The sequence below is a fragment of the Spirosoma flavus genome (assembly GCF_054778555.1).
Map to the genome: position 1 here is coordinate 115,344 of NZ_BAAGZL010000002.1, position 57,671 is coordinate 173,014.

The window sequence follows — 57,671 nt, forward strand, 5'->3', positions numbered from 1 at the left end:
TTCCCTGAGGATCTTTTGCAGGGCGAAGGAACCGATATTAACGGAGGTGTTTGGCGATATCACCCGACAAAAGATCGGTTCGAAGTGGTGGCGCATGGCTTCAGCAATCCGTGGGGAATTGACTATGATTCGAAAGGGCAGATTTTTATCACAGCCTGCGTAATTCCGCACCTCTGGCACATCATTCCGGGCGGGATTTACCACCGGCAGGGCGGGCAGCATTTCAATCCATACGTCTACAACGACATCAAAACCATCGCCGACCATAGTCATCGTTCGGCACATGGCGGAGCCCGGATTTACCAGTCGGACGCGTTCCCGAAAGAGCAAAAAGGCCGCATTTTTATGGCCAATATTCACGAACACGGCATTTTGACCGACGTACTTGAACCAAAAGGATCAGGTTTTGTCGGCCACCATAGCGAAGATTTTTTAATGGCAAATAACGCTCAATGGGTCGGTTTTAGCCTCGAAATCGGTCCCGACGGTGGACTTTATGCCCTCGACTGGCACGACGCCGATATCTGCGGCTCCGACGTACTCAATCAGGAAACAGGTCGGATTTTTCGCGTCATGCCTGCCAACTCACAAGCGCAGAATTTTCCTGATCGCTACGTTGATCTGAGTAAACTAACCGACGAACAACTGGCATCTCTACAAACAAGCCCGAGCGACTGGCACGCACGCCGGGCCAGAGTCATTCTTCAGGGTCGGGCGGCCACTGGAAAATTGAACGTAGCAGCCATTTCCAATCTACGTTCGCTTTTTGACGTAGCGCCTAATTCCGACCATCGGCTACGGGCTATGTGGGCGTTGCACATCACCGGAAACCTGCCGACGGAACAATTGAAATCGGCTCTATCGGATAAAGACGCCTACGTTCGGGCATGGGCAATTCAGTTGTTATGCGAAGACAAAATTCCTTCGCAGGATGTTCTGAATCAATTCAATACGTTAGCTCGACAGGATAAATCGCCGGTGGTACGCTTGTATCTGGCTTCGGCCATGCAGCGACTAGGCAATGATACGCGCTGGACATTGGCCGAAGGGCTACTTGCTCGTGCCGAAGATGCTGCCGACCATAATTTGCCCAAGCTAATCTGGTTTGGTATGGAGCCGCTGGTGAAAGAGAACACCGCACGCGCACTCAATTTGGCGACACAGAGTCAGATTCCGATGGTGACTCAGTTCATTGCCCGGCGGGTGGTCGATGCGCAGGCTGTCGACGTACTCGTATCAGCGATTGGTAAAATGCCTAAAAATCGTTTGAATCTGTTGGAGGGAATGCGTGATGCTTTGGAAGGGAGATACGACGTAGCAACCCCGACTAACTGGAAAACAGTCTATGCCAAACTAAAAGCGGACAACGTAACGGCTAAACTGGCTACCGAAATAAGCGGGCAGTTCGGCGGAACAGAAATGGCGACAAAATCTCTGGCGCTGCTGAAAGACGCAAAAACTCCCATTGAAAGCCGACGGAAAGCGTTGCAGTCGCTGGCGGTACAGCAGCGTCCGGAATTACTAAAAGAATTGCCTGAGTTGCTCAATAACAACGATTTACGGCTCGACGCCATTCGGGCCATTGCCAGCTACGACCATGAACCATTCGGTAAATTATTACTCGACCGCTACGTTGGTTTCACTACGTCCGAGAAACGGGAAGCAATTCAAACGCTGGCTTCCCGTCCAAAATACGGCTGGTTGCTGACGCAGGCCATCGCCAAAAATACCATTCCAAAACGAGACGTACCGACCTTCGTAGCTCGGCAATTGCGTCGGGTGGTGGGCAGTGGTTTCGTCGAAGTCTGGGGACCCATCGACCACGTAGCATTGGATGAAAAAGCTTACGCCCGTTACCGAAACTTGCTGACAGATGAGGCTGTTGCCAGCGCCAACGTAGCTAAGGGGCGTCAGTTGTTTCAGAATACCTGTGGCCCCTGCCACAAAATGTACGGCGAAGGCGGTATCATCGGTCCTGAGCTAACGGGATCTAACCGGGCCAATCTGGACTATTTGTTGGGTAACATTCTAGACCCCAGCGCCGAGATTCAGGACGATTACAAAATGGTAGTGGTAACAACCCGCGATGGCCGAACCTATATTGGTAACGTAGCAAAGGAAAACGAGCGCCAGCTAACGCTACGTATCGTTGGGCAGGACGCGGTTACCATCAACAAGGCAGATATTCAATCGCGCGAGGTAAACCCCGCATCCATGATGCCAACTGGTTTACTCGACCCGCTTTCAGAAACCGAAGTCAAAGATTTGGTAGCCTTTCTACGTACTAAAACGCAGGTGAAAACAAAGTGATGTATGAAATATGATGTAGGGGGTATGTGAACTGCTTTAGTTTCATATATCCCCTACATCATATTTCATACATCACTTTGCTCCCAGCCAATTATCTCGGAATTTTTTTATATCGGAACTAGGGCTGTCGTTCATTTGAACGGAAATCGCTGGGTTTTCGGCTAACGTAACGGACGCGGTTTTCGCTTCGCCCCGGTGCAAATACGTCACCTGAATCACGTCGCCGGGTTTATGCTGATTCAAATTATTTAGCACATCCGCAGATTTCGCAATAGCCTGACCGTCAATAGCCGTCACTACGTCGTCAATGTCAAGACCAGCTTTGTAAATAGGCGTGTCACGAACGGTGCTGGCGCTGATAACGGGTCCTTTTTCAGATTCGGTATACCGAAGGTTTCCAAACCACGCTTTGCCTTCCTGCGCTTTTTTGATCGTTAACCCCGCCTTCGCCAGCAACGTAGCGTAGTTGATGGATTCGTGGCCGTAGATGTATTTGCTGAAAAACGAACGGGCAAAATCAGGCGTCGTGATCTGGGCCAATACCGTTTGCAATCCATCTACGGTATAAGGCTGTTCCGTCTTACCAAACTGTTTCCAGACCGCCTGCATGTACGTATCGAGCGAGATATTGCGCTGACGCAGTTCCAGATCAAGAGCCAGGGCCACGGCTGCACCGTAGAAGTAATACGACGTAAACATGTTGGCGTAATTCGTCCGGTCGATGGAAACACCAGCATCCACAAAAACAGCGTGGCAACTCGCATCGATGGGCGAGAAATACGTACCGCCGGGTGTTTGCTGCTTGCTGGTGATGATTCCCGTGAGCGTGTACATATACTCGTTTACAGGGGTAAATCCAGCCCGAACCAGCAGCAGTTCGCCATAATATTGCGTAAACCCTTCGGCAAACCAGAGCTCGTAACTCATGTTACTTTTCTCGAAGTTAAAAGGCTCCAGCGTTTTAGGACGAATACGCTCTACGTTCCAGCAGTGGAAAAACTCGTGCGCAAACACGCCCAGTACGTGTTCTGGCCCTTTAAAGTCAATTGGCACGGCAATCATGGTTGAGTTGCGGTGTTCCATACCGTCGCCCCGAACGTAGGAGTTCAGGTTGGCCAGAAACGTATACGTACCGAAATCGTAGCTCGGAAATTCGCCATAAACGGCTTTGGCCTGATCGACAATTCGGGCGATCTTTTTCGCAAAACCGTCGGCGGTAGAATCGGCTACATTCGCTTCCAGCGCCAGCCGGAACGTAACGGGTTTACCGTCTGTGTTGTTACGTTGCCACTCCTTTACATTCAGTTTCCCAATCTTGGTCGGCGAATCCATGAAGTATTGAAGATTAGGGGCGGTAAACGTAAAGCGATCTTCCGTCGGAACGAGTTGGGTGGCTACTACGCCCATATTCTCACCTGGCAGGTTGAATTTGACCTCGATTGGCCGCTGATCAAATCCTTTAACCCACATGAACGTAGCAGGCATGTTGAGGTGAATGCTCTGCGGATCGATGCCCATGTACGTACCATCCGGGTAATTTCCGAACAGCGTATAAGTCAGTTTTATGGTTCCTCTATGCGAGGTTACGCGATACACATCACCGTCTATGCGGTTCACAGCTAGCGGTTTATTCTGTTCATCGGTGGCCGTTACGTTGTAAACGTTCTTGCCAAACTCATGCGTAGCGTAGCGCCCTGGCGACGAACGACTCATTCGAAAAATGGCGGCCATATTTGGCAACTGCGTAACCGTCAGGCTAATCTGCGCTTCGTGGTGAATCGCGTTTGGAAAGGAGACATCGTACCGAATAGTCTGAGCCTCAGTTGTTCTAAAGAGGATTAGAGAAAGGAAAATACAAAGTAAACCGGCGGTTTTCATGCTGAGAAAGGTTCATTAAAGGGCAAAAATAATTCACGCAGATACGTTCTGCGAACTAGATACGTATCTGCGTGAAAATAAATGCGTATTGGCTTACCGGGCGGCCTGTGCAGGAGCCGCTTTACGGGGCAGTTTCTGGTCGCGCATGGCCGCGTTGAATACGAAGCCGGCCACAACGGTAGCCGCCTGTTTCAGATCGTCGGGTTGCAGGTGGTCGTAGGTATCCATGTTGGTGTGGTGCGTCCGGGTGCTGTATTCAATCGGGTCCTGAATGAACTGGAAACCGGGCAGTCCTACTCGATCGAATGAAAGGTGGTCGGTACCGCCCGTGTTACGTGGTGTAACGGTCGTCGCACCCAGATCATTGAATGGTTTTAGCCATTGCGAGAAAATGGGACCAACAGCCTGATTACCTTGTAAGTAAACACCCCGGATTTTTCCCGTTCCGTTGTCGACATTGAAGTAAGCGGCAATATTTTCGCCTTCCTTCGTCAGTTTATTCGACGCGTCGGCAAGGTGGTTGTTTACATAATTTTTTGACCCGTGTAAACCCTGCTCTTCGCCACTCCACAATGCAATTCGTATGGTACGTCGCGGACTGACACCAATGGTTTTTAGAATCCGAACGGCTTCCATCATCACTGCACTACCAGCGGCATTATCGGTGGCACCTGTTGCCGCATGCCATGAGTCGAAGTGGGCACCCAGCATCACAACTTCATCTTTGAGCTTTGGGTCAGTACCCGGAATTTCGGCCAGTACATTATAGCCTTTGGTATCGTCGGTAAAAAACTTCGTTTTCACATCGACATCCAGTTTCACCGGTACGCCCGCCTTCATCAGCCGACAGAGGGTCAGGTAGTCTTCAACCGCAATGTTCACATCGGCTAGGTCATCGGGCGTAGCGCCCAGGGCAGCATTGGCATAATCGCCACTCACGAACAACGTACCGTCGATACTGTTTTGCGTAGTGCTCAGCATACCGATAGCGCCTTCCTGCTTGGCTAACTTTCTCATTTTCTGATTGAAAGCATTCTGCGTACGCATAGCCCGTATCCGGCTGCGGAACGTAGTGTCATTATCTGCACGCTGACTGGGCGGTGCTTCGTTAGCCATTTTCTGCAATTCTTCGTCCGTATATCGAGCAGCATCGGCTTTAAACGATGGTGGAATTTTGTACGATTGTTCAATCAGAATGACCTTATTTTTTAGCTTACTCCGATAGCTTTCCAGTGAAGTTGTATCTGTGGAGCTGATATAAAGCACCTCGGCCGACTGCAACTTGTTCGTGCTGCCACTCCATGCGCGGGGCACGGCAATAATGGATTTGTAATAGGGCGCTGTCATGGAAAGGTAACAGCGTTCAACCGCCCATCCTTTGCCCCATTCGCCCCAGGATTCAAGACGGGCATTTTGAAGGCCCCAGCCAGTGAGTTTTTCTTTCGCCCAGTTGGCGGCTTTCATAAAACCGGGTCCCTGCAAACGCGGGCCGTTTACATCGGTCAGGTAGAAAGCCGTTTCCATGACCTTCGAACGTTGCAGACCTTCATCCCGAATTTTCTGGATAGTCGCCATATCCAGTTTTTCATCCTGGCCGCTCGCGAGCAGCGCACTGCCCATGAACAGATAAGTTAAGAATAGTTTGTTGCGCATGTAATTGGGTTGATTGAGGAAGAATTCGAAGATAGCCAATGGATGCGCTGTAACTAACGTAGTATGGACATCTTTCGATTAAAATTCAATTAAGTGTTTATTGAGTGCAAAAGGTAGTTGTTTGTAAAACTCAAAACCAATAAAGCGCACTACGTATGCCCGAAAGCGGCTAACTTTGGGATTTAGGTGAGTAAGATAGTCTTCGATGGAACGTAGCACTTTATCAAATAAGGAAATTTCTGGGGAAATTTCCGACCGTATGGACACAAACGAAAATCCCTGGCAGACGCTGAATTCGTCGGTCAAATACGAAAATCCCTGGCTATCCATTCGCCACGAGGACGTAGTAACTCCCGCCGGAACTCCCGGTATTTATGGTGTTGTCAGCTTTAAAAACAAAGCTATTGGCGTCATTCCGCTTGATGATGAGGGTAATACGTACCTCGTTGGACAATACCGTTACCCACTAAACGAATATTCGTGGGAAATTCCGGAAGGTGGCTCACCGCTCGGCACCGACCCGCTCGAATCGGCCAAACGTGAACTGAAGGAAGAAACGGGTCTGGAAGCCCGCACCTGGACGAAAATAGCCCGTATCCATACGTCTAATTCCGCTACCGACGAAGAAGGATTTCTATACATCGCCGAAGGACTGGAACAGGGTGAACACGCTCCCGAAGAAACTGAAGATTTACGCGTCTGGAAGCTTCCTTTATCTGAAGCTGTGGCGATGGTAATGAACAGTCAAATTACTGATTCTCTTAGCGTAAGTGGTTTATTGAAAGTGGCCCGGCTACGAGGCATCTAACAGTTACAGCATTAAATAGTTGTAAAGTTGTATAGTTATAAAATTATATAGTTGTACTGCTGTAAAATGTTAGTTTACTCCATCTATTTGAGCGAAACTCTGCAACTATATAACCTTACATATATATAACCATACAACCGTAAAACTTAATAACTTACCTATTGTGATTTTACCTATTCTCTTTGGTTTTTTACTCGGAGTTGGACTTTGCCTGACATTTGGAACGGTGTTCTTTGCGCTGATTCAGAATAGTGTCGATAACGGATTTCGGTCAGGTTTTAAGATGGTTTTGGGCGTAATTGCTGGTGATATTATTTTCGTTATTGCCGCCCTGATTGGCACATCATTTATTCCTAAGGTTCAGGGTTTTGAAAATATTATGGCTATTGTCGGAGTCATTTTTTTAGTGGCCTTGGGCATCGTGAATATCACAAAAGGAACGCCCCGACTCGCCTACCCTAAAACCAAATTTGGCAATTTCGTTTACTATTTTACAACAGGTTTTTTCCTGAATGCTCTCAATCCAGTCAATTTTGTAGCCTGGGTGGCTATTGTAGCTTATATCCGTTCGCATCTACATTATTCTGACAATCAGCAATATGCCTTTATGATAATGGCTTTAGTAGGCATCTTCGTCACGGAAAATGCCCTTGCCTATTACGCAAACCGGCTCAAACGGTTATTCACACCACGCGTCGTCAAAATTTTCAACCGGACCACGGGCGTCGTTTTCCTCATCGGAGCCGCCAACATTGCCTATAATAGATTGCTGGAACCCCTTTCAAAAGCGATGAATTGGTGATCTAAAGAGCGAAAGAATGAAAGAGTGAATGAGCGAATGAGCGAAAGTCATCCGGATAGTATCCTGCCGAATGACTTTCACTATTTCACTCTTTCACTCTTCAAAAAATCCTCCCACTGCTGAATCAGTCCCTTCTTCAGTACTCTCGGAAATTTGTGCTGACCGCCCATTTTGCCACGTGATTCCATCCAGTCGTAGAAGGTTCTGGCGGGAAGAACGGTCACCGTGACGTCTTTCAGGGCGTGTTTACGTTCAACAGCGTAATCGTCGTTCAGCTCCTTAAGTTTGGCGTCGATGCGATTGCGCAAGTCATCTGCATCTACTTTATCGTCCGTGCCGATGTACCAATTGTGGGCAAACAACGTATCATGAGCAACACCCGCCACTGTAAATTCACGTATCGAAATATCCAGCTCTTCGCTAACCAATTCGATAGCCTTATTCATGTTATCGACGGAAAGGTGCTCGCCACAAAGACTTAGAAAGTGTTTGGTACGTCCGGTAATGACGATTTCAGCCCGTTTTTTATTCACGAATCGAATCGTATCACCAATCAGATAACGCCAGGCGCCTGAGCAGGTCGACAGCAGGAGAGCATATTCCTTTCCTTCTTCAACCTTATCAATCATCAGTGTTTCAGGGTTTTCCGTTATTTCGCCATCGGGAGAGAAGTTGCGTTCGTTGAACGGAATAAATTCAAAAAATAGCCCGTTGTTGAGCACCAGCTGCATGCCTTCAGCGTTTGGGTGCGTCTGATAAGCAATAAATCCTTCAGAAGCCAGATACGTTTCGATATACGTAATAGGGTGGGCGAGGAGCTTCTCAAAACCCGCGCGATACGGCTCGAATGATACGCCCCCGTGGCAAAAAACCATCAGATTCGGCCAGATGTCATGGATAGTTTTAACATTGTAACGGGCAATAATTTTCTCCATCAGCAACTGAATCCAGGCCGGCACACCAACTACGTACCCGATGTCCCATCCAGCAGCCTGCTCTGTTATTTCATCCAGTTTTAAAGCCCAGTCGCGTTCCTGCGCAATCTCTCGGCCGGGTTTGTAAAATCGCTGGAACCAGAACGGAATCTGGCTGGCTGTAATACCACTCAAGTCGCCTTCAAAATGGCCTTCGCGGGCATTAAGGGCCGTGCTGCCGCCGAGCATCAAATACCCTTTTTCGTACAACGTAGCAGGCAGGTTCTGGTATTTGCCCAGCGTTAAAATCTGCCGAATACTGCTACGTTGAATGGCTTTCGACATGGCCTTCGTTACGGGAATGTACTTCGTTGAAGCTTCGGAGGTTCCCGAACTCAGGGCGAAATATTTCACTCGGCCGGGCCATGCTACGTTACGTTCCCCATCCAGTGTTCGTTTCCACCAGTTGTCGAACATCTTGTTGTAATCGTGAATGGGTACGCTGGTCCTGAACTTTTCATAATATTCTGAATCGGTACCAAACTCAACGGAACGTAGTAACTCATCGAAATGATACGTTATGCCGAATTCCGTAAACTGCGCTTTCTGAATCAGTTTACGAAATGATTTCCGTTGTTGACGAACGGGATTAGCTTTCCGCAAGCGAACGGCGTTCGTCAGCCGAATCCCGTTTTTGAGCAAATTGCCTAAGAGAGCCATAGTTTGAGTGATGATATAGGATGTATGAAGTATGGTGTATGATATATAAAATGGACTTCATATATCCTATATCATACACCATACTTCATACCTTTTTTACAGTTTCCAGTTTTTCAATTCGTCCATCATGCTGTAAGCGGTCAGGTCGTATTGACAGGGCACAACAGACGTATAGTTGTTGGCCAGGGCATATTCGTCGGTGTCTTCGGCGTGCGTATCGAAATTGACGAAATCGCCGGCCAGCCAGAAATAACGGCGGCCATGTGGATCGCGTCGCTCATCGAACACTTCCTGCCATTTGGCATTAGCCTGCCGACAGATGCGAATCCCTTGCAACGGTTCTGCACTACGAGCCGGAAAATTTACGTTCAGCGCCGTGCCGCGTTTCATGCCCTGCTCTAATACATTACGGGCAATGGACAGAATATGTTCGTGTGTATGCGAAAAATCGGGTTGCCGGGTGAAATCGTTCAGCGAAAAACCAATGGCCGGAATGCCTTCGATAGCGGCCTCAATGGCCGCCGACATCGTGCCTGAATAAAGAATGCTGATCGACGAATTGCTGCCATGGTTGATACCGCTCACCACCAAATCCGGAGCGCGATCTTTAAGCACGTGATGCTTGGCTAACTTCACACAGTCGGCGGGGGTGCCGGAGCATTCGTAGGCAGGAATATCGCCGTAAATATCAGAGGGATAAAGTCTTATAGGGTTGGCAATTGTAATAGCGTGTCCCATACCCGATTGAGGGCTGTTTGGGGCAACTACCACAACCGTACCCAGTTGTTGCATCAAGCCTACCAGCGTTCGAATGCCGTGGGCGGTGATACCATCATCGTTTGTAACTAAAATCAGGGGCTTCTGGTCAGACATAAAAAATCAGTCAACAGTCGTCAGTTGCTAGTCAATAGGCGTCTGACCTTCATTTGCTATTGACTGACGACTATTGACTAGCGATTTTTATTTGCAATACTACGCAATTCGTGGGAAGGCGTAGATGAAATTTATGTTGAGGAAATTCGTCCGGGGCGATGTTTTTTCTTAAACTGGAGCGGGTTTTCGCCCGTTACGCGCCGGAAAATTTTGTTGAAATAAGACAGACTCTCGAACCCACTGGCAAAGCAGGCTTCGGTAACGTTGCTATCGAGTAAAAGCAACTGCTGGGCCTGATGAATGCGGTATTGATTCAGGAACTGCGTGAATGTCAGGTGCGTCATCCGTTTAAAATAATGACAGAAAGCGGCTTTTGTCAGACTGGCTATATCCGCAGCTTCTGTAATATCAAATTGCCTTCCGTAGTTTTCTTCGATAAACTGATAGACGCGTCGAAGCCGTTGCTGTTCTTTTAGTTTGTATGAACCACTAACGGGCTGGCCGTGTAGTTGTGTTCGTTCGGTGCTTAAGGCTAATTGCTGGAAAATAGTCAGCAGTGTCATCAGGCGCTCAAATGGAGGCAACGTAGGAAGTACTTCCAATTGTTCGCCCACACGCCGTTTGGTATCACCGTGAAATGATACGCCCGTTCGAGCCTGCTCAAAAAGATTAGCTATCGCTGCAAATTCCGGAGCTTTCCAGAACTGGTCGCCCAGAAACGATTCTTTAAGCTGCACAACCACTTTTCGGTGGTCAGTACGAACGCCATAATCGAAGTTCAGATGCGGGATATTGGGTCCAATGAAGACTAGATCGCTTCCCTCATACCGCGAAATATGATCGCCGACGTGCCGGGTTCCGTTGGCACCAGTAATGTAAACGATCTCATATTCTGGGTGATAATGCCACAGAAAGACATCGCTGAGTTTGGGCGTTTCCAGAATGTGAAACGAACTGTTGACATCAGGGATAATTTCTTCAAAAGCAATACGCATAATTCTTGTGCGGGTGAGGCTTAAGCTCTACCAAGATCTACAAAATTTGCTCGTTTTTTCGATCAATGCCTTTCGATACGTATCAAAATAGCAATATAGTGCAAAAAATGATACGTATTGAAGTGGAATTATGGGGTTGCATTCGGCTAATTTTGTTTCAAGAAAAAAACAAAAAAATCCTAAACGTATGGATACGATGCAACCCACCATGGCGCCGACCATGATACCTGATAACGCTCACAAAGAAATTCCCGGAAATCCGTCAACGGCTACCAGCAGCAAAATCGGTCTGAACGACCGCTCCAACGGAAAGCCGTTACGAGTGCTATCTGAAGAAGATTGGCAATTCTGGAAGCATAACGGGTATATCGTTATTAAGCAGGCCGTTCCCAAAGAGCAGGCTAAGCGACTGGCTGATTTTCTGTGGGAGTTTGAAGAAAAGGATTCCAACGATCCTGCCACCTGGTATGCGCCACCGCGAGCTGAAATCCAGATGAAAGAGTTGACTAACAGCGGTATGGTTGAACTTTACAATCACCAGTTTGAGTGGGATAACCGGCAGTACCCACGCGTGTACGATGCGTTTGTTGACATCTGGGGAACCGAAGAACTATGGGTAACCATCGATCGGGCAAACCTGAACTTTCCGGTACGTCCTGATCACGAATTCAAAGGATTTATTCACTGGGATTATGACCCGGAAACGCGCCCGCAAAATGTACAAGGTGTATTAGCGCTGGCTGACCAGACCGACGAAAACATGGGTGGTTTCCAGTGTATTCCTGAACTATACCGCACCTATGATACGTGGAAACTCACCCAACCCGCCGATCGCAATCGGTTCAAGCCTGACACGACTGGTTTTGAGTTCGATAAAGTGAAAATGGAAGCAGGTGACCTGTTGATTTTCAACAGCACCCAGCCGCATGGTATCCGTCCAAACTTGTCGAAAGACAAGGTACGTATTGCCCAATACATTTCGATGATGCCCGCGCAGGAAGAAAATGAAACGTTACGTCAGTGGCGCGTTACGTCCTGGCGCGACCGGCAGGCTCCCGAAGGCTACGCTTTCCCCGGCGACCCACGCAACTGGGAAAAAGAGCGTTACCAAACCGCTGAACTTTCGCCACTAGGTCGCAAACTGCTGGGCTTGGATAGTTGGGAGGAATAAAGAGCGAAAGAGTGAATGAGCGAGCTTGCCGGATGGTATTCGCTTATTCACTCTTTATTCTTCGTGCATCGGTTTATCTTTGACGTTGTTTGCAACAGATTCGGTAACCCAATATGCTTTCTTCACGGCATCAGATTTTTCTGGAAGTAGCTCGTCTACTAAGTTTTACAAAAGCCAGTCAGACGTTATTCCTGAGCCAATCGGCTATTAGCAAACACATTAAATCACTGGAGTATTTTTACAAGACTGGTCTATTTGAGCGGCATGGTACAACCATTAGTTTAACTCCGGCCGGATTAGCGTTGTATAATAAGTTGCTGGATGCTAGTCAGTTGCAGGAGGATCTTCATCAGGAACTTCAACAACTTAACGAAAATTTTCTGCCACCTACCAAACTTGCGGTCGGTTCCAGCACCACCATTAGTTTATACGTATTACCGCCAGTACTTTCCGCTTATCTGCAACGGTTCAGTCATATTCAGGTCAACGTACTGAATCGCAATTCCAACAATATTCAAAACGCCTTACTGGAACACCATATCGACGTTGGCATTGTGGAAGTAATGAACCAGGTTAATACGCTGACGTATACGCCATTTATGACAGACGACGTATTGGCCGTTTGTTCGGCCCAAAGCCCGTTACGTGGCAAGACGCTGACATTAGCGGATTTGCCGACTATACCCTTAGCACTGCGGGAGAATGGTTCTGGAACGCTGGCCGTGGTAGAAGATGCCCTAGAACGAAAGGGCGTCAACTTGTCTTCGTTACGTGTTTTAATACGGTTAGGTGGAACGGAAGCACTGAAGAATTTTGTGCTGGCCGATACGTGCATGGCTTTTCTGCCTAAGCGGGCCATTCTAAGAGAACTGGCTGCTGGTGAGATGGTTGAAGTGCCCATTCAGAATCTGACGCTTCAGCGAACGTTTTATTTCATCCAGCGAAAAGGTACGGAGAACAACCGATTGGTGAGTACGTTTATTCAATTTACGCTACGTCATTATTCCAAAAGGGAATAATTCATCTCAAAACAGTATTTGCTTCATGTGTTGTTAACCGGGATTTTTCGGGAAAAATACAACCATGGATGACACGATCACTTCATCACTCTTAGGAAACTTGCACTGTTCGCGGTGCGGGACCATTCACGACCCTTGCGGGAGACAGACTTTGTCGGTATGCTGTCAGATGCCCTTACTTTGTCAATACGTTCTTGATGCAGGTAACGTGTTTCTGTCTGATTTACAGGCTCGTCCTAAAACGCTTTGGCGTTATGCGGAATTGTTGCCCGTTATCCGACCTCAAAATCAGGTGAGTTTAGGAGAAGGTTACACGCCCATCCTTACGCTCAATCGACTGGCCAGTCGATATAATCTCAGTCACGTTAGCCTTAAAGACGAAGGGCTTAATCCGACAGGGTCGTTTAAAGCCAGAGGGTTATGTATGGCAATTTCAAAAGCGAAGGAAAACGGTGAACAGGCTTGCATTATTCCAACGGCGGGCAATGCGGGGGTGGCGATGGCAGCCTACTGCGCCCGTGCCGGACTGGAAGCCATTGTCGTGATGCCGCGTCATACCCCGGATGCGTTCAAGGAAGAATGTATCGGATACGGCGCCCGATTGATTGAGGTTGATGGGTTGATAAATGATTGTGCATTTAAAGTCCAGGAAATCAATCAGAATGGTAGCTATTTCGACGTATCTACGTTGAAGGAACCGTATCGATTGGAAGGTAAGAAAACGATGGGCTTTGAAATTGCCGAACAGATGAACTGGCAATTGCCCGACGTGATCATGTATCCAACTGGCGGAGGGACTGGCCTGATCGGTATCTGGAAAGCCTTTCACGAAATGAAAGCATTAGGGTGGCTTCCTGAAAACGTAGTACTTCCGCGTATGGTTGCCGTTCAGGCTGAGCAGTGTGCGCCTATAGTTGCTACGTGGCAGGGCGAGCAGTTGACCAGTAAGCACTACGTTGGCCAGCCCACAGTAGCAAACGGGCTGGCTGTTCCTCGTCCGATTGGCGAACCACTCATTCTCAATACGTTGCTTGAATCAGATGGAACAGCCGTCGCCGTTTCGGAAGATGAAATGCTGATGGGACTGAGCGAACTCTGCCGCCATGAGGGCATTTTCGCAGCACCCGAAGGCGGAGCCATCTGGGCCGCCACCAAGAAACTGCTACGTCAGGGCTGGCTACGTCCCGACGAGCACATACTGCTGCTCAATACGGGGTCTGGGCAGAAATACCTCGATAATATCAAAGGAAAATGGGAGTGGAGTTTATAAACTCACTTCTGTTTTCTGACCTTTCCGGCTCTTAAATCCTTGAAGTGGCGAATAGCTCTGGGTTGCTTTTCCGTAGTAACCTGTACCGTCGTATTCGCGGAGGTTCGGGTCGTTTTTACAGTCGTCGGTGCAGGTGCCCAAATGTTCAAACCCGCAGGCTTCGCACATGGTAAAGTGATTGTTACAGGCTGGGCTGGCGCAGTTTACCATCCGGCTGGTAGACGTTCCGCACCGAAAGCAAGTCGACACCACAGCCGGGTTGACGTGGTTAACGGGCACCGTTACGCGGTTGTCGAATACGTAGCATTCGCCGTCGAAATCTTCGCCACCGGATTCGATACCATATTTAATTATGCCGCCGTGAAGCTGATACACATTCTCAAAACCCTGCTTCAGCAGATAAGCCGACGCTTTTTCGCACTTGATACCGCCGGTGCAATACGTAATGATTTTTTTGCCGGAACCTTTCAGGTGTTCAATTTCGGCCATGTGTTCGGGCAGTTCGCGCAGGTTTTCCATGTCGAACGTAATGGCTCCTTTGAATTTGCCAACCGAATGCTCATAGTTTGAGCGCATATCGACCAGTACTACGTCCGGATCGTTTTTGAGTTGTCTAAACTCCTCCGGTTCGAGGTGAATACCCGTTTCTACTAATGGATTGACTGGCAAATCGGAATGGACGATTTCGGGTTTTACGCGCACATGTAATTTCTGAAACGCATGCTCATCCGATTCATCTATTTTGAACTCAATACCAGCAAAACGCGGGTCATTACGTAGCGTTTCCATGTAAGCCTCACAATCGGCAGTCAGACCCGAAACGGTGCCGTTGAGGCCTTCGGGAGCAACAATGATACGTCCGAGCAGATTCAGGTTCAGGCAGAGCAGATGATGCTCTTCCCGATATTGCTCCGGATTTTCGATGGGCGAATAGATGTAGTATAAAAGAACGCGGTACGGTTTCATTGCTAATGAGTGAAAGAGTAAATGAGCGAAAGAGCGAAAGCCATCCGGCAAAGCGAATAGGGTTGCTCGAGTTCTTCTTTCCAATTACAAAATTAAGCGAAAACAGTCGATAGTTGTCAGTCGTTAGTCAAAGAGTGAATGAGCGGAAGAGTGCTTACGCCCGCTATTCACTCTTTGACTCATTCACTCTTTACGTATGCACATTGCTATAACAGGAAATATTGGTGCGGGTAAAACCACATTGGCCAAAATGCTGGCTGATCATTACGGATGGAATGTATTGTATGAAGCGGTAGAAGGAAATCCTTATCTCGCTGATTTTTACGCCGATATGCCACGGTGGTCGTTCAACCTGCAAATATATTTTCTAAATAGTCGCTTTGCGCAGATGAAAAAAATCATCGATAGTCAGCAGGCGTCCAGAGAATTGGCTGTTGAACCGGTTCCCATGATTCAGGACCGAACAATTTATGAGGATGCGGCCATCTTCGCCCGAAATCTTTACCAGCGGGGCGACATGAGCGAACGCGATTATATTACGTATCGGCAGGTATTTGAAAACATGATGAGTCTGGTACGTCCGCCCGATCTGATGATTTACCTGCGGGCCAGCCTGCCCAGACTTCGACAGCGTATTCAGAAGCGGGGGCGCGATTATGAACAGTCTATTAGTGATACGTATCTGGCTGATCTTAATCAGCTTTACGAAGAATTCGTGACAACGTATCATTTGGGGCCTTTATTAATCATTGAGGTTGATACGTTGGATTATGTTGCGTATCCAGCTGATTTTATTCTGATCCAGCAACTAATTAATGCAAAACTAACCCATTAGTTAGTCCAAATTAAGGGCTTTTTAAGGGTAAAAGAATGGTTCTAAAGCGTTGATTGCGTATTTTGCGAAAGGTGCCAACCGTAAACCGCAACGTTTGATTCCTAGTTATAATCAAAACAACCATTAAGACGGCAAAGGGTATCCAGTCCAGTGAACGAAGCGCAGCTACCAATTAACTCATCCAGAAAAGCTTCCGAAGAGTCGGAACGATTAAAACTCATTATCGAAGCTGCGCAGGTTGGCACCTGGGATTTTGATCCGATTACGGGTGTGCTGATGTGGGATAATCGATGCAAAGCGCTGTTTGGCCTGCCTCCTGATGCCAAAATCGATTACAACGTATTTCTGAAGGGATTGCATCCCGAAGATCGGGAAGTGACCGATCAGGTGGTTCAGGAAGCGCTTCGGCCCGGTAGCACCGGCCGCTACGACATCAACTATCGAACGATTGGCCTTGAGGATCATCAACTTCGCTGGATACGGGCGAATGGCAGGGCCTTCTTTGATGAAACCGGTCAGGCTCATCGGTTCATTGGCACAGTTATCGATATCACAGAAAGCCATCGTCAGCAGGAAGAACTGGAACGGCTTATCGCTGAACGAACGCAGGCACTTCAGCATGCCGTACAGACCAGCCAGCAACAGGAAGCCATTGCCAGACAACGTAACAAAGCCCTCGAAGTTTTGCTGAGGAGTATGCCTATCAGCATGGTTATGGCTAACGCCATACGTAGCAAGGATGGTGAAGTTGTTGATTTTCAGATTATATCGGCCAGTGATTTATTGGTTAGCCTGCTAGACAGGCCAATGGATGAGCTTATAGGCCAGCGGTTGGGCGTAATTTATCCGGATTACCTTGAGACAGAGCTATTTCGGGAATTGGTGAATACACTGGAAACCGGTACGTTGTTCCGAACTGAACTGGCCTATCCGCAGGGCGAAATAGAAAAGTGGTTCGACATATCGGCCGTGAAGCAGGACGATGGTTTGATAATTCTGCAACTGGACATAACCGACCGTAAAAACGCGAATTTACAGATTCAGCAACAGTCAGAAGAACTGCGACGTAGTAACACGGAACTCCGGCAAAGTAATGATAACCTCCGCCAGTTCGCTCAAATTGCCAGTCACGATTTACAGGAGCCGTTACGTAAGATTCAGACATTCAGCGACGTACTTCAGAATCAATTTGTCGACAATCTCGCCGATGGCGAGCGCGACATGGTACGACGTATCCAGAAATCGGCCCAGCGGATGCAGATGCTGGTGAAGGATTTATTGATGTATTCACAACTGGCTACCAACCGCGATATGCCTGTTCCGGTAAATCTGTCGAGCGTCATAGCGGATGTTGTCAGTGACCTGGAGGTAGCCATCGCTGAAAAGAAAGCTATCGTCGACATTGGTACGTTGCCTATCTTGCCGGGAAGTGCCACCCGGTACCGTCAACTGCTGCAAAATCTGGTAGCGAATGCTTTGAAATTTGGGCAAGCCGACTCCACTCCGGTCATTACGATTCGGGCGAAAAGAGCATTGGCAGCCGAGTTGCCTGTTGTTCTGCAACATCGGTCAGACGCGTTCTGGCTCATTACCATAACCGATAATGGTATCGGTTTTGACGAGAAGTACAAAGACAAGATTTTTCACCCCTTTCAGCGATTGCACGACGCGAAATCGTATAGTGGTACGGGTATTGGCCTGGCTATTTGTCAACGGGTTGCCGAAAGCTACGGGGGCGCCATTGATGTTTCCAGTCAGCCAGGAGCAGGTTCAACGTTTAAAGTTTTCTTACCGGCTTTCGAGATACGTCAACCTGTTAGCTCCCAATAGCAACTGATATAATTTTAACAGCAGGAATTCCAACCTTATTATCTTGTCAGGAATCCATTGTGAGGAGAACCTATCCGTTCAGCTATGAAACGTATTGTTGTAAGCTTATTGCTGTTAGTGACATTGGGATTCACGAGTTGCACTAAAACAGCCGAGATCGAAACGGAATCCGATACCAAAAACGATCCCTTAAAAGAATACACCCAGGATTCGCAACAAGCCAAGCTATGGCTACCTGGGACCTGGAAATTAGTTAAGGTATATGCAATGATTCCTGATCCTGTTGTTCCTCCTGTCGAATTGATTTTTGAGGCAAATCAAATTAGTGTTGTAGAAAACGGTAAGCAGATCGATAGGGTTGATTTTGAGGTAGTTAAGCTAGATAATGGGTTGTTGATCAAGACTAATGCCCAACCAAAAGAAGACAACTGGTATGTGCGTAATCCCGGCTTATATATGAATCAAAATCGGATGTATTTAGATTTGGGCAGGGCTATGGATGGCCCTGCCTATGAATTTAAAAAGGTGAACTAGCTTAATGTTAAGCTTTAAGCTCTGGTCAACACCTGAAAATAATGTATAGATCGAATGACGACTAACAATTAGCAACTGGTGATATTTTATGGGTAGATCAGATATTTCTGACGCATTTTTTTGTAATTCGATAACCCAGGTTCCCAACTTTTGCGGATTTCAGCTTCGGATGTACCGTCGATGATTTGTTGTTTCAGCAGCTCGTTTCCAGCCAACTTATTGAAATTGCCTATTTCCTTACTCTGGCTAGCATCAAAGAATCGCTCTTTATCGGGGTAAGCTTTATACATCTCCATTAACCAGCTTAAATTCAGTTGTTTATTCTTGCGAAGTTTACTGGTATCGTACTTTCGCAAGTCGAGGCCATAGCAATCGGTGTCCTGGTGAAGCGGGGCTTCTTTCATCCCTTTAATACTAATCGGGCGAAACGAAAACGAATATTTCCCTTTCAAGGCTGGAGCGCCGAGTACAGTAAACGGAATATATGTTCCGCGTCCCTGGCTGATAATAGTGCCTTCGAACAAACAGATGCTTGGATAAAGCAAAATGGATTGTGCTGTGTTCAGGTTGGGTGATGGAGGCACCGGAAGCGTATAAGGCGTATCGTGCGTGTAGTTGGCCACTTTCACGATACGTAGCTTGCACTTTCGTCCGTTCGGAAGCCAGCCTTCGCCGTTGAGCATCTGAGCAAACTCGGCAATGGTAAGTCCGTGGGTAATCGGAATCCGGAACATACCAATTCCCGACCGGAGATGGTCTTCCAGAATTGGGCCGTCCACTACGTAGCCGTTCGGGTTAGGCCGGTCCAGAATCAGCAATTCTTTATTGTTTTCGGCGCAGGATTCCATCACGTGACTTAACGTATTGATGTACGTATAAAAGCGGGCCCCTACGTCCTGAATGTCGTAAATCAATACGTCGACGTCGGCAAGCAGTTCGGCGGATGGTTTGCGGTTTTTGCCGTACAGGGAAATAATTGGGATGCCCGTTTTTGAATCAACGCTATCGTCCACTTTCGTACCATTACTGGCGTTTCCTCTGAATCCGTGCTCTGGCCCGAAAACCTTAACTACCTTGATGCCTAGTTGAAGCAGGCTATCAACGCTGGGCTTGTTGCCGATAATCGATGTTGGATTCACCACCATCGCCACTCGTTTACCTTTCAGATAAGGTACGTATTGATCAGTCTGGTCGGCACCTGTTAACAGGGAGGTTGCCCGTTTGGTACGTTCAGGGGTGTCGCTGATATCCGTCGAACGTAGCGACTCGATAGGTGTGAGCGTGAAACTGGTTAGCGAAACGAACGTAACAAAAATGAATAAACTTATTGTCCGGCGGTCCATCGGAATAAATTAGTATACGTAAGAAATGCTTGACGGGCACCGTCCACAACTTCATCTGGCTTGTCGGTACCCTGTTGGGCCAGGAAAGCTACAAAATCGCGCCACTGCTGACCCGTTTCTGAACCATATCCCCTATAAAAACGAGCCGTTGGCAACAAAGAAGCCAATGCCGGACTCTGCTGAAGCAAATGCCAGACCGTTTTCCCGCCAAGCATCGAACCTTCGCCAACGTAAGCCGCCCCCAGCAAAGCCCTCGGCGACCAGTTTGCAAAGACATCAACCGGTAACGTAGCACCGGTGGACGTAGCATTTAAATCGTCCAATAACCAGGGGGTTTTCCGACGATTATCGGGATGATATGGCTGAAAAAAATCAGAGTGTTGATCGATGGCGGCTTCGAGTGCCTGATGATAGGCCAGATGAGTACGTAACAGATGTTGATACTGACTGGCAGATAACGTACCGCTACGTAGTGGCTCAGAATATAATAATTGCTCGGTTTGTTCGTGTAAACTACGCGTTTCTGATTTGAGCCTTTCCTGCAAAGAGGTCATTGAAAATTCAAAAGAGTGTTATTTTCCAGCCAAAATCGGCATAAATGCTGAAGCAGCTCGCGGGTGGCCTGATAATTTCCAGGTTTCACTACGTAGGCATTGATACCAGCCGCATAAGCTTCCCGAATGTCGTTTGGACTGTCTGAGGTACTATAGGAAACAATGGGTAACCAGCGGGTATGGTCAGCGGCACGTAGACGTTTCACTACGTCGAATCCGCTTAAACCTACCAGATTCAGATCGAGCAACAGGAGCTTGGGCAGGGGTTTACGTTGCTTTCCGTCCTTACCTGTCAGATAATCGATGGCTTCTGAGCCACTTTCTAAAATGGTGTAGGTAGGCGACTGCTCAAATTTAGTAACCAGTCGACTGAAGATATCGGCATCGTCCGGATTATCTTCTACGTAAATAATATCAACCATACTAATAAATCAATTCAATAAACACTGACATAAATAATAGAATTCGCTTTTTGTACGATTTGAACGTAACAAGAGGCCGATTTACTATTCTTTAGAAATAAATTATTTAATTCTCAACCAATTCAGCAACAGTCGGAAATGAAACAAAAAAAGTTGCCCCCCGGTTTGGCTCACTCAAGTACCAGATTTTGCCTTGATGCCGGTTAATGATCCGTTTCACAATGGCCAGCCCAACTCCAGATCCTTTAAACGGTCGAGCGTTTTCCAATCGTTTAAACAAATCGAACATACGTCCTGCTTCTTTCATATCAAACCCAATGCCATTATCGCTTACCGAATAAATAACATCCCGTTCAGTCCGTTTGCCATTAATCTGTATTCGGGCGTTGGCATTATTGCGCGTGTATTTGGCCGCATTCGAAATCAGATTACTGAACAATTGAAGGGCCATTGTTGGGTCGGCGTCCAGCGAAGGCGTCTCGCCCAGTTCAATCGTTAGGGAACGATTTTGTTCTGTCAACAGGATTTCATCCCGAATTTCCTCCAGCATTTTTCTCATGTCGATGGGCTCGGTATTAAACTCGGTTCGGCCCATGCGCGAATAGAACAGGATGTGGCGAATAAGAGACCGCATTCGTTCGGTCGAATCCATGATTTTCTGGAACAGCGCCTGGGCATCTGGATTAAGCTCCTGCCCATATTCTTCCAGTAAAATTTCTGAATAACAGCGAATCGACGAAAGCGGAGTCCGTAAGTCGTGCGATACGGTATAGCTAAAAGCATCCAGTTCTTCGTAAGCGGCCTGAAGCTTTTGATTCAGCAAACGTACCTGATTAGCCTGTCGGGTAACCACCTGCAAAATATCTTCACGTAGTTTTACAGCGGCTGCTACGTCGGTTTCACTCCAGGAGTCGGACGAATTCCGGACGATCTGCGTCCAGGCTGCGAAACTTTTGCGCGGGCTTATTCGTATCTGATCGTCGTCGGTAACGGTTACGGCTTTATCCGGTTGGCCGGCCCAGGTTACCTGCTGGATTTGTTCGGGCTTGAACCAGAGCAGGTATTCGTTCAATTCTTTCGACAGTACAATCGCCAGTAAACCAGACCCTTCTGCGCTGAATGCTTCAGCGGGAGGATAAAAGTTTGATAATTGGCTGGTTTCCAGGAATGTATCAATTTCCGTTGTGTTCAGCCAATCGATAAGCTGGGTCACGGCATTTTCGTTCGGCACGCTGCCGAGCCGATGCTGCTGGTTGTTGAAAACCAATACGGCTCCCGCCCCCGACGTAATGTCAAGCGCCGTAATCGGATGCCGGGTCAGTGCCCGTACTACGTCCTCATCGGCTAATAACTGATCCTGAATGGCTTGTCCTTTTTCGAGACTTTGCTGACGTAGCGTCTGGTCTTCGGTATCGCGCCGAAACTCAAGAGCCGCCGACATCAGCTGACTTACAAATTTTGCATTCTGTCGGGCTGTGTAATCAACGAATCGGGGTGTGCTGTGGTGGCATGAGATCAGCCCCCATAACTCGCCCCGATAAATCAGCGAAATACTCATGGAAGCCTCGACTCCCATATTTTTCAGATATTCGATGTGTACGGGCGAAACAGCGCGCAAACCGGCATAGCTGAGGTCGAGCGGTTTGTCGTCAGGCCATTCGGGCCGGGATAAAATAGGCGAGGGGGTGCTATGGACGTCGGCAATCAGTCGAACCAGGTTTTTCTTATAAAGTTCGCGGGCTTGCCGGGGTATATCGGAGGCTGGGTAATGCAGCCCCAGAAATGGCTCCAGATGATCTTCTTTGGCTTCGGCTATAACGTGCCCATGCCAGTCGGCACTAAACCGGTAAACCATCACCCGATCAAATCCGATAATATCTTTAATACGTCGGGCCGTATTCTGGAATAAATCAGCGAGTTGCCGACTGGATTGCACCTCAGTGAGCGCTTCAGTAATCAGGCGTTGATTGACACCTTCGTGGATTGCCGAATCGATGGGTTCCCATTCGAGCAGAATCAACCCATCGTATTCATGGCAAATCAGGTTCCAGGGCTTACCGTCGATCTGAAGTCGGTAGGGGTTAATTGTATCCCAGGTATTATTCCGATGGCCTACGTTTAACAGTTCAATTAGTGCAGCTGCAGGTACATCTGTTTTATGTAGTAACGTATTAATCGATTTGCCAAGAATATTCTGAACTGGCTGCCCGATGAGGTGAGCAAGGTTGTCACTAGCATGAACGATGATGTAAGTGTCGGGTAAAATAGCAACCAGGTAACCATGAGACTGAATATGGCCTAAAATATGGATAGGTTCCCGATCGCAATTTGTAATATCAACGCTGAGTGTAGGCATTTAAGAAAGAAATAACGAGTTAATAGGAGCGGGGTCAAAGAATAGATACGCAATATAGTAGTTCCCGACAAAATAAATGGGTTGGAAGGCCGTAATATAAAAAACCCTTGCTGAGTGGGATAAGACCACTCGGCAAGGGTTTACTAGTAACCTGATAGCTTAAGCTAAAGCTTACGGCTGTTTGATCAGACGGATCGTTTTCTGCTCGGTACCGGCCTGAATCTGATAGATATACGTTCCAGCTGGTAATTCTTCAGCCGACAGATCAACCTGATGCCGACCGCTTTCCTGCCATTTTGCATCCGAAGGCATCGTAACAACCTGGCCTTGCAAGTTGGTCAGTACGCTCTTAACCTGTGTAGCTTTAGGAAGCGAATACTCAACGCGAGTTTGAGCACGGAACGGGTTCGGATAGGCAACTACGGTTAGCTGACTAGCAGACTCATCACCCAAAACTGGTTTGATTGCAATATTTGCTGTGAAAACAGAACCAGCCTTCGCTGTGAAGCCGGGTTGTAACGTAACAGAACCACCAGCGGTATAAATAGCTGATGCCCGTTCAAAAATCTGGTTGCGCGCTGAAAGATAGGTAGCAGCGTGCTGGGTTTCTTGTTGATTAGCCTCTACGTTTTTGGTAAGGATAGCTGGGTCCTGGCCGAAAGCGGTTGCTGAAGCCAACAATGCAATAGCTAGAGATAGTTGTTTCATCGGTGTATAGGCAATTTATTATGTGTCGAAAAGGATTAACTGACTGCAATATAGAATTTAATTTGTTCATAAAAATACCGAAATGAGTAAACGGTACGTTTTATGCAAAATTTTCCAATTTAACTCGCAACAAAACGTTGTTTTTACTTCAATATCGTTAAAAGGACTAAAAAAAACCAGTTTTTCACTCCAAAAGTAGTACAATTGAGATAGCGAATATACTGTAGACGTAGTACTAACCGTGTACTTGAAGAAAAGTTATTTTATCTCCGATTTCTTTACATTGAAAAGACGTATGAATAACTGGAATCAACCGTAAATCTCCACTTCAGATGCAGGAGAATAACGTTTCCAATTCAATGTAGTTTCGTATTTTTACCCGGCCGTAGCTGGCAACCGAAATATGTTTCGGACTCATATGTTATATTTTCTGACCCTCTACGCGCCTGATTCTTGAATCTCCCTGCTGATCATATTCGATTACTGTTTGGCCTGAAATTACGTCAGCTTCGACTGGATAAAGGATTGTCTGTCAGCGAACTGGCCCAGCAGTCGGGCCTGTCGGTTTCGTACGTAACAGAAATCGAAAAAGGCCGAAAATACCCTAAGGCCGACAAAATTTCTGCGCTCGCCGATGCCATGCAGGTCGATTATGACTCGTTGGTGTCGCTGAAGTTGAGCAAAAAACTGGAGCCTATTTCGGATTTGTTACGTTCGAAATTTCTGACTGAAATTCCGCTCGAACTTTTTGGCATCGATCCATCCGACCTGCTTGAACTCCTGGCTGAAGCGCCGGCCAAAGTCAGTGCCATGATACGTACGTTTATGGACATCGCGCTCAGTTATAATATGAGCGTAGAGCGCCTGTATCTGACCATGTTACGTTCGTATCAGGAAATGCACGACAACCATTTTCCGGAAATCGAAGCCGACGCTGCCCGATTTCTGGACGAGTTTGCTCCTCGAAACGAGCAGGCTGTTGATGAACCCTTGCTAACGAACTTACTTAAAACCCGTTACGATATTCGAATTGAGCAGTTTGATCCGCTCACGCAGCCGGAATTGATCTCATTACGTTCGATTTTTCGTCCAGAACAGCACACGTTGCATTTAAATGCAGGACTTTCGACAGAACAGCGTCTGTTTATTCTAGCGCGCGAAGTTGGCTTTCAATTTCTAAACCTAAAAAATCGGCCTTTTACATATTCATGGGTTGAAGCTGAATCGTTCGAGCAGATTCTGAATAATTATAAGGCATCGTATTTTGCGGGGGCTATCCTCATTCGACGGGCTGCTTTAGTCGAAAAATTACGCGATTTATTTGCCCGTGATACGTGGAGTAATGAGGAATTCCTGAACCTGATTACCCACTTCAATGCCACCCCCGAGCGGTTTTTCTACCGGCTCAGTAACGTACTGCCCAGCGACTTCGGGATCGACCAGCTGTTTTTTTATCGCTTCAACCATACAGCTGGCCAAGCTACGTTTCAGCTCACCAAAGAGATGCACCTTTCCCGAAAACAAGGGCCGCGCAGTATTATGGATGAGCATTTCTGTCGGCGGTGGATTGCCTGGACTATTTTGCAGGAACTCCAGTTTTTGCAGCAGCACAAGTCGTTCGACGGCACACTTAGTCGGGCACAGCTCTCCGAATATGCCGATTCGGGTCAGCAGTACCTGATTATATCGGTAGCGCATCCGTTCCAGCCTCAGTTTCAGCAAAATATGAGTGTGTCGATGTGCTTTGCGGTGAACGATACGTTACGGCGTAAAATGTCCTTCCTGGCTGAGCCGAAAGACATAAAAAATCTGCCCGATATACCCTTCCGGATTGTGAACCAAACTTGCGAACGTTGCGGTATTTTCGACTGCCGCGAACGGGTCGCTGCTCCAATTGTATTACAAACGAAACGCCAGTTTGAAGCCACCCGGAAAGCGATGGAGAGACTGAAATGAATAGTGATTATAAATGAACGAAGAGTGATGAACGGTCCGCCGTAGTGGTTGGCTGACGCATTACTGCCTGCTGACGTCAGCCAACCACTACGGCGGACCGTTCATCATTTATCGCTCAAAACTCCTCCGCCCAAAGCGCGATATAGACCAACCAGCGCCAGAAATTGTGAACGTTTGGTATTGATGAGAGCGAGTTCAGCTTCCAGTACATTACGTTGAGCCGTGATAACTTCCAGATACGTAGCATACCCGTTCGCAAATAACTCATTCGACGTAGTGGTGGCCTGACGTAATACGTCAACTTCCTGACGTTGCAGACTAGCTACGTTACGAAAATTGTCTAACCCTTTCAGGCTGGTCACCACCTCCGAAACACCACCTATAATGGCTCGCTGGTAAGCATAATAGGCTTCGCGACTTTGAGCATTCGTAATGGCTAAATTGCCTTTTAACGCCCGCCGATTAAAGACGGGAGCACCCAGTCCACCAAGTATACCCAGCGCTAACGATTGCGGATTCAGCAGCACTTCGGGCCGGAAGGCGTTGAAACCCACATAAGGTGTAAGGTTCAGCGATGGTAAAAACTCAGCCTGCGCTACCACTACGTCGATATGGGCGGCTTCAAGTTCTCGCTCGGCCTGCCGAACGTCGGGCCGACGACGTACCAACTGGGTGGGTAATCCGGCGGAGATAGATGTTGGCAGCGATTGCTTCTCAATGGAAGCGCCCCGTAGAATCGTTTGGGGGTAGCGGCCGAGCAGGTTGTTCAACTGATTCTCCAGTTCAATAATTTCCTGCTTCACACGCCCTTCCAATCCGCGCGTATTCAAAAGCTGGGCTTTGAATTGCTGAACAGCCAGTTCCGTAACCCGTCCGGCTGCTTTCTGAACTTCTACCAGTTCGACGGCTTTCTGCTGTAATTGGACGTTTTCGCCGATGATTTCCAGCTCCTCGTCCAACGCTAGCAATGAATAATAGAGCCTTGCTACGTCGGCTGTGAGGGCTGTGGCAATCAGATTGCGACCTTCCTGAGAGGCCAGTAAGCGGGTATAGGCAGCCCGACGACGATTGCGAAGCTTTCCCCAGATATCAATTTCCCAGGACGAACGTAGTCCAAGGAAAAAATCGGGTGTGGGGTTCGGAATCTGACTGGCACCTGATACGTTGCCCGACAGATTCGTATCGTAATTACCCACGCCGTTAAGCGTATAGCGACCGTAACGGTCAACGCTGGCTGTGGCTACAGCGTCAATACGTGGGACTAAAGCTCCCTGAGTGATGGTGTAATTAGCACGGGCCACCTCGATACGTTGCAGCGCAATTTTTAAATCCAGATTTCGTGTCAGCGCCGTGTCGATGAGCGCCACCAGATTAGGGTCGGTAAATAGCGTCTGGTGCGGCAATTCGCCAACATTAATCGAATCAGTACGTCCTACATACGATTGCGGAACTGGAATTGTGGGGACTGGAGCAGGCGTATGGTGAATTCGGCAACTGCTGAATGCACCTGTTATGCACAAACAGATTATAAAATAAAACGTATTAAGATTCTTGAAGAACAGCACCATTTGCATTCGTTTTGGTAGAAACTGAGTCTGATGAGTGGTGGTCGGACGGTTTTTTTGCCCCAAATTTTTGGGCGAGTTTCGCAAACAGGACGTAGAGGCCAGGCACCAGCACCAACCCAAACACTGTTCCGATGAGCATGCCCCCGGCTGCCGCTGTACCGATGGAGCGGTTTCCCAATGCTCCCGCTCCTGAAGCGATACAAAGCGGAATCAAACCAGCAATAAACGCCAGTGAGGTCATTAAAATGGGACGTAAGCGCGTAACGGCTCCTTCTAGAGCTGCTTTCAGAATGGGCAAACCTTCCTGTTGACGTTGATTCGCAAATTCGACAATCAGAATGGCATTTTTACCCAACAGCCCGATGAGCATAACCAGCGAAACCTGAGCGTATATATTGTTCTGAAGACCAGCTAATTCCAGGCACAGGAAGGATCCGAAAATACCGGCGGGCAGCGACATCAATACGGCAAGCGGCAAAAAAAGGCTTTCGTATTGGGCTACCAGCAATAGGTAAACAAAGACCAAACAAATCAGAAAGATGAAAATGGCCTGATCGCCCGATAAGACTTCCTCACGCGACATACCCGACCAGGCAAATGAGTAGCCTTTGGGCAACGTTTTATCCGCCACTTCCTGTACGGTACGTAGCGCATCGCCACTGCTGTAACCGGGCGCCTGCTCGCCGTTCATAAGCGCGGAGAAATACATATTGTAGCGCGTAATCTGCTCAGGGCCGTACACCCGTTTCAGACTCACAAAGTTGGAGTAGGGAACCATCTCGCCGGCTTCGTTTTTAACGCGCAGATTCAGTACGTCTTCCGGTTTAGCGCGGTATTCGGGCGAGGCCTGTACCATCACTTTGTACATCTGCCCAAACCGGATAAAATTCGACGCATAATAACTGCCCATCAGCGTTTGCAGCGTACTCATCGCGTTGTCGATAGAAACGCCTTTCTGAGCAGCCTTGTCTTGGTCAACCTGAAGGAGATACTGCGGGAAACTGGGGTCGAAACTGGTAAACACGTCGCCGATTTCAGGTCGTTTTTTCAGGGCTGCGATGAAATCGTCGGCTACTTTTTTGGTTTTCTGAAGGTCGCCGGAGCCGGTTCGGTCGAGTAGGCGGAGTTCAAAACCACTGGCGTTTCCGAAGCCTGGGACGGTAGGGGGCGGAAAAAACTGAACGCTGGCGTCCTGCACCGACTGCGTTTTTTCCTGTAGTTCTTTGATAATGTCGTCCAGTGTCTGGCTACGTTCATTCCAGTCTTTGAGATTAATCATGCCCATGCCATACGACGCACCCACACCATCGGTCATCAGGCTATACCCTGCCAGCATCGATACGTTGTCGACGGCCTCCATTTTCGAAGCAATCCGCTGAATTTTATCCAGTACGTCCTCCGTTCGCTTCAACGTAGCACCAACGGGCGTAGTCACACTGACGTAAATCATGCCCTGATCTTCAGTCGGAATAAAACCACTTGGAAGAATTTTACTGATGCCCCAGGTACCAAAAGCAAACAGAGCCAGCATGCCAACCGTAATGATGCCGCGGCTCAGTACCCGTTTCAGTAGGTTCTGGTAGCGACCGGTCAGCGCATCAAAACCCCGGTTAAAACTCGCGAAAAAACGCCCTAGTAATCCTGTTGCTACGTGGTCGTGTGAGGGACGTAGCAGTAGCGCGCATAGGGCGGGTGTGAGCGTTACGGCGTTGATCCCCGAAATAACAATGGCAACGGCCAGCGTCAGCGAAAACTGCCGGTAGAAAATACCAACCGGCCCCGTCATAAAAGCCACCGGTACAAACACCGCCGACATAACCAACGTAATGGCAATGAGCGCCCCACTGATTTCTTTCATAGCCGCGAACGTAGCATCTCTTGGCGAAAGATGGCTTTCGCTCATTTTGGCGTGAACAGCTTCGACTACGACGATGGCGTTATCGACCACAATCCCTATGGCCAGCACCAACGCAAACAGGGTGAGCAGGTTAATCGAGAAGCCAATCGTACTCATGAATGCAAACGCACCTACCAGCGCCACCGGCACCGCCAGCGCACAAATCAACGTTGAACGCCAATCCTGCAAAAACAGAAAGACCACCAGGAACACCAGTATGAAAGCTTCGATCAGGGTACGTATCACTTCGTGGATCGACGCATCCAGAAACCGCGATACGTCGTAGGCGAAATTGTAAGTCATGCCCGGCGGGAAATTGGTTTTCTTCAATTCGGCCATCCGGTTTTTTACATTGTTGATGACGTCGCGGGCGTTAGAACCGGGTCGCTGCTTAAGCATAATCGACGCTGAAGGGCGACCATCGGTTTTCGACAGTACGTCGTAATCGAGCGAGCCGAATTCAATCTCTGCTACGTCCTTCAGTCGTAAAATCGACCCGTCTGGATCGGCACGTAACACCAGAGTTTCGTATTGCTTGGGGTCGAAAAATTTGCCGCTGTAACGTAGTACGTATTGCAGCATTTGCGGGGTTCGGTCGGCACTTTCGCCAGCTTTACCGGGAGCGGCCTCTACGTTCTGTTTGCGAATGGACTCGATGACCTCGTCGGGCGAAATCCCGTAAGCGGTCAATCGGTCGGGCTTGAGCCAGACCCGCATCGAATATTCGCGCGACCCCATGATATCGACGAAACCAACCCCGTCGATACGTTTCAACTCGGCCAATACGTTGATGTCAGCGAAGTTGTAAATGAATTTCTCGTCGACACTTGGATCATTACTGAAAATATTGAGGTAGAGCAGCATACTATTTACCTCTTTTTCAGTCGATACGCCCGCTTTAATAACTTCTTCGGGCAGTTCATCCAGCACTGTCGTTACGCGGTTCTGAACGCCCATCGCGGCCAAATCGGGGTCGGTGCCTACGTTGAAAAAGACCTGAATAATTGTGGTGCCGTCGTTACCAGACACGGAGTTCATGTACACCATACCTGGCACCCCATTAATGGCGCGTTCCAGCGGCATAGCAACTGCTTTAGTAGCAACCTCAGCATTAGCGCCTGTGTATTTGGCAGTTACGGTAACAGATGGGGGAACAATGTCGGGAAATTGCGTTACCGGTAGCCCCTGAAGGGCAAGAAAACCAAGCAACGTTATTAATACCGAAATGACCGCTGAGAGCAGCGGACGTTTGATAAATAAGTCGAACATGAGAAAATCGATTCAAAGCCAGGTATGAACAAAGCGCCAAAGAATGAAAGAGTGACAGCATGACGCAGGTTATCCCGCCGAATGGCTTTCACTCTTTCGCGCTATGTTTAAGCCTGCCTATTGTTGAGCAAGTGTATTCTGATTTGACAGGCTATCCCCGAGAGATATCGCTTCAGGGATGATTTCGTCGCCGTCGCGAACGTTCTGAATGCCTTCATAGACCACCCGATCGCCGGGCTCCAGACCCGACCGGACAATGTAGTTGAGCCCCACACGAGCCTGCGGTACGAAACTCCGGGATTTCACTTTGTTGGTCTTATCGACAACGTATACATAGTTTTTGTCCTGAACTTCAAAAACCGCTTTTTGAGGCACAAGCAGTGCGTCATTCACAATATTCGGTAACCGGACTTTGCCCGATGAGCCATGTTTTAGCACCTTTTGCGGATTCGGAAAACGGGCACGAAAGGCAATTGTACCTGACTCTTCAAAAACGGTTTCCATCGTTTCGATACGTCCCTTATGCGGATACGTCGTTTCATCGGCCAGCATCATTTCCACTTCCTGACCACCCTTCCCGACCAGATCGCGGTGACGTTTCAAAAAGCCCAGGTATTCTTTCTCCGATACGTCGAAATACGCGAACACTTCGTGCAGGTCAGAAACCTCGGTTAACAGCGCTCCTTCTTCGATAAGACTCCCAATTTTAAACGGAATCCGGTTAATGATACCGTCAAATGGTGCGCGGATGCTGGCCTGTGCCAGCCGAAGTGAAGCCGTCGATTGAGCGGATTCGGCTTCCTGAATCAGCGCATGGGCAGCATCCAGTTTGGCTTTGGCCAGTTCTAATTCCGAAGGAGAAATAATTTTTTTATCAACCAGCAATTTTACCCGATTGACCTCAACCTCAGCAGTTTTCGCGCTGGCTGCCGCACTACGTAGGGCAGCTTTAGCCTTATCGAGCGTAACCCGATATTCGGCTGGATTCAACGTGAATAATAGTTGTCCTTTATGAACCGTCTGGCCTTCGTCGACGTAAATTTTGTCCAGAAAGCCCGATACCCGAGCGCGAATTTCGACATTACGTACCGCTTCCATCGTTGTTACGTATTCACGCTGGAGGGTTGTCGATTTTCGACTTAGTTGAACAACAGGTAGTTTAAGCTTTTCGGGCTCTTCAGTTTTTGTTTTGCTTCCTGAACAGCTTACTAGGAAGGCACCGAGAAAAAGGGCGGGAAGTGTGCATCCAGTTTTCATAATCTATAGAGTAGTATATAGGTGTGCATCGCTCAAAATCCATGATAGATTTCAGCGAAGCCAATTCGTTAAATTTAATTATTTGTTTAAATGTCTGAAGGTCAGATCATTTAACTAGCTGATCGTAACTATACTGGCGCAGTCGCCAGTTGTTACGATTAAGTTAAAGATTGAGGGGGCGGAGCGTTAATTTCTGGTATGTATACCAAAAAAGGATCCGGCCGAAACAGGATGTTACCCGCTGTCAGAAACTGAACGTTGGAAGGCAACAGATCAAATGAGAATAGGTGAAAGCAGTCGTAATCAATTTCCAGTTCGGTGATTTCTGGGTCTTCATCGGGGCTATCCTGTTCGGGGATAGCATCGGTGAAACCAAGCCAGTCTTCAAGAATCAACTCACTGATACTTTCGATTTTGTTGATTGAAATGTCTTCATGATACGTGTTCGACTGGCTGAAATAAGCAGGCGTATCCCGAACCGTCATGCCTAAGTTAATGGCATTCAACGCCATCAAAAAGCAGAGCAGTCGAAATACACCAGATTTGTATTGCCGCACGTTCATCTTGTTTAGAAACCAAATGTAATTAAGAACTAGTATTGACGCAACTAATTCCTAGTCAGATAGTTATAAAACTTTGATAAAGATAACTTCATCTAAGAAAGATTAAATTTACATTAAAACTAATGAATTTTTTATGACTTTTTTCAGAATTACCAAACCGCATCCTTTTCTGGAAAGCATAAAAAAATGGTATGAAGAATCATTTCCTGTCGATGAACGGCGCCAACCAGATGATTTACAGAATCTTTTGGACTGCGCTGATATGCATCTGTGCGCGCTTCTAGTTTCAGACGAACTAGTCGGTTTTATTATCTATTGGCTGTGGGAGGATATTGTGTTTGTTGAGCACATTGCGATGGCACCGACGCAACGGGGAAAGCAGTATGGCCAGAAAGCTATGCTGGAATTGCTACGGATGGATTGTCGCTATTGTATACTGGAAGTTGAACGGCCTGACGATGAAATCCGTCAACGTCGGGTTCGGTTCTATGAACGGCAGGGATTTTATCTGAATCCATACGATTACAGGCAACCGCCTTATCAGCCCCAAAAGAGCGAAGTCCCAATGCGATTACTATCAATACCTGCCTTTGACGATGAAGCAACGTATCAACAGTTGAGTAAGCTTATTAAAAAGAGAGTCTACGAGCGATTTTACGTGTTAACGTAATGCTACGGTTTACATGATACGTCGTAGAATTGATTTCGTCATGTTGAGGAACGTAGCATCTTAACATCTCATAATCAGAGGGTTTAGAGGTCCTATAACTCTTCGTTACTAAACATGACAAGAATAGTTGGGCTATTTATTGAACTTTTCCCAAAGCACAGACCTGTCTATAGCCGAAAGCGAACCCTTACCCAGCAGAATCATCGCTAGCTCCAGTTCTTCTCTCAGGATATTCAGCACTTTGGCAACGCCTGATGCGCCACCGCAGGCCAGGCCGTAGCAGACTGGTTTACCGATCAATACCGCTTGTGCACCCAGCGATATGGCTTTTACTACGTCGGTGCCTCGCCGGATACCACCATCCATTAATACCGTGATGCGTCCATTGACTCGTTCGGTTATATACGGAAGTACCTCAATCGTTGCGGGAACAGTATCGAGATTTCGAGCCCCGTGATTGGAGACAATCAGGCCCGAAACACCTGACTGGATGGCGCGTTCTGCATCTTCCGGATTCATAATGCCTTTCACTAATACCGGAATGTCGATAAGAGATTGCAGCCACTCAATATCCTTCCAGGTCAGTGGTTTTTTCTGCGGACCTGGTGCGATCATATACGGAACCACTACGTCGTCGGGTAGACTAAAGTTGATACGTTGCTCGCGGTTGCGCACTCCGCCGACAGGTGTATCGACCGTTACGCAAAGTGCCTGATAGCCCAGCGCCTGCGCCTTTTGTACAAGATCTTTGGTGAAATCCCGATCGTCGCGGACGTAAAGCTGAAACCATAATGGCAGAGTTGCTACGTTCGCAATTTCTTCCAGTGGCGACGTAGTAAATGAACTCACTACGTAGGTGGCCGATGCGGCTCCGGCTCCACGTGCCGTGGCGAGTTCGGCCTCTGGGTGCATAATGCGATGGTAAGCTGTAGGAGCAATCAGAATAGGGTAGGGAAGCTCCCTTCCGAATAACGTAACGCGGGTGTCGGGTTTTGTTACGTCGGTCAGAACGGTCGGATTTAGTTTTAAAGCGTCGAGCGATTGCCGATTCCAACGTAGCGTAATCTCATCGGCAGCCCCACTGGCTACGTATTCGTACGCCAGTTTAGACATCAGCTGAGCCGCTTTTGCTTCAAAATCAAAGAGATTGACAAAGTCTGCTAAATCGCTGATTTGTGATAAGGCTGGCGCAAGGACTGAAAGTTTCTGCTGCATTTTATGAGTATTTGTTATCTGGATTGGCTATTATTTTCCAAACTGTCATAATATTTTAAAACCTCAATTACATCATTAACTGAAAGCTGATCAGTTGGCAATCTATCCTTTAGTTTATCGTGTTGGGATGCTAGGAGCGATAAAATTGACTTCTTCGATAATTTGCTACCTTCCAGCTTACTATCCAGCTTTTGGATATAGTATTTTGTTGTCGTTTGGTAGGCACCAATTATGTCTTTATTCTTGGTAAAACCGTAATTATGAATGGCTTCTATTTGCCGGGATTGGCTCATTAGTAACTTAGTTTTTCCATTATAAAGAACGGTTGTATAACGCTTGGTTGGCTGCCTTGTATAATCTGATCCGTTTATGGTGAAAAACTCGGGAGTCATTACTACAGGTGTAGTATCGCCTTCAAATCGGCACATAACTTCATTACTTACTACATTGTAAGCTAAATCACAGGGAAGAACTTTGTCCTGTTTCTTTACTTGGATGCTACCTTTCTGCCAAACGGGATACGTTAAGAACGGGCTGCCCAGATAGGTTTCCTGCCGATAAGCAGCTGTTGCACTTTTTCCTTTCGCATTGTAAAACTCACAAGTTGTTACTATCTGCTGATCAGCGTCCTTGTATACAATGCACTGGCCATAACCACGCAGCGATGCTGATACTAACAGCCCAACCGCGAAAAAAGTATAAAGTCTACGCTCAATTAGTAGTGCCAACAGTGATTTGACGGTATTCATACTGAAACTTTAGTAGAGTATAGATTCACATGCATGAACCAAAGCGTTTAATTATAAACCTTTACTACGTTGCCGATTCCGAGGATAAACTACCTACGATAACTTACACTTTAGTCGCAGAAAAAAACATGATGTGCCCTGTGCAGGCCTTCCAGAAATGGTATTTGTGCGCTCTTTAGCGACAGGAATTAGCATTGAAATTACTCCGGCATTACGTGTAGATTTAGTCCTTAACTAGCAGGATAAAGTTGGCAAATCAGGCTCTACTTTCCTGGTAGATCGAGGCCAGTATCAGGGGCAGCTTGGATTAAATTATTTATTTTGAAAGGAAAATTTGATTGAAAAAGCCTGGAATAAATTGCCTCAGTCAACTTTTGCTTTTTTGTATAAAAAATCGGCCAACTGTCAGGATAACAGTTGGCCGATTCGTATAAAAACACGTGGCGGATTGCTTACGCGCTTTGCTTCATCCGAATGATGTTTAGCGCAGCACCTGCCTTGAACCACTCAATCTGTCCTTCGTTATAGGTGTGATTGACTGGGAACGTATCGGATGTTCCATCAGCATGATGAAGCACGATTTCAAGCGGTTTGCCCGGAGCGAACTCCGTCAATCCGTTGATGTCGATAACATCGTCTTCCTGAATTTTGTCGTAATCAGCAGGATTAGCAAACGTTAGCGCCAGCATGCCCTGTTTTTTCAGGTTTGTTTCGTGAATCCGGGCAAACGAACGTACCAGAATCGCGCGAACGCCGAGGAAGCGAGGTTCCATAGCTGCGTGTTCGCGGGATGATCCTTCGCCGTAGTTTTCGTCGCCAACCACGATCGAACCGATACCAGCCGCTTTGTAAGCGCGCTGAACAGCAGGCACTTCGCCATATTCGCCAGTCAGCTCATTTTTCACCGTGTTGGTTTTCTCATTGTAGAAATTCACGGCGCCGATCAGCATGTTGTTCGAAATATTGTCGAGGTGTCCGCGGTATTTCAACCACGGGCCCGCCATCGAAATATGGTCGGTCGTACATTTGCCTTTTGCTTTGATCAGGAGTTTTAAACCCTTGATATCGGTACCTTCCCAGGCTGGGAACGGAGCCAGTAGTTGCAAACGATCAGACGTTGGACTCACGATGACCTGAACCCCCGAACCGTCAGCAGCCGGAGCCTGATAGCCCGCGTCGTCAACCGCATAGCCTTTTACGGGTTGCTCGATGCCCTGTGGCTCATCGAGTTTCACTTGCTCACCGTTTTCGTTGGTCAACGTATCGGTCATTGGGTTGAACGTTAGATCACCCGCAATAGCGAAGGCCGTTACGATTTCGGGCGAGGCAACAAAAGCATGCGTGCTGGCATTACCGTCGTTACGTTTGGCGAAATTCCGGTTGAAGGACGTAATGATTGAGTTCTTACGCGTAGGATCGTCCATGTGACGCGCCCACTGACCAATACACGGACCGCAGGCGTTGGCTAGAACCACCCCACCGATTTCTTCGAACGTATCGAGCAGGCCGTCGCGCTCAGCCGTGAAACGTACCAGTTCAGAACCGGGCGTTACGGTAAATTCGGCTTTGGCTTTCAGATGCTTTGCTGTTGCCTGGGCCGCTACTGATGCCGAACGAGTCATGTCTTCGTAGCTGGAGTTCGTACAAGAACCGATCAGGCCAACTTCCAGTTTTTCGGGCCAGTTGTTTTCTTTAACCGCTTTGGCAAAGTTCGACAGCGGCCATGCGAGGTCGGGCGTAAACGGACCATTGATGTGTGGCTCCAGCGCCGACAGGTCGATCTCGATAAGCTGGTCATAATACGAAGCTGGATCGGCATACACTTCATCATCCGAACGAAGGTGTTCCTTTACCGCATCGGCGGCATCGGCAATATCGGCCCGGCTGGTGGCTTTCAAATAATTGCCCATCTTCTCGTCATACGCAAAAATCGACGTAGTAGCACCGATTTCAGCGCCCATGTTACAGATGGTACCTTTTCCAGTTGCCGACAGACTTTCGGCTCCTTCGCCAAAATATTCGACGATGCAGCCCGTTCCGCCTTTTACGGTCAGAATGCCTGCCACACGTAATATTACGTCTTTAGCAGAAGCCCAGCCACTGAGTTTACCAGTAAGCTTTACGCCAATTAGTTTTGGCATTTTCAATTCCCAGGCGAGGCCAGCCATTACGTCGCAGGCATCGGCACCACCCACACCAATGGCGATCATACCCAAGCCACCCGCGTTTGGCGTGTGCGAATCAGTACCGATCATCATACCGCCGGGGAAGGCGTAGTTTTCAATCACAACCTGGTGAATGATACCCGCGCCGGGTTTCCAGAATCCAATCCCGTATTTGTTCGAGATGGACGACAGAAAATCATAAACTTCTTTGTTTTTGCTTTTGGCGATATCCAAATCCTGCTCGGCACCCACTTCGGCCTGAATCAGGTGGTCGCAGTGTACCGTTGACGGAACAGCCACTTTTGGGCGACCGGCCTGCATAAATTGCAACAGAGCCATCTGGGCTGTTGCGTCCTGCATGGCTACACGGTCGGGCGCGAAGTCAACATAGGCTTTACCTCGCTCGAACGCCTGAGTAGGTAATCCCGCAAAGAGGTGACTGTATAAAATTTTCTCCGACAGAGTCAGCGGTTTGCCCACTGCCTGCCGGGCTGCTTCGACGCGTTCACCAAGGTTGGCGTACACACGCTGAATCATGTCTAAATCAAAAGCCATAGCAAATGAGGATAACGGGTTACTAAAAAATATCGTACTATAAAGACAACCAACGAATTCAGAAAATGGATTCCAGTTAGTGGGTCAAAATTAGAAGATTCTGCTTCGTTTTGGAAATATTACTGCTACTGGCTACTAAAGCCTAATAAAAAAAGCGGCCATTTCAGGCCATTAGCTCTGTTTATTGGATATTATTAACGCTAAATATAGAATCAATCTATCTAGATACTTAAAACCGAATGAGTATTTTGTCGGTTACTACTTAAGTAACACATGATTCTTTTAACTACTAACTATCATGATCACAAGAAATTCCCTATTATCTGTTGCCGCTGTGCTAGCGTTTGGAATGACATTTGTCGCCTGTAAGGACGACAATCCGACGACAACAACACCAACGCCGACAACAACCAGGCTAACGGCAACTTTAAATGGTGCTAGTGAAAAACCGACAGCAACTACTTCAACAGCAACCGGTACGTTCGCCGGTGTTATTGACGAATCAACTCGTACATTAAGTTACACGGTTACGTATACCGGGCCATTTACGTCATCCATGACGGCTGGTCACCTGCATCGCGTTACCAATTCAACCGCGTTGACGGGTGGTGTTGAAATTCCATTCACGAGCCTGACATCACCGATTATCGGGACATTTCAGTTGGCGAACCAGAACCGGGTGGATAGTTTGAAGAATGGATTTTATTACGCCAATCTGCACACTACGACTTATCCAAACGGAGAAATTCGTGGCGATATAAAGAAGCAGTAGTTACTGACTGCCCTATTTTCTTTGTACACACAAAAAGTCCAGCCTGTACAGGCTGGACTTTTTATATTTGATACTCACTTTTTCAATTACCCAACGGTAATTGTTTGGGCTGGCTTGTTGGTTTCTGGATTCTTGGGCAGAATCACTTTCAGAACCCCATCGGCATAACTCGCCGAGATAGTATCAGTCAGCACTTTGTTGTTGAGCTGAAATGATCGTTCAAAAGAACGGTTGCTGTATTCCTGATAGGTGTAGTTACCAGAGGACGTATTTTCGGAAGTAGTCTCCGGATCTGTACCTTGGTAGGAAACCGTCAGTACGTCATCTTTCAGGCTTAATTTTATATTCTCTTTAATCAAAGCGGATGCAAACAGAGAAACGATATAGTTGGTATCAGTTTCTTCAATGTTAACAGGAACCTGATAATTGGCCCCGTGACGACCGGCCCAGAAACCACCGAATTTACCCCGACCCCATGGGCCACTAAATTTTCCACGGCCAAATTTTTCTCCGGCCCAATGACCGCAATTGCCTTTTCCTGCTTCGAATGCTTGTTTATTAAACATGGTTGTGTGTTTTGTGTTTACTGAATTTGATTTGTTGATTTACTGATTTTGGGTTAACCGATCGGAATAACCCGTTCAAAATTTGCTCTGGTCACGCCAGAGCGGTACGTAGGATTGTCGATGGAAATAATCGTTGACTGTTGCCAGTTACCTTGCCCGATTGGCCCAAACGTCCGCCCTGCCAACCTACTTGCAACGACTCTGGCGACCAGGAACAACCCAAGCCCAACCAGCAGAACTTTCAAAATAAGGGTTAGTAGAAATAATGCTAACCCAACTGCCAGTGCTACACCGGCTACTCTCCAGATAATATGCATGTTGTTTAAGTTTTTATTGTTTACAAAAGCGCAGTTTCAAGACAGGCGTCTGGCCATGAGCAAACGTCAACGCGTATAGCTTGCTCATGGCCTGGCTTCCAGATTCGGAGCTTTGGTAGGGATGACGGTAGGACGAGAATTTTACTTTAACAATTCACAAACTTTTTTTCAATTAAATAGCATTCGTAGTTTGATATGTATTACAAACTTCTGTCTATCAAATAGTTGATCTTTGTAAGTCGGTGAGAAAATTCAGAGAAATATGCTGGACATAAAAAGACCTATCCAGCGATGAACAGGTCTTTAGCAGCTAAAGTAAAGAATGTTCAACCCACGATTTTCAAAATCGTTTTATATAACACCTCACAACCTAAAGTCAGGTCTTCGTAGGAAGCATATTCTAATGGATTGTGGCTGATGCCGTCTTTGCAGCGAACAAAAATCATCCCGTAATCGCAGGTTTCTGACATCACCAGCGCATCGTGAAACGGTCCGCTAACCAGTTCGGGCGCATCCAGCCCCAACTCATGACAACTTTCCCGAATCGTGTCTTTTATCCAGTCGGCACAAGAACTTGATTTTATGTCGGTATCGACCGTCAGTTCATAGGTTAGATTATGCTGCTGAGCGATGCCGGCAATAGATTCCCGAAGTTGCGTTTCGCAGGTGTTACGTCGGTTCATATCGATATCCCTGAATTCCATCGTCATACGTACTGATTCAGGAATAATGTTCCGCGACGACGGAAAAACGTCTAACGTACCGACGGTGCCCACCGTTGGCGCTGGCGTAAATTGAGAAGCAATCTCGTTAACGGCCACTACCACCTTTGAAGCGCCCAGCAAGGCATCTTTACGTAACGGCATCGGTACCGAACCCGCGTGCCCAGCCATTCCTTTCAGGCTTAGGCTCAATAAAAGCGGTCCGGCAATTCCGCTTACAATCCCAACTGGTTTGTTCAGTTTTTCGAGTACTGGCCCTTGTTCGATGTGCAGTTCCAAAAAACTTCCAATGCTGCCCGGTGCGTATTCATCATCCTTAAATTTCGTGATGTCGCAGCCAAAGTCACGTAGCGCCTGTTCGCGGGTGATGCCGTCCTTGTCGGTACGTTGCAATTCGCCGGGTTCGAGTTTGCCCAGAATCCCCCGCGACCCAAATAAACCTTTGTTGAATCGCCAGCTTTCTTCGTCGGCAAACGCAATTACATCGATGCTCGTTTCGGGAACGATTCCCTTTTCGGCGATGGTACAAACGGCTTCTATGGCACACAAAACGCCCGAAATACCGTCGAAACGGCCTCCATATGGCTGCGTATCCAAATGAGAGCCAGTCATTAAAATGGGCGCATCCGGGTTTTTACCAGCCAGTCGCCCAATCAAATTCCCGAAACTATCGATACGTACCGTCAGGCCGGCGGCTTCCATCCAGCCTTTGGCATGCATAAACATTTCTTTTTCGAGCGCCGAATGAGCCGGTCGACACATGCCGGTTTCGCCAATTTTTCCGATGCTACTCGATACCTCAAAATAGTGCTGAAGGCGGGCTGGATTGATGTTCATGAGAGTGTAATTAGAGATGAAAGGTTAGTGATGAGCGGTACGTGATGTGGTTGCGGATGCCATCAATTGTTGAGAGCGTCAGCATCCACATCACGTACCGCTCATCACTCATTTCACGTTCCCCGATATGTTGAATACCCAAACGGATTCAGGAGTAACGGTACGTGATAATGTTCGCCAGTAGTGACAGAGAACGTGATTTCTACAAAGGGATAGAACGTAACGATGTCAAGCTGATTAAAATAAGCCCCCGTTTCGAAGCGGAGTTTATACGTACCGGTAGGCAGTACTACGTTCTTAGGCAGCAAATCAGCGATACGTCCATCGGCGTTCGTAATGCCACGGGCAATTTCGAGTAATTCGCGTTGATGCTGGTATAAAATAACGCTGACGCCTTCGGCCGGTTTTCCGCGTGTGGTGTCGAGAATGTGAGTTGTGATGGCACTCATGACTGCAACAATTTTTCGAGCCGTATTCGTGTAATTTTATCCTGTTCCTGAGCTGCGATCAGGATTTCGTCTTCTGGTCGGTTGGGTAGTCGGGAGCGTAGTATTTCCAGCATCTCATCCGCCGATTTGCCGGTGGCACAAACGATAAAGATATAGCCAAATTTTTCTTCGTACTGCCGATTCCCTTCCGCCAGTTGCTCCAATACGTCCTGAGACGCCGTCGAAACGCCAGCTTGTTCACCTGATGCCCACGTACGCGTACTGGCAAATTTCTCCCGCAACGAATTGATATCGCCGATTTTTGGATGATGCGAAAACGCTTCCCGCCAATCATTTTCGGAGCAGGTAAACCAGATCACTTCGGCCTGATCGAACAATGTTTCTCTACTTTCGACCGGGAAGATTTTATCCATTTCCGTCACCCAGGCCGATGAACCGCAGCAGGTCATTAAAGCCGCCTTTCGTACGGCTGAAGTTAGTTCATTTAATTCGGGCAACGTCATACAGTTGTGGGGAAGCGGTTTACGTTCTTGTAATAAATGTAAACAGCAGGTTCTTTTCCCATCGCCGTAAACCACTGCTGACAGTACGGAGCCATCCAGATCGAATCGCCTTTTTTGATGGGATACCAATCCTGATCGAGCATATACACGCCTTGTCCCTGCAAATAGGTCAGACCGTGTTCCATGATGTGCGTTTCCACAAACGGGAGGTGGCCGCCCGGATCATACGTAAAGATATTTACCGCCATATCGAACTGGAGCGTATCCGGCAGCAAAACCTGGAGACGTAGCGCCGGATCGCCCAGATACGTTGGTCCGTCGACATGGGCCGCATCTGCGAAGAGTACCGACGGAATGTCGTAGCCGTCCAGCTTTTCGTAGATTTTCTGGAACGTAATGAGTTGTGTACCTGGTGATGCATTGTCCACCTGATACGTCTGTCCGATGGGAATATACACGTACTGACCGGTTGTCAATACGTTGGTTTCTCCCGAAACCGTTACGCTGCATTGACCCTGAACAACGTAGAAAAAAAGTTGCGATTGCTCCGTTTTGCCGACAAGTTTCCCCGCTTCCAGGAACGTAACGAGCGTTTGGCACAAACGTGCTCCCATTTGCTCGTTGATGATGACATTGACCGTACAATTATCCCAACCCGGTACGCGGCTGTTGATGTAACCGTCGGGACTAATTATCGCGTGGTTGTGCTTGACAACAGAGCGGGTAAGTGCAGAAATTTCCATCATAGATTTAAATGATTTGTTACTATAGAAGCATCGTTTAAAACTTGAAAAGCTTTTTTGTCATTCCGACGCAGGAAGAATCTTAAACTATCCTTAGACCATTCCTTCAAGACGTTCAGCGCGAATATTGGTCAATTAAATGGTTAAGAAACGTATCGCCTACCTGTAATGCAGCCGCTATGTCGTTCAGTTCAACGTCTTCGAGCGGGTTGTGGCTTATTCCTTTAAAACATCGGACAAATAACATCGACACGGGGGCTACGCTGGAAATAGGCACAGCGTCATGACCGGCTCCGCTGACTAGTTCGATGAGAGGGTAGCCAGAATTAAGTATTGATTGCGCGAGTGTTGCGTTCAGATTCGCATCGCAGGTAACTGGTGCCGTTTCCTGAATAAGCGTCCAGGTAATTTCTACGTTACGTTTCCAGCCAATTGATTCACAAACGTCCTTCAGAGCCTGGTACGTATGAGTCAAAAGAGCATCGTCGTTGCTGCGTACATCCAGACTGCAATTGACTTCGCCCGGTATTACGTTGCTGGCTGCGTTTGCTACGTTCAGTTTGCCAACCGTAGCCACCAGATTTGGTTCACTGGCCGCGAGTTGCTCAACGGCCAGAATAAATTCGGAAGCCGCACACAAAGCGTCCTGCCGCATTGTCATCGGCACCGTTCCGGCATGACCGGCCATTCCCCGGAACGTAATGTCGATACGTTTCTGACCGGCAATACCGAGCACAACGGCCACCGGGACGTTACGTTCGTAGAGCACCGGCCCCTGTTCGATGTGCATTTCAAAATAACCTAGCCAATCTTCTTTTGGCAAAGCATCAACGATCAATTTTTCCACTGAACCACCCATTTTCGAAATGACCTGCGCCAACGTAACACCGGACGTATCAGGCTTCATGAGTAGTTCGTAGTCAAAAGAACCAGCTACTACTTTGCTGCCCAAATACGTAGTATGAAACCGAACGCCCTCTTCATCGCTGAATGCAACTAGCTCAATATGAAACGGTAACGGTTTTTCTGACAAGATTAATTGCTCAGTCAGGTTCAGCGCCATAAGTATGCCCAGTGGACCATCAAACTTTCCGGCGTTGACAACCGTATCCATGTGCGAAGCCAGTACAAACGTTTTAGCGTGCGCGTTTGCACTTTCCAGGAGCCCCCGGACGTTGCCAATCGAATCGATACGTGTTTGCAAGCCAATCGACTGCATCCAGTGTTGAATTAAGGCACTTCCGCGCAGAAAAGCTTCGGTTCCGAAGGTACGGGTGATACCATTGCTGTCTTCGCTAATCGACGCCAGCTGGTTGATTTGACGTAGTACGTTTTCTGCCCGTTGTCTGTAGTCAATCATATTAATGGCGTTTGATGATTTGACCGGCGTTCAGTTTCAGGAACTGTCCATTTTTAAAAACAGGTACGCCACCCAGATACGTTTGTTCGACGGTTCCGAATAACGTAGCGTCCAGATAAGGTGTCATTTTGTGGCGATGGTGAAGCATTTCTTTATTGACAACAAACGTTGTATCAGGATTCCAGACCACAAAATCTGCATCGTAGCCAATAGCGATAAGTCCTTTTCGGTGCGATATACCAGCCAGCTTAGCCGGATTTTCGCAGAGCCATCGGGCAACATCTACTACGTTGCAGCCACGTTGTCGGGCGGCAGTCCAGAGAATGGGAAGGGCAAGTTGCAGCGAGGCTATGCCGCCCCAGGCGCTCATGAAATCACCGGTTGCGGTCTGTTTTAAATCGGGTGGGGCGGGAGAGTGGTCGGTAGCTACAAAATCGATAAGGCCGTTACGTAGCGCTTCCCAAAGCTGGTCGTTGTTGGCTTTTTCGCGGATAGGTGGCGCACACTTATACTGCGTTTGCCCGTCCGGGATTTGCTCAGCGTTAAAAAACAAGTAATGCTGCCCGGTTTCGACGGTTAGTGGTAATTGACTGTGTTTGGCTTCGGCAATGGCTTCGAGCGAATTAGCCGACGACAGATGGACGATGTGTGTTCGGCAGTTATACTCCTCACACAGCCGAATCATTAACGTAATGGCTTCATCTTCCCAACTTTTGGGGCGGGAGGAGAGGTAGTTTTGATACGAACGTTTATCGCCGGTCGCCAGTAATTCGTCGGTCGATAATTCACAATGAACCAGAAGGGGTAGGCCATATTTGGCCAGAATAGGCATCGCTTTGCGCAAATCGGTTTGTGTTACGTTCGGGAATTCGTCGATACCCGAATGCGTCAAAAATGCCTTAAAACCCAGTACGCCCTGATCAATTAATGGCTCAATTTCGTCCGTATTTCCTGGAATAAGCCCGCCCCAGAAGCCGCAATTTGTGTGCAGTATCCCGGACGTAGCGGCTATTTTCTGGGAAAACGCATCGACAGTAGTCGTAACCGGCGACGAATTCAACGGCATATCGACCAGCGTGGTTAGGCCACCCGCAATTGCCGCCTTTGTTGCCGTATTGAAGCCTTCCCAATCCGTTCGGCCCGGTTCGTTTATATGAACGTGTGGGTCGACGATACCAGCCATCAATACGTTGTCCGCTACGTCGATTATAGGATGGTTGTATCCTTGCGGTACGTCTGTTCGAACGTCGGTAATCAGGCCATTCGTAACCAGTACAACGGCTGGTCGCACGCCTTCCGGCGTAACAATATTGTTTCCTTTTATGGCAAATTCAGGCATAGTGGATTGCGTCGGGATGGGACCGATACGTAGCATCGGAGCCGAATTGACCAAAATAGAAAATTTATGGCTATACTAGCTTCTTATACAAACTGAATAATTAAAAATGTAAAATGCATTGGTGATGCTCTGGATTGATTACCATTAGTAACTATTCATTCTACATTGTTCATTTCTTACTTCCTGAATAACCATGAAGATCGTCCTGAAAAAAAATGCCTACGGAAAGAATGCGGTAAATCTGTCGAAAGTTATTCGCCATGCAGATTACCATGAATTCAGGCAGATTTCTGTCAATGTAGCGTTGGAAGGTGATTTCGACACGGCGCATACGTTGGGTGATAACTCTAAAATTCTGCCGACCGATACGCAGAAAAACACTGTTTATGCCCTTGCTAAAGCGCATTTTGTCGATTCAATAGAAAACTTTGCGCTAATACTGGCCAATCATTTCATTTCGCATAATCCACAGGTAACGCAGGCAAAAGTTGATATTACCGAATATGCGTGGCAGCGGATGGTTTTCGACGGAAAGACGCATCATCACGCGTATGTAGGTGGATCGACCGAAAAGCATACGACAAGTGTAGTGCAGAAGACAGAGGACGTACAGATTAGCGCTGGTATAAAAGACTTATTGATACTGAAAACGACAGATTCGGGCTTTGAAGGATATATAAAAGATCAATACACTACGTTGAAAGAAACATCGGACCGGATTTTTGCCACACAATGCGAAGCTTCCTGGGCTTATACGAATGCCAAACTAGATTTCACAACCCTCTTTACGCAAATCCGGGAGACGATGTTGAAAACGTTTGCCCACCATAAGAGCTTGTCTGTACAGCAAACGTTGCTGGCTATGGGGTCTGCCGTGCTGGAAAATCATGCGGAAGTAAGCGAAATTAGCCTGAAACTGCCTAATAAGCACCACATTCTGTTCAATCTGGAACAGTTTGGGATGGAAAACCAAAACGAAATATTCATTGCTACCGACGAGCCTTACGGATATATTACGGGAACGATGACGAGGCAATAAAAGACGTAGTGAGTTGCTACGTTCCGGATACCGATTTCTTTTCAGCCCGAGATAAAACCGCCTGTGTAATAGAAGATGCTACGTATGATCGGGCTAAGTATCTTCCCCGTCTTGTTTCTAAGCTCATTATCAATATGTTCAAGGCGAAAAAAAAGAAGACTGCTACGTCTAAAAAATCACCACTTCGAGAATGGCTCGATTCTCTATTATTTGCGGTTATTGCCGCCACCCTCATTCGGTTTCTGACGTTTGAAGCGTTTGCTATTCCGACGCCTAGTATGGAGAGTGATTTGATGGTGGGTGATTATCTGTTTGTTAGCAAACTTCACTACGGTTCCCGGACGCCCAAAACACCTTTACAAGTCCCGCTGACGCACCAGAAAATATGGGGAACCAACATTCCGTCGTACAGCACGGCCATTCAGTTGCCTTCGTTTCGCTTGCCGGGATTTACAAAAGTGAAAAATGGCGACGTAGTAGTTTTCAATTATCCACCCCAGAAGACCGGTGAGCCAGAGTACCCCGTTGATTTGCGAACGAATTTTATCAAACGATGCATCGGAATCCCCGGCGACGTAGTGAACATACGTAACGAACAAGTGTCTATAAACGGGAAAATAATGGCTGTACCTGCCCGTGCGCAAACGACATATTTTGTGAAAACGAAGGAAGTGCTGGACGAAAAGTTCTTCCGAAAATATGACATCGTCAATGATTTTAAATCGGAAGAAGGTCCTTTTATCAACTGGCAACCACTTGAGGCTTATAGTGATAGCACTAAATCTCCGATTCTGGTTGGGTATCGAGTCAACACTACGTCGTCGACCATTGCCAAATTCAAAGACTTTGACTGGGTGAAGGATATCGAACCGATGACTGAACCAGCAGGTATTGCATCGCCGGGAATTTATGGTGGTTCGGCCTACGCCTGGAATCAGGATAATTTCGGTCCGCTTACAGTTCCTAGAAAAGGAATGACCATACCGTTAAACAAACAGACAATTGCTGTTTATGGCCCGGTGATAAGCCGTTACGAAGGAAATGAGAACGTAACGGTTTCAGCCGATGCGGTGAAACTAAATGGAAAAACCATTACGTCTTATACATTTAAACAGGATTACTATTTCATGATGGGCGACAATCGACACAACTCAGAAGATTCGCGATATTGGGGGTTTGTTCCTGAAGATCATATTGTCGGGAAAGCCGTTTTCGTCTGGATGTCAATTGATCCGGTTCCGGCTGATGTTTGGCACAAAATCCGATGGAATCGGTTGTTTCGGATAATTGACTAATGACACTCACTAACTTTTTGACTGCTAATTTCAATTAAACTTACCATTTATAAACGATTTCTGCCAAACAACATAAAATATACAGTACTATAAAAAATGGGCGCTAACTTTTTTAAAATGTTAGCGCCCATTTTTTTATGACTTTTTTAAACTTTTATGAACATGATACAAAATTACATCAAAATCGCCTGGAGGAATATTCTAAAATATAGGTTGTTTTCACTTATCAATATTATTGGCTTGAGCCTTGCCATTCCTTCTGCCTTGATGGCTTTAATTCAGATTGTAAATTATTATGAATTCGATAATTTTCACCAGGACAGAAACCATATTATACGTGTAATTACGGACGAAAAACTTGAAGATGGTACTATTGAAAAGTGGGCGTCGAGTCCATTCCCATTAGGTAACTATGTCAAAGAAAATTTAGCGGGTATTGATAATGCGACAACGATAATAAGAGATTTAGATTGGACTTTAAGTAGTGGAATAAAAACAAAAAATATAAAAGTAATTTATGCTGATCAATCTTTTTTTCAAATGTTCAATTTCCCGCTCGAAAAGGGAGTTTACTCGAATGAGCCTAATACAGTTGTATTGTCTTACGAGACCGCTCAATGGTTCTTCAGAGAGTCAAATCCTATAGGTAACATACTTGAACATCCAAAATATGGAAACTTTAAAGTTGTTGGTGTTTTAAAACATTATAATCAGCAAAAAACACAGTTTAAAACGGATGTATTTGTATCGGCGGCTAGTTACCTAACAATTAATAAAACAATCGACTGGTCGGTATTAAATGCGCATACTTTCGTAAAGGTAGCCAATGAGGTGACTGCTGTTAACTTCAATGATCAGTTATCTAAAACATCCAATATAATCAATAAGCTTATTGGATCATCGACAAAACGGAAGTTGCTTTTTAAAGGACAAACCTTTACTGAGATTTCACCAGCAAAAGACATTTTAAAAAATGACCCTTATGTTCAAGATGTTAGAAGCATCACAATCAATTTTGCGTTTCAATTGATTATGCTCTTACTGGCATCACTAAATTATATTAATCTGACGCTGGCTCGATCTATGAATCGAAGCCGTGAAGTCGGGGTGAGAAAAGTCGCCGGAGCTACTAAAACACAGCTTGTGCTTCAATTTCTGGTAGAATCTGTATTAATATCATACATAGCGCTTAGTATTGGTTTATTTTTATTATGGCTAATAAAAAATCAGATACATGTTTCTTGGCTCACCTGGGAAATAGACCATCTAGGATATTTAATTCTGATATTCTTTATTTTTAATCTTTTTTTAGGTTTGATAGCTGGTGCCTCTCCTAGTCTTATTTTAGCTTCATTTCAGCCTGTAAACGTATTAAAAGGAAATCTTATGCCGGCAAGCTTTGGGAAAATTGGCTTTCGAAAAACGTTAATAATAGCTCAATTTACAATAGCTTTAGTGTATATATTTTTTATTGGACATGCGTATAATCAAATAAATTATATGGCCACGGACAATGAAAATTATCAGCGAAACGGTATACTTAACGTAAATATGGTTGGGGAAAACTATAAACAGTTCGCTACTGACATCAGCAGAATGAAAGATGTGCAAAATGTTGGTTATACATCACTTAATTTTGGTAATAAACCTATACAATCCAGTATTAAAAATATAAAAGATGAAACTTCTAATCTAGCCTTTTACTATGCTGTAGATCATAATTTTATCGAAAATATGCGACTAAAGTTTGTCGCAGGAAATAACCTAATTAAGAGTAATTCAGAGCTTCCTTCGCCCTTAATTGTAGTTAATCAAAAGACTATAGAAAAATTAAACCTAGGATCGGAACAGGAAGCGATAGGTAAACAACTTATTTTAAATGATACCCTTTCTGCAACCATTGTCGGTGTTGTCGAAAACTTCTGCCATTATGATTATGAGCATAAAATAGAACCTGTGGTTTTTCAATATAAACCGGCCGCCTTTAGAGTAATGTGTTTAAAAATAAATTCTGTAGTGGATCGAAAAGCGCTGGAAACAACTATTAAAAACGTTTGGATTAAATACAATCCTTATCAGGAAATAAACTTCTCATGGCTTGACAAGGACATGTATGAACGTTATTATCCATACGATGAAATGCAGCTAATGGGATTAGAAAGTGTGGTAATTTTTGTAATAGCTATTTTAGGTTTAATAGGTATACTGATCTACAGTTTAGAGAAGCGAACAAAAGAAATTGGTATTAGAAAAGTAATTGGAGCTACTACATTTGAAATAATAAAATTAATGTCAGATAATTTTGTTAAGCTTTTGGCCGTGGCAACTGCCATAGCTGTTCCAAGTGGAATTGCTATAGGCCTGTACATGGATAGTTACTTTGTGTTTAATAATGGGGTTGGCTATTTGACGATGGGATTATTACTATTAATCGTAATAGGAGTTGCATTATGTGCTGTAGGGTATTTTTCCTGGGTAGCCGCTCAAACCAATCCCGCAAAAACATTAAAAGCTGAGTAGTATTTTTTCAATTTACAGGTTGATTAAATTCTCTTTATACAGAACAATAAAAAAGGCTCCCTTTTTGCAGGAGCCTTTTTTATTGTTCTGTATTGCTTAACCCAAATACGTCTTCAACGCTTTTGATCGCGAGGTGTGACGTAGGCGACGGATAGCTTTTTCTTTAATTTGTCGAACCCGTTCACGAGTCAGGTTGAATTTTTCGCCAATTTCCTCGAGCGTCATGGCATGTTCGCCATTCAGACCAAAATACAACGTAATAACATCGGCTTCGCGTTGCGTCAGAGTTGACAGCGCACGTTGCACTTCTTTACGTAGCGAATCATTGATCAGACCTGAATCCGGTTTATCTTCGCCGTCATTTTCGAGAACGTCTAGAAGGCTATTTTCTTCGCCCTGCACGAATGGTGCATCCATCGATACATGACGACCTGAAATTTTCAACGTATCGACAACTTCTGCTGCCGAAATTTCAAGCACGGCCGCCAGTTCTTCAGGCGAAGGCTCCCGCTCAAACTTCTGTTCAAGGTCAGAGAAAGTTTTCGAAATTTTATTGAGCGAACCAACCCGGTTCAGCGGCAACCGAACGATACGTGACTGCTCAGCTAATGCCTGGAGAATAGACTGACGAATCCACCAAACGGCGTATGAGATGAATTTGAACCCACGCGTTTCATCGAAACGTTGAGCAGCTTTAATCAAACCTAGGTTTCCTTCGTTAATTAAATCGCCCAGTGAGAGTCCTTGATTCTGGTACTGTTTGGCTACAGATACCACGAAGCGAAGGTTTGCCTTCGTTAGACGTTCCAGCGACAATTGGTCACCTTCGCGAATTTTTTGGGCCAACGTTACTTCCTCGTCAGGAGTAAGCAGGTCCACTTTACCAATTTCCTGTAAGTACTTGTCTAACGACTGACTTTCACGGTTGGTAATCTGTTTAGAAATTTTTAGCTGTCTCATATTACGTTGTTCCCGGTGGCGCGACTGTTTAACGTTAGTTTTAGACGTTCCATTACGCAAAAAAGTAACAATATCCTAGGCATTTTTGTTCTCTGGCTTCGGTAGTAGCACTTTTCGCGACAATCGGTACTTCCCTGTCTTTTTATCAATATCAATCAATTTTACTGTCACTTCTTCGCCTACCTGAAGTACATTATCCATGCTTTCCAGGCGTTCCCACTTAATTTCGGAAATGTGCAATAAGCCATCCTTTCCAGGCATAAATTCGATGAAGGCGCCGAACGGCTGGATGGTTTTAACTTTACCGACATAGGTTTCGCCTACTTCCGGAACAGCCACAATGCCTTTCACCCGCGATACCGCTCTGTCCATGCTCTCTTTGTTAGTAGCAAAGATGCTGACCCAGCCCGCGTTGTCGCGCTCATCGATGTTAACCACCGCACCCGAATCTTTTTGAATATCCTGCACGACTTTACCACCGGGTCCGATAACAGCACCAATCTGGTTCGTGTCGATTTTGATAACAATAGCGCGAGGAGCGTGTGGCTTAAGATCAGGACGTACCTCGGCAATACCTTTCTTCATCTCACCCAGAATGTGCAACCGACCCACGCGAGCCTGTTCCAGCGCCTGAGCCAGTACTTCATACGATAAACCGTCTACTTTGAGATCCATCTGGCAGGCTACGATACCTTTTTCGGTACCAGTTACCTTAAAGTCCATGTCACCCAAGTGATCTTCATCGCCCAGAATATCAGACAGTACGGCGTATTTTTCACCATCGGAGATAAGGCCCATGGCGATACCGGCTACTGGTGCCTTGATTTTTATACCAGCGTCCATCAGAGCCATCGTACCGGCGCAAACCGTTGCCATCGACGATGAACCGTTCGATTCCAGAATGTCCGATACAACCCGGATCGTATATGGATTATCAGCATCTGGGGGAAGCACTTTTTTCAACGAACGATGAGCGAGGTTTCCGTGACCAATCTCCCGTCGTCCAGCGCCCCGGTTGGGTTTTACTTCACCGGTTGAAAAGCCTGGGAAATTGTAGTGTAACAGGAATTTGCTGTATCCCTGATACATAGCCTGATCAACAATCTGCTCATCGATTTTTGTGCCTAACGTAACGGTTGTCAGCGATTGGGTTTCTCCACGGGTAAACAATGACGATCCGTGCGGACCCGGTAAAAGGCCTGCTTCGGTCGAAATAGGACGTATTTCATCCAGTTGACGACCATCTAAACGGATACGTTCATCCAGCACCAACCGGCGGGCTGCTTCCCACTCCAGATCATGCAGATAGGTTTTTACCAGCGTTGGATCAACGTCTGAATCCTCCCCGAACGTAGCAAGATACTCTTCCCGAACAGCCTTGAAACCTTCAGAACGTGCTTTCTTACTTGGGTTTTTCCCTTGGGCAACTTTATAAATTTTTTCGTAGGCATAGGCACGAGTCGCTTCACGTAATGCTTCGTCATGGGTCTCGTGACTGTACACCCGCTTCTCTGTTTTGCCTACTTTGGCTCCTAATTCTTTCTGAGCCTGACACTGTACTTTAATGGCTTCGTGAGCTGCTTTTAGAGCTTCGACCACTTCGGCTTCTGAACATTCGTCCATTTCGCCTTCCACCATGCAAATATCTTTTTCGGTAGCTGCCACAATCAGGTCGATGGTAGCGCGCTCAATATCAGTCGATTTAGGATATATTACGTAGTTGCCGTCAATTTTGGCAACCCGTACCTCTGAGATAGGTCCGTTAAACGGTATATCAGATACGGCCAGTGCCGATGAAGCCGCTAACGCAGCGAGAGCGTCAGGTTGAACTTCCGGATCGGCGGAAATTAACGTAATCATTACCTGCGTATCAGCATGGTAATCTTCGGGGAAGATAGGACGTAACGCCCGGTCAACCAACCGACTAATCAGAATTTCATGATCGCTTAATCGGCCTTCCCGCCGTTGGAAACTGCCCGGAATACGTCCGGCAGAAGCAAATTTTTCCTGATAATCAACAGAAAGGGGAAGGAAGTCGACGCCAGCTTTGGCTTCTTTACTGGATACTACGGTGGCTAACAGCATCGTGTCGCCCAACCGTACGACTACCGCTCCATCGGCTTGCCGGGCCATTTTCCCGGTTTCAATGGTAATTTCCCGCCCATCGGGCAACGCAACAACTTGCGTGGTGATTTGAAACATACAGCAGATTTTGAATACGTCTTCGTTCAGCTTTAAACCGCTTGAGAGACAACAGATTACTGCTGCCCCTATTTACTCTACTTAAACAAACTTCTTTTAGTTCGGTACGTCCGAATAATTCAACAATGGCAATTCGTTCGATACGTTAATCAGACGATAGCTACCTGAAAAGAAGTTATTTGTAAAAAGAAAAGGATATTGTTATGCGAATGATCGCTCTTATGCATACAAACAACAAAAATGAGGGAATCTACTATGAGCAGATTCCCTTTTGTGGTGTAACTCGATTACTTACGCAATCCGAGTGCGGCCAGAATAGCCCGATACCGTGTGATATCTTTTTTCTGGAGGTAGTTCAGTAGACGCCGACGCTTACCTACTAATTTTAAAAGGCCCAGTTGGGTGCCGTAATCGTGCTTGTGGACTTTCAGGTGCTCGGTCAAATGACTGATCCGGTAGGTAAACAGCGCGATCTGGGATTCGGCCGACCCGGTGTCCGTTGCACTTTTGGCGTGACCCGAGGTGGAGAAAATCTCCTGCTTTTTTTCGGTCGTTAGATACATCTTCAGACAGCTTTTTTGTTGGAAAAATAAATTCGGGTGCAAAGGTAGTAAAAAGAGTTGTTAGTCGCTAGTGGTCAGTCAATAGTCTCCTAATTAAATATTACTTATTAGCTGACGATTAGCGACTTTAACCAGCGACTGTTGGCTGCCCTCTATACTTTGCCCAGTTGCGTTTCAGCCGTTCCCAGGCAATTATATATACGTCTTTGTCGAACAAACGCGAATCATGCCGGGCGCGTTGCATTAGAAACAGACCAATAGGAAACAGCACCAGATTAGCCATCCAGGCACCTAGTGGTACCCAAAGCAGCCCATCCTTGGCGTATTTGTCGCCCATGAGGGTCAGTACGTACAGGAAAATAAAGAAGACGATAGATACCAATACGGGTAATCCAAACCCCCCTTTTTTTATGATAGCCCCCATAGATGCGCCAATCAGAAACATCACAAAAATAGAGATAGCCTGTGTGAATTTATGATGGCTCTCCAGCTGATAGCGCCAGACACTTTTCTCTTTTTCAGTCATATACGTAATGTTCGACGTAGCATACGATAAAATGTTCTGTGCCTGCGACAGGGCGGCCTGCGCTAGTTCGGGTGGTGCAATTGCTTTCTTCTTTAATACTGAATCAACCCATTTCCCGTCCTTTACGACTTTTTGCTTCAGCACCGCATCAGACTTAAACTGATACGTATAATACTGTCTCGACGTACTCGCTACGTTCAGGCTGGTCTTCGTATACTCTTTCTGAAGCGAATCCGTGAGCGTGGACAGCTCCTTCAGGTTTTTCATGTATTCATGGTACTCAAACTGGTTCTCGTCGGTGCGTTTAATTCCGAACGATTCCAGACTGATAACCAACCGGTAATCCTTGAAAGCATTCCTGACAAACTGGGCTCCCCCGTTGACAGTACTGGTACTGGCATAGTTGACCGTAGCATTGTCTGAGTATTCCTGATAATCATTGCCGTTAAAAAGCTGAAAAATCAGATACGTCCGATCTTTATCGGTATACATTCGACCTGAATCGGCCAGAATAATTTCACGATTACCCGAAGCAACGCCACTCATGGGATGCTTGTAGATAACCAGCCCTTTCAGTAATTCACCTTTTGCACTATCCGGTGAGGATTTTATTTTTTCGTCGACCTTAATGCTATATCCAGGCAGGTCATTATAAAAAATACCCTCTTTAAGATTCAGCGTTGCTTTGGCCGTTTTGATGTCATAGAGTAAGCTGTATCCCTTAAGATTAGCCCAGGGAGATACAGAATTGTTGAACCAAAAGGAGAACGCACTAATACCAACGGCCACAATGAGCAAAGGTTGCATTGCCCGCGTGAGCGAAATACCGGCGCTTTTCATGGCTGTCAACTCAAAGAATTCACCCAGATTTCCAAAGGTCATCAGCGATGAAAGCAGCACCGCCAGTGGTAATGCCGTTGGAATAGTCAGCAGAGCGAAATAGAAAAGGAGACGCCCGAACGTGGCCATATCGAGGTCTTTGGAGACGAAATCGTCTATGTAAAACATCAGCAGTCGCATCAGGAAAATAAAGATGACGACCGCCAGGGTTAAAAAAAACGGCCCCCAAAATGAGCCGAGTATTAACTTATCAATCTTCTTCATTCCAGTGATAAGTTATAAACCGGGCCGCCGGAGCGGTTATAGAGTTATATAGCTGTAAAGTTTATGAACCACCTTTACAGCTATATAACCCTATTTCCTTATAACTTTCGTATATGTTTAACCTTTTTTAACTACCGACTATTTCCTTTAACTTATCCATTAACCCATCCCAGAGGTCTTTAAGTTCGTCTTCGTCGGTAGTCGATGAATAGTCGGTAATGCGCAGAAATGTCGATTGAGTCAATTCGCTCTGATCGATGCGGAAGTCAATATAATTATTATCGGATCCGTTTTCGGCCGTATCCAGAAACTCAAAGCGCACCCCTTTATTTTGCCGCATGGATACCTGCCTGGCGAAATGGCTCTCATTATCCCACTGAAAATCGAACCGCTGCTCGGGCATCATGTTTACCTTGGACGCAAACCACTGCGACAGACCTGATGCCGTGCTAATATATGGGAATAGCATCTTAGGAGATGCCCGGAGCTCGTATTCGGCGATGAATTTGTATTTTTCCATAAACGTTCCTATCGGAAAAGGGGGCTATTGGCAAAGGTAAACGATTTTTTTTGCGAAAGTCAACGCTGTTTTTTGGGCTCAACCGATTTTTCCTTACTTTTGTGACAAATCCGGCGGGGTAGCTCAGATGGTTAGAGCGTAGGATTCATAACCCTAAGGTCGGCAGTTCGATCCTGCTCCCCGCTACTTTGATTATCAAGCCGTTACGTATTTACTACGCAGCGGCTTTTTTTATTGGCTCAATATACGCGCTACGTTCCTTTTTTAATGCCTTCTGGTTGCTCCTGACTTTTTATTTATTTTTTGATCTGTTCCTGGAATCCGTTGTCTGCTACGTTACAGATAAAAGGGACCGTTAACGTAGTGTATCGACACCTACATTTACCATTCATGGATAGACAGACGCAAGCTCAAATTTTTCTGGCCGACCAGCGGGGTTATTCCCAAATTGACTTTTTTCGCAGTTTTCACAGTTTTAATTTTGGTCAATACGTGGCCGAAAGCCGGGAGCCCTTTGGTGCGTTACAGGTTCTTAACGATGACCAGTTGAACGCTGGCCGGAGTATGAGCTTAACCGTTGATCAAAATACGGAAGTGATTATTCTGCCTCTTGTTGGAGGACTCGAATACAAAAGCGATGTTGGAAATGGGTTTCTGGAAACGGGGCAGGTCCTGATTTTTTCATTAACCGGGGGTATGATCTACCAAATCAGTAATCCGTATGATACTGAAGTGATCAATTACCTGGTGATCTGGCAATCAAATACTTCACCTGATTTTTATCCGGGTGTGCAGGTCATTAATTTCGATTTACAACGTAGTAATCAATTGCTACCGCTTTTTGATGTAAACCCCGATCAGCAAACTCGTGTACTGAGTTTTCGTGGCTATATTGGCCGATATGAGGGGAGAAAAGATGATGTATATAAAGTAGCGAAAGCGAGTAACGGCGCTTTTCTTTTTGTATTGAGTGGTGCATTTGAAGTGCAAAACCGATTACTTCATGAGCGTGATGGGCTGTCTCTGAGCAATATACAGGGGCAAACCGTCGATTGGGAGGCTTTATCAAACGATGCCTTATTATTGTTACTGGAAGTGCCCCTGGATAGGCAATAATTCAGAAATCCAGCTATCTTATTTATTCTTAGGAATGATAGCCGTTGCCTCAACCTCCGCTAAAATATCGTCGCGAAATAATTTGCTGACTTCAACGGCTGTACTAACTGGTGGATGCTGGAGATTAACGTATCGATCCCGTACCTCCCGGAACAATTGCACATGGGTCATATCCCGAAAATAGATAGTCAGCTTAACAAGGTTTTCCATTTTGCCCCCGGCGGCTGTGACAAGTGCCTGTAGGTTTCGGAAAATTTGTTCGAACTGCGCTTTCGGATCGCCTTTTCCTACTACGTTCCCCTGCACATCCAACCCAACTTGCCCCGCAATAAGTACCATTTTTGACGTTCCTAAATCAACCTCCGCTAAATGGCTGTACCCTCTCGGTGTGGC

At 46.7% G+C, this 57,671-nt stretch carries 48 protein-coding genes and 1 tRNA gene (2 of these 49 cut by a window edge); 17 read left to right on the top strand and 32 right to left on the bottom strand.

Going from position 1 to position 57,671, the window contains the following annotated elements:
- Nucleotides 1-2,310: the 3' portion of a PVC-type heme-binding CxxCH protein gene (locus tag ACYVF1_RS09475; RefSeq protein ID WP_461078004.1), read on the top strand. The gene continues 1,521 nt to the left of window position 1, outside the view; 2,310 of the gene's 3,831 nt are visible here — the last part of the coding sequence; the start codon falls outside the window, past its left edge; it ends in the stop codon at nt 2,308-2,310.
- A gap of 72 nt (nt 2,311-2,382) precedes the next feature.
- Here ACYVF1_RS09475 and ACYVF1_RS09480 read toward each other — a convergent pair whose 3' ends face one another.
- Nucleotides 2,383-4,188, bottom strand: coding sequence for a M61 family metallopeptidase (locus ACYVF1_RS09480; RefSeq protein ID WP_461078006.1), 1,806 nt, complete (start codon nt 4,186-4,188; stop codon nt 2,383-2,385).
- 93 nt (nt 4,189-4,281) lie between these two features.
- Nucleotides 4,282-5,841: a M28 family metallopeptidase gene (locus ACYVF1_RS09485; protein WP_461078008.1), complete on the bottom strand. Its 1,560-nt coding sequence runs from the start codon at nt 5,839-5,841 to the stop codon at nt 4,282-4,284.
- 259 nt (nt 5,842-6,100) lie between these two features.
- Here ACYVF1_RS09485 and ACYVF1_RS09490 point away from each other — a divergent pair, with 259 nt between their 5' ends.
- Nucleotides 6,101-6,649 carry an NUDIX domain-containing protein gene (locus ACYVF1_RS09490; protein ID WP_461078010.1) on the top strand — a complete coding sequence of 183 codons (549 nt, stop codon included), beginning with the start codon at nt 6,101-6,103 and terminating at the stop codon, nt 6,647-6,649.
- Between the two features lie 163 nt (nt 6,650-6,812).
- Nucleotides 6,813-7,451 (top strand): LysE family translocator, encoded by a 639-nt coding sequence (locus tag ACYVF1_RS09495; RefSeq protein WP_461078012.1) that lies wholly within the window; start codon nt 6,813-6,815, stop codon nt 7,449-7,451.
- An 80-nt stretch (nt 7,452-7,531) separates the two neighbouring features.
- On the opposite strand, the gene ACYVF1_RS09500 is transcribed toward ACYVF1_RS09495, so the two are convergent.
- The 3 genes from ACYVF1_RS09500 to ACYVF1_RS09510 form a co-directional block, all read right to left on the bottom strand.
- Nucleotides 7,532-9,085 (bottom strand): GH3 family acyl-acid amido synthetase, encoded by a 1,554-nt coding sequence (locus tag ACYVF1_RS09500; protein WP_461078014.1) that lies wholly within the window; start codon nt 9,083-9,085, stop codon nt 7,532-7,534.
- A gap of 96 nt (nt 9,086-9,181) precedes the next feature.
- Nucleotides 9,182-9,958, bottom strand: a complete 777-nt coding sequence (surE, locus tag ACYVF1_RS09505; protein ID WP_461078016.1) for a 5'/3'-nucleotidase SurE — start codon at nt 9,956-9,958, stop codon at nt 9,182-9,184.
- Between the two features lie 131 nt (nt 9,959-10,089).
- Nucleotides 10,090-10,953, bottom strand: a complete 864-nt coding sequence (locus ACYVF1_RS09510; protein WP_461078018.1) for a helix-turn-helix domain-containing protein — start codon at nt 10,951-10,953, stop codon at nt 10,090-10,092.
- Nucleotides 10,954-11,140: 187 nt separating this feature from the next.
- Here ACYVF1_RS09510 and ACYVF1_RS09515 point away from each other — a divergent pair, with 187 nt between their 5' ends.
- From ACYVF1_RS09515 to ACYVF1_RS09525, 3 genes are all read left to right on the top strand, one after another.
- The gene (locus tag ACYVF1_RS09515) at nt 11,141-12,124 is read left to right on the top strand and encodes a phytanoyl-CoA dioxygenase family protein (protein ID WP_461078020.1); all 984 of its coding nucleotides are present in this window, start codon (nt 11,141-11,143) and stop codon (nt 12,122-12,124) included.
- 113 nt (nt 12,125-12,237) lie between these two features.
- Nucleotides 12,238-13,143, top strand: a complete 906-nt coding sequence (locus tag ACYVF1_RS09520; RefSeq protein ID WP_461078022.1) for a LysR family transcriptional regulator — start codon at nt 12,238-12,240, stop codon at nt 13,141-13,143.
- 64 nt (nt 13,144-13,207) lie between these two features.
- Entirely contained in the window at nt 13,208-14,413 is a 1,206-nt protein-coding gene (locus ACYVF1_RS09525; protein WP_461078024.1) for a threonine synthase, read from the top strand.
- Here ACYVF1_RS09525 and trhO read toward each other — a convergent pair.
- Nucleotides 14,408-15,379, bottom strand: a complete 972-nt coding sequence (gene trhO, locus ACYVF1_RS09530; protein WP_461078026.1) for an oxygen-dependent tRNA uridine(34) hydroxylase TrhO — start codon at nt 15,377-15,379, stop codon at nt 14,408-14,410. The two genes, ACYVF1_RS09525 and trhO, sit on opposite strands and share 6 nt — an antisense overlap.
- A 196-nt stretch (nt 15,380-15,575) precedes the next feature.
- On the opposite strand from trhO, the gene ACYVF1_RS09535 reads away from it, so the two are divergent.
- The 3 genes from ACYVF1_RS09535 to ACYVF1_RS09545 all read left to right on the top strand — a co-directional run bounded on the left by ACYVF1_RS09535 (nt 15,576) and on the right by ACYVF1_RS09545 (nt 18,578).
- On the top strand, nt 15,576-16,214 hold the full coding sequence (locus ACYVF1_RS09535) for a deoxynucleoside kinase (RefSeq protein ID WP_461078027.1): 639 nt from the start codon (nt 15,576-15,578) through the stop codon (nt 16,212-16,214).
- Between the two features lie 150 nt (nt 16,215-16,364).
- Complete coding sequence (locus tag ACYVF1_RS09540) at nt 16,365-18,044, top strand: sensor histidine kinase (RefSeq protein ID WP_461078029.1); 1,680 nt, start codon at nt 16,365-16,367, stop codon at nt 18,042-18,044.
- A gap of 84 nt (nt 18,045-18,128) precedes the next feature.
- Nucleotides 18,129-18,578, top strand: a complete 450-nt coding sequence (locus tag ACYVF1_RS09545; protein WP_461078031.1) for a hypothetical protein — start codon at nt 18,129-18,131, stop codon at nt 18,576-18,578.
- A gap of 86 nt (nt 18,579-18,664) precedes the next feature.
- Here the strand turns inward: ACYVF1_RS09545 and ACYVF1_RS09550 are convergent, their stop codons facing one another.
- From ACYVF1_RS09550 to ACYVF1_RS09570, 5 genes are all read right to left on the bottom strand, one after another.
- Nucleotides 18,665-19,921: an exo-beta-N-acetylmuramidase NamZ family protein gene (locus tag ACYVF1_RS09550; protein WP_461078033.1), complete on the bottom strand. Its 1,257-nt coding sequence runs from the start codon at nt 19,919-19,921 to the stop codon at nt 18,665-18,667.
- Nucleotides 19,903-20,475 (bottom strand): biliverdin-producing heme oxygenase, encoded by a 573-nt coding sequence (locus ACYVF1_RS09555; protein ID WP_461078035.1) that lies wholly within the window; start codon nt 20,473-20,475, stop codon nt 19,903-19,905. Before ACYVF1_RS09555 ends, ACYVF1_RS09550 begins: the two co-directional genes overlap by 19 nt.
- Nucleotides 20,472-20,897, bottom strand: coding sequence for a response regulator (locus tag ACYVF1_RS09560; protein WP_461078037.1), 426 nt, complete (start codon nt 20,895-20,897; stop codon nt 20,472-20,474). The genes ACYVF1_RS09555 and ACYVF1_RS09560 overlap by 4 nt, the downstream gene beginning before the upstream one ends.
- Before the next feature lie 106 nt (nt 20,898-21,003).
- Nucleotides 21,004-23,253 carry an ATP-binding protein gene (locus ACYVF1_RS09565; protein WP_461078039.1) on the bottom strand — a complete coding sequence of 750 codons (2,250 nt, stop codon included), beginning with the start codon at nt 23,251-23,253 and terminating at the stop codon, nt 21,004-21,006.
- 171 nt (nt 23,254-23,424) lie between these two features.
- Entirely contained in the window at nt 23,425-23,961 is a 537-nt protein-coding gene (locus ACYVF1_RS09570; RefSeq protein WP_461078041.1) for a T9SS type A sorting domain-containing protein, read from the bottom strand.
- 453 nt (nt 23,962-24,414) lie between these two features.
- Here ACYVF1_RS09570 and ACYVF1_RS09575 point away from each other — a divergent pair, with 453 nt between their 5' ends.
- Complete coding sequence (locus tag ACYVF1_RS09575) at nt 24,415-25,917, top strand: helix-turn-helix domain-containing protein (protein ID WP_461078043.1); 1,503 nt, start codon at nt 24,415-24,417, stop codon at nt 25,915-25,917.
- 104 nt (nt 25,918-26,021) lie between these two features.
- Here ACYVF1_RS09575 and ACYVF1_RS09580 read toward each other — a convergent pair whose 3' ends face one another.
- The 4 genes from ACYVF1_RS09580 to ACYVF1_RS09595 form a co-directional block, all read right to left on the bottom strand.
- Entirely contained in the window at nt 26,022-27,485 is a 1,464-nt protein-coding gene (locus tag ACYVF1_RS09580; RefSeq protein ID WP_461078045.1) for a TolC family protein, read from the bottom strand.
- Nucleotides 27,460-30,651 (bottom strand): efflux RND transporter permease subunit, encoded by a 3,192-nt coding sequence (locus ACYVF1_RS09585; RefSeq protein ID WP_461078046.1) that lies wholly within the window; start codon nt 30,649-30,651, stop codon nt 27,460-27,462. Before ACYVF1_RS09585 ends, ACYVF1_RS09580 begins: the two co-directional genes overlap by 26 nt.
- Before the next feature lie 117 nt (nt 30,652-30,768).
- Complete coding sequence (locus ACYVF1_RS09590; RefSeq protein ID WP_461078048.1) at nt 30,769-31,908, bottom strand: efflux RND transporter periplasmic adaptor subunit; 1,140 nt, start codon at nt 31,906-31,908, stop codon at nt 30,769-30,771.
- A 158-nt stretch (nt 31,909-32,066) separates the two neighbouring features.
- Entirely contained in the window at nt 32,067-32,471 is a 405-nt protein-coding gene (locus ACYVF1_RS09595; protein ID WP_461078050.1) for a hypothetical protein, read from the bottom strand.
- 133 nt (nt 32,472-32,604) lie between these two features.
- Between ACYVF1_RS09595 and ACYVF1_RS09600 the strand changes: the two genes are divergently transcribed.
- Nucleotides 32,605-33,141 carry a GNAT family N-acetyltransferase gene (locus ACYVF1_RS09600; protein WP_461078052.1) on the top strand — a complete coding sequence of 179 codons (537 nt, stop codon included), beginning with the start codon at nt 32,605-32,607 and terminating at the stop codon, nt 33,139-33,141.
- Between the two features lie 132 nt (nt 33,142-33,273).
- Here ACYVF1_RS09600 and ACYVF1_RS09605 read toward each other — a convergent pair whose 3' ends face one another.
- The 3 genes from ACYVF1_RS09605 to ACYVF1_RS09615 form a co-directional block, all read right to left on the bottom strand.
- Complete coding sequence (locus ACYVF1_RS09605) at nt 33,274-34,356, bottom strand: alpha-hydroxy acid oxidase (RefSeq protein ID WP_461078054.1); 1,083 nt, start codon at nt 34,354-34,356, stop codon at nt 33,274-33,276.
- Nucleotides 34,357-34,370: 14 nt separating this feature from the next.
- Nucleotides 34,371-35,105, bottom strand: coding sequence for a hypothetical protein (locus ACYVF1_RS09610; RefSeq protein WP_461078056.1), 735 nt, complete (start codon nt 35,103-35,105; stop codon nt 34,371-34,373).
- A 452-nt stretch (nt 35,106-35,557) separates the two neighbouring features.
- Nucleotides 35,558-37,825 carry an aconitate hydratase gene (locus tag ACYVF1_RS09615; RefSeq protein ID WP_461078058.1) on the bottom strand — a complete coding sequence of 756 codons (2,268 nt, stop codon included), beginning with the start codon at nt 37,823-37,825 and terminating at the stop codon, nt 35,558-35,560.
- A 298-nt stretch (nt 37,826-38,123) separates the two neighbouring features.
- Between ACYVF1_RS09615 and ACYVF1_RS09620 the strand changes: the two genes are divergently transcribed.
- Nucleotides 38,124-38,597 carry a CHRD domain-containing protein gene (locus tag ACYVF1_RS09620; RefSeq protein WP_461078060.1) on the top strand — a complete coding sequence of 158 codons (474 nt, stop codon included), beginning with the start codon at nt 38,124-38,126 and terminating at the stop codon, nt 38,595-38,597.
- A gap of 86 nt (nt 38,598-38,683) precedes the next feature.
- Here ACYVF1_RS09620 and ACYVF1_RS09625 read toward each other — a convergent pair whose 3' ends face one another.
- The 8 genes from ACYVF1_RS09625 to allB all read right to left on the bottom strand — a co-directional run bounded on the left by ACYVF1_RS09625 (nt 38,684) and on the right by allB (nt 45,487).
- Nucleotides 38,684-39,163, bottom strand: a complete 480-nt coding sequence (locus ACYVF1_RS09625) for an Hsp20/alpha crystallin family protein (RefSeq protein ID WP_461078062.1) — start codon at nt 39,161-39,163, stop codon at nt 38,684-38,686.
- 53 nt (nt 39,164-39,216) lie between these two features.
- Nucleotides 39,217-39,480 (bottom strand): hypothetical protein, encoded by a 264-nt coding sequence (locus tag ACYVF1_RS09630; RefSeq protein ID WP_461078064.1) that lies wholly within the window; start codon nt 39,478-39,480, stop codon nt 39,217-39,219.
- 326 nt (nt 39,481-39,806) lie between these two features.
- On the bottom strand, nt 39,807-41,039 hold the full coding sequence (locus ACYVF1_RS09635; RefSeq protein WP_461078066.1) for a M20 family metallo-hydrolase: 1,233 nt from the start codon (nt 41,037-41,039) through the stop codon (nt 39,807-39,809).
- Nucleotides 41,040-41,152: 113 nt separating this feature from the next.
- A complete protein-coding gene (gene uraH, locus ACYVF1_RS09640) occupies nt 41,153-41,488 on the bottom strand; it encodes a hydroxyisourate hydrolase (protein ID WP_461078068.1) in 336 nt (111 codons plus the stop codon).
- Nucleotides 41,485-41,991, bottom strand: a complete 507-nt coding sequence (gene uraD / locus ACYVF1_RS09645; protein WP_461078070.1) for a 2-oxo-4-hydroxy-4-carboxy-5-ureidoimidazoline decarboxylase — start codon at nt 41,989-41,991, stop codon at nt 41,485-41,487. The genes uraH and uraD overlap by 4 nt, the downstream gene beginning before the upstream one ends.
- A complete protein-coding gene (gene allE / locus ACYVF1_RS09650) occupies nt 41,988-42,737 on the bottom strand; it encodes a (S)-ureidoglycine aminohydrolase (protein ID WP_461078072.1) in 750 nt (249 codons plus the stop codon). The genes uraD and allE overlap by 4 nt, the downstream gene beginning before the upstream one ends.
- A gap of 112 nt (nt 42,738-42,849) precedes the next feature.
- Nucleotides 42,850-44,094, bottom strand: coding sequence for an allantoate amidohydrolase (locus ACYVF1_RS09655; protein ID WP_461078074.1), 1,245 nt, complete (start codon nt 44,092-44,094; stop codon nt 42,850-42,852).
- Nucleotide 44,095: 1 nt separating this feature from the next.
- Nucleotides 44,096-45,487 (bottom strand): allantoinase AllB, encoded by a 1,392-nt coding sequence (gene allB, locus ACYVF1_RS09660; RefSeq protein ID WP_461078075.1) that lies wholly within the window; start codon nt 45,485-45,487, stop codon nt 44,096-44,098.
- Between the two features lie 139 nt (nt 45,488-45,626).
- Here allB and pucL point away from each other — a divergent pair, with 139 nt between their 5' ends.
- The 3 genes from pucL to ACYVF1_RS09675 all read left to right on the top strand — a co-directional run bounded on the left by pucL (nt 45,627) and on the right by ACYVF1_RS09675 (nt 50,287).
- On the top strand, nt 45,627-46,472 hold the full coding sequence (pucL, locus tag ACYVF1_RS09665) for a factor-independent urate hydroxylase (RefSeq protein ID WP_461078077.1): 846 nt from the start codon (nt 45,627-45,629) through the stop codon (nt 46,470-46,472).
- 134 nt (nt 46,473-46,606) lie between these two features.
- Nucleotides 46,607-47,767 carry a signal peptidase I gene (gene lepB / locus ACYVF1_RS09670; protein WP_461078079.1) on the top strand — a complete coding sequence of 387 codons (1,161 nt, stop codon included), beginning with the start codon at nt 46,607-46,609 and terminating at the stop codon, nt 47,765-47,767.
- A 162-nt stretch (nt 47,768-47,929) separates the two neighbouring features.
- Entirely contained in the window at nt 47,930-50,287 is a 2,358-nt protein-coding gene (locus ACYVF1_RS09675) for an ABC transporter permease (protein WP_461078081.1), read from the top strand.
- Nucleotides 50,288-50,383: 96 nt separating this feature from the next.
- Here the strand turns inward: ACYVF1_RS09675 and ACYVF1_RS09680 are convergent, their stop codons facing one another.
- From ACYVF1_RS09680 to ACYVF1_RS09700, 5 genes are all read right to left on the bottom strand, one after another.
- Entirely contained in the window at nt 50,384-51,247 is an 864-nt protein-coding gene (locus tag ACYVF1_RS09680; RefSeq protein ID WP_009282104.1) for a sigma-70 family RNA polymerase sigma factor, read from the bottom strand.
- Nucleotides 51,248-51,322: 75 nt separating this feature from the next.
- Nucleotides 51,323-53,449: a polyribonucleotide nucleotidyltransferase gene (locus ACYVF1_RS09685; RefSeq protein WP_461078083.1), complete on the bottom strand. Its 2,127-nt coding sequence runs from the start codon at nt 53,447-53,449 to the stop codon at nt 51,323-51,325.
- Nucleotides 53,450-53,736: 287 nt separating this feature from the next.
- Nucleotides 53,737-54,012: a 30S ribosomal protein S15 gene (gene rpsO, locus ACYVF1_RS09690; RefSeq protein ID WP_381520986.1), complete on the bottom strand. Its 276-nt coding sequence runs from the start codon at nt 54,010-54,012 to the stop codon at nt 53,737-53,739.
- Nucleotides 54,013-54,139: 127 nt separating this feature from the next.
- On the bottom strand, nt 54,140-55,642 hold the full coding sequence (locus ACYVF1_RS09695; protein WP_461078085.1) for an LptF/LptG family permease: 1,503 nt from the start codon (nt 55,640-55,642) through the stop codon (nt 54,140-54,142).
- Between the two features lie 127 nt (nt 55,643-55,769).
- On the bottom strand, nt 55,770-56,162 hold the full coding sequence (locus tag ACYVF1_RS09700; protein ID WP_461078087.1) for an START-like domain-containing protein: 393 nt from the start codon (nt 56,160-56,162) through the stop codon (nt 55,770-55,772).
- A gap of 112 nt (nt 56,163-56,274) precedes the next feature.
- Here ACYVF1_RS09700 and ACYVF1_RS09705 point away from each other — a divergent pair.
- Nucleotides 56,275-56,348: transfer RNA gene (locus ACYVF1_RS09705), tRNA-Met, on the top strand.
- Between the two features lie 204 nt (nt 56,349-56,552).
- Nucleotides 56,553-57,278 carry a pirin family protein gene (locus tag ACYVF1_RS09710; protein ID WP_461078089.1) on the top strand — a complete coding sequence of 242 codons (726 nt, stop codon included), beginning with the start codon at nt 56,553-56,555 and terminating at the stop codon, nt 57,276-57,278.
- An 18-nt stretch (nt 57,279-57,296) separates the two neighbouring features.
- Here the strand turns inward: ACYVF1_RS09710 and ACYVF1_RS09715 are convergent, their stop codons facing one another.
- Nucleotides 57,297-57,671, bottom strand: the 3' portion of a protein-coding gene (locus ACYVF1_RS09715; protein ID WP_461078091.1) for a RidA family protein. 114 nt of this gene lie beyond the right edge of the window; 375 of the gene's 489 nt are visible here — the last part of the coding sequence; its start codon lies beyond the right edge, outside the window; the stop codon is at nt 57,297-57,299.

What these genes read in the sequence shown, in the direction of transcription:
- ACYVF1_RS09480 (WP_461078006.1), bottom strand. Translation starts at nt 4,188, where the DNA reads ATGAAAACCGCCGGTTTACTTTGTATTTTCCTTTCTCTAATCCTCTTT.
- ACYVF1_RS09485 (WP_461078008.1), bottom strand. Translation starts at nt 5,841, where the DNA reads ATGCGCAACAAACTATTCTTAACTTATCTGTTCATGGGCAGTGCGCTG.
- ACYVF1_RS09490 (WP_461078010.1), top strand. Translation starts at nt 6,101, where the DNA reads ATGGACACAAACGAAAATCCCTGGCAGACGCTGAATTCGTCGGTCAAA.
- ACYVF1_RS09500 (WP_461078014.1), bottom strand. Translation starts at nt 9,085, where the DNA reads ATGGCTCTCTTAGGCAATTTGCTCAAAAACGGGATTCGGCTGACGAAC.
- surE (WP_461078016.1), bottom strand. Translation starts at nt 9,958, where the DNA reads ATGTCTGACCAGAAGCCCCTGATTTTAGTTACAAACGATGATGGTATC.
- ACYVF1_RS09510 (WP_461078018.1), bottom strand. Translation starts at nt 10,953, where the DNA reads ATGCGTATTGCTTTTGAAGAAATTATCCCTGATGTCAACAGTTCGTTT.
- ACYVF1_RS09515 (WP_461078020.1), top strand. Translation starts at nt 11,141, where the DNA reads ATGGATACGATGCAACCCACCATGGCGCCGACCATGATACCTGATAAC.
- ACYVF1_RS09520 (WP_461078022.1), top strand. Translation starts at nt 12,238, where the DNA reads ATGCTTTCTTCACGGCATCAGATTTTTCTGGAAGTAGCTCGTCTACTA.
- ACYVF1_RS09525 (WP_461078024.1), top strand. Translation starts at nt 13,208, where the DNA reads ATGGATGACACGATCACTTCATCACTCTTAGGAAACTTGCACTGTTCG.
- trhO (WP_461078026.1), bottom strand. Translation starts at nt 15,379, where the DNA reads ATGAAACCGTACCGCGTTCTTTTATACTACATCTATTCGCCCATCGAA.
- ACYVF1_RS09535 (WP_461078027.1), top strand. Translation starts at nt 15,576, where the DNA reads ATGCACATTGCTATAACAGGAAATATTGGTGCGGGTAAAACCACATTG.
- ACYVF1_RS09545 (WP_461078031.1), top strand. Translation starts at nt 18,129, where the DNA reads ATGAAACGTATTGTTGTAAGCTTATTGCTGTTAGTGACATTGGGATTC.
- ACYVF1_RS09550 (WP_461078033.1), bottom strand. Translation starts at nt 19,921, where the DNA reads ATGGACCGCCGGACAATAAGTTTATTCATTTTTGTTACGTTCGTTTCG.
- ACYVF1_RS09555 (WP_461078035.1), bottom strand. Translation starts at nt 20,475, where the DNA reads ATGACCTCTTTGCAGGAAAGGCTCAAATCAGAAACGCGTAGTTTACAC.
- ACYVF1_RS09560 (WP_461078037.1), bottom strand. Translation starts at nt 20,897, where the DNA reads ATGGTTGATATTATTTACGTAGAAGATAATCCGGACGATGCCGATATC.
- ACYVF1_RS09565 (WP_461078039.1), bottom strand. Translation starts at nt 23,253, where the DNA reads ATGCCTACACTCAGCGTTGATATTACAAATTGCGATCGGGAACCTATC.
- ACYVF1_RS09570 (WP_461078041.1), bottom strand. Translation starts at nt 23,961, where the DNA reads ATGAAACAACTATCTCTAGCTATTGCATTGTTGGCTTCAGCAACCGCT.
- ACYVF1_RS09580 (WP_461078045.1), bottom strand. Translation starts at nt 27,485, where the DNA reads ATGGTGCTGTTCTTCAAGAATCTTAATACGTTTTATTTTATAATCTGT.
- ACYVF1_RS09585 (WP_461078046.1), bottom strand. Translation starts at nt 30,651, where the DNA reads ATGTTCGACTTATTTATCAAACGTCCGCTGCTCTCAGCGGTCATTTCG.
- ACYVF1_RS09590 (WP_461078048.1), bottom strand. Translation starts at nt 31,908, where the DNA reads ATGAAAACTGGATGCACACTTCCCGCCCTTTTTCTCGGTGCCTTCCTA.
- ACYVF1_RS09595 (WP_461078050.1), bottom strand. Translation starts at nt 32,471, where the DNA reads ATGAACGTGCGGCAATACAAATCTGGTGTATTTCGACTGCTCTGCTTT.
- ACYVF1_RS09600 (WP_461078052.1), top strand. Translation starts at nt 32,605, where the DNA reads ATGACTTTTTTCAGAATTACCAAACCGCATCCTTTTCTGGAAAGCATA.
- ACYVF1_RS09605 (WP_461078054.1), bottom strand. Translation starts at nt 34,356, where the DNA reads ATGCAGCAGAAACTTTCAGTCCTTGCGCCAGCCTTATCACAAATCAGC.
- ACYVF1_RS09610 (WP_461078056.1), bottom strand. Translation starts at nt 35,105, where the DNA reads ATGAATACCGTCAAATCACTGTTGGCACTACTAATTGAGCGTAGACTT.
- ACYVF1_RS09615 (WP_461078058.1), bottom strand. Translation starts at nt 37,825, where the DNA reads ATGGCTTTTGATTTAGACATGATTCAGCGTGTGTACGCCAACCTTGGT.
- ACYVF1_RS09620 (WP_461078060.1), top strand. Translation starts at nt 38,124, where the DNA reads ATGATCACAAGAAATTCCCTATTATCTGTTGCCGCTGTGCTAGCGTTT.
- ACYVF1_RS09625 (WP_461078062.1), bottom strand. Translation starts at nt 39,163, where the DNA reads ATGTTTAATAAACAAGCATTCGAAGCAGGAAAAGGCAATTGCGGTCAT.
- ACYVF1_RS09630 (WP_461078064.1), bottom strand. Translation starts at nt 39,480, where the DNA reads ATGCATATTATCTGGAGAGTAGCCGGTGTAGCACTGGCAGTTGGGTTA.
- ACYVF1_RS09635 (WP_461078066.1), bottom strand. Translation starts at nt 41,039, where the DNA reads ATGAACATCAATCCAGCCCGCCTTCAGCACTATTTTGAGGTATCGAGT.
- uraH (WP_461078068.1), bottom strand. Translation starts at nt 41,488, where the DNA reads ATGAGTGCCATCACAACTCACATTCTCGACACCACACGCGGAAAACCG.
- uraD (WP_461078070.1), bottom strand. Translation starts at nt 41,991, where the DNA reads ATGACGTTGCCCGAATTAAATGAACTAACTTCAGCCGTACGAAAGGCG.
- allE (WP_461078072.1), bottom strand. Translation starts at nt 42,737, where the DNA reads ATGATGGAAATTTCTGCACTTACCCGCTCTGTTGTCAAGCACAACCAC.
- ACYVF1_RS09655 (WP_461078074.1), bottom strand. Translation starts at nt 44,094, where the DNA reads ATGATTGACTACAGACAACGGGCAGAAAACGTACTACGTCAAATCAAC.
- pucL (WP_461078077.1), top strand. Translation starts at nt 45,627, where the DNA reads ATGAAGATCGTCCTGAAAAAAAATGCCTACGGAAAGAATGCGGTAAAT.
- lepB (WP_461078079.1), top strand. Translation starts at nt 46,607, where the DNA reads ATGTTCAAGGCGAAAAAAAAGAAGACTGCTACGTCTAAAAAATCACCA.
- ACYVF1_RS09675 (WP_461078081.1), top strand. Translation starts at nt 47,930, where the DNA reads ATGATACAAAATTACATCAAAATCGCCTGGAGGAATATTCTAAAATAT.
- ACYVF1_RS09680 (WP_009282104.1), bottom strand. Translation starts at nt 51,247, where the DNA reads ATGAGACAGCTAAAAATTTCTAAACAGATTACCAACCGTGAAAGTCAG.
- ACYVF1_RS09685 (WP_461078083.1), bottom strand. Translation starts at nt 53,449, where the DNA reads ATGTTTCAAATCACCACGCAAGTTGTTGCGTTGCCCGATGGGCGGGAA.
- rpsO (WP_381520986.1), bottom strand. Translation starts at nt 54,012, where the DNA reads ATGTATCTAACGACCGAAAAAAAGCAGGAGATTTTCTCCACCTCGGGT.
- ACYVF1_RS09695 (WP_461078085.1), bottom strand. Translation starts at nt 55,642, where the DNA reads ATGAAGAAGATTGATAAGTTAATACTCGGCTCATTTTGGGGGCCGTTT.
- ACYVF1_RS09700 (WP_461078087.1), bottom strand. Translation starts at nt 56,162, where the DNA reads ATGGAAAAATACAAATTCATCGCCGAATACGAGCTCCGGGCATCTCCT.
- ACYVF1_RS09710 (WP_461078089.1), top strand. Translation starts at nt 56,553, where the DNA reads ATGGATAGACAGACGCAAGCTCAAATTTTTCTGGCCGACCAGCGGGGT.